General features: G+C 58.1%; 56 protein-coding genes (2 of these 56 cut by a window edge). 45 read left to right on the top strand and 11 right to left on the bottom strand.

The window, feature by feature from the left end:
* The 4 genes from THIDRDRAFT_RS13420 to motA form a co-directional block, all read right to left on the bottom strand.
* Positions 1-257, bottom strand: partial view of an OmpA/MotB family protein gene (locus tag THIDRDRAFT_RS13420; protein WP_007041400.1) — the 5' end (the start) only. The gene continues 517 nt to the left of window position 1, outside the view; the window shows 257 of its 774 coding nt (coding positions 1-257); it begins with the start codon at positions 255-257; its stop codon lies off the left edge, out of view.
* Complete coding sequence (locus THIDRDRAFT_RS13425) at positions 254-1,357, bottom strand: hypothetical protein (protein ID WP_007041401.1); 1,104 nt, start codon at positions 1,355-1,357, stop codon at positions 254-256. Before THIDRDRAFT_RS13425 ends, THIDRDRAFT_RS13420 begins: the two co-directional genes overlap by 4 nt.
* Positions 1,358-1,577: 220 nt before the next feature.
* A complete protein-coding gene (motB, locus tag THIDRDRAFT_RS13430) occupies positions 1,578-2,456 on the bottom strand; it encodes a flagellar motor protein MotB (RefSeq protein WP_007041402.1) in 879 nt (292 codons plus the stop codon).
* A gap of 215 nt (positions 2,457-2,671) precedes the next feature.
* The gene (gene motA / locus THIDRDRAFT_RS13435) at positions 2,672-3,523 is read right to left on the bottom strand and encodes a flagellar motor stator protein MotA (RefSeq protein WP_040844876.1); all 852 of its coding nucleotides are present in this window, start codon (positions 3,521-3,523) and stop codon (positions 2,672-2,674) included.
* A 200-nt stretch (positions 3,524-3,723) separates the two neighbouring features.
* On the opposite strand from motA, the gene THIDRDRAFT_RS13440 reads away from it, so the two are divergent.
* Positions 3,724-5,106: an HDOD domain-containing protein gene (locus THIDRDRAFT_RS13440; protein WP_050984724.1), complete on the top strand. Its 1,383-nt coding sequence runs from the start codon at positions 3,724-3,726 to the stop codon at positions 5,104-5,106.
* 21 nt (positions 5,107-5,127) lie between these two features.
* Here THIDRDRAFT_RS13440 and THIDRDRAFT_RS13445 read toward each other — a convergent pair whose 3' ends face one another.
* Entirely contained in the window at positions 5,128-5,412 is a 285-nt protein-coding gene (locus THIDRDRAFT_RS13445; RefSeq protein WP_007041405.1) for a late competence development ComFB family protein, read from the bottom strand.
* Positions 5,413-5,587: 175 nt separating this feature from the next.
* Between THIDRDRAFT_RS13445 and THIDRDRAFT_RS13450 the strand changes: the two genes are divergently transcribed.
* From THIDRDRAFT_RS13450 to THIDRDRAFT_RS13585, 28 genes are all read left to right on the top strand, one after another.
* Complete coding sequence (locus THIDRDRAFT_RS13450; RefSeq protein WP_007041406.1) at positions 5,588-6,136, top strand: PilZ domain-containing protein; 549 nt, start codon at positions 5,588-5,590, stop codon at positions 6,134-6,136.
* A 91-nt stretch (positions 6,137-6,227) separates the two neighbouring features.
* Positions 6,228-7,607, top strand: coding sequence for a sigma-54 interaction domain-containing protein (locus THIDRDRAFT_RS13455; RefSeq protein WP_040844878.1), 1,380 nt, complete (start codon positions 6,228-6,230; stop codon positions 7,605-7,607).
* 336 nt (positions 7,608-7,943) lie between these two features.
* Positions 7,944-8,282 (top strand): flagellar hook-basal body complex protein FliE, encoded by a 339-nt coding sequence (gene fliE / locus THIDRDRAFT_RS13460; protein ID WP_007041408.1) that lies wholly within the window; start codon positions 7,944-7,946, stop codon positions 8,280-8,282.
* Between the two features lie 35 nt (positions 8,283-8,317).
* Positions 8,318-10,018 carry a flagellar basal-body MS-ring/collar protein FliF gene (fliF, locus tag THIDRDRAFT_RS13465; protein WP_007041409.1) on the top strand — a complete coding sequence of 567 codons (1,701 nt, stop codon included), beginning with the start codon at positions 8,318-8,320 and terminating at the stop codon, positions 10,016-10,018.
* Positions 10,002-11,018: a flagellar motor switch protein FliG gene (gene fliG, locus THIDRDRAFT_RS13470; protein WP_425358441.1), complete on the top strand. Its 1,017-nt coding sequence runs from the start codon at positions 10,002-10,004 to the stop codon at positions 11,016-11,018. Before fliF ends, fliG begins: the two co-directional genes overlap by 17 nt.
* On the top strand, positions 11,015-12,046 hold the full coding sequence (locus THIDRDRAFT_RS13475; protein ID WP_007041411.1) for a FliH/SctL family protein: 1,032 nt from the start codon (positions 11,015-11,017) through the stop codon (positions 12,044-12,046). The genes fliG and THIDRDRAFT_RS13475 overlap by 4 nt, the downstream gene beginning before the upstream one ends.
* Entirely contained in the window at positions 12,043-13,437 is a 1,395-nt protein-coding gene (locus THIDRDRAFT_RS13480; RefSeq protein ID WP_007041412.1) for a FliI/YscN family ATPase, read from the top strand. Before THIDRDRAFT_RS13475 ends, THIDRDRAFT_RS13480 begins: the two co-directional genes overlap by 4 nt.
* A gap of 5 nt (positions 13,438-13,442) precedes the next feature.
* A complete protein-coding gene (gene fliJ, locus THIDRDRAFT_RS13485) occupies positions 13,443-13,880 on the top strand; it encodes a flagellar export protein FliJ (RefSeq protein WP_007041413.1) in 438 nt (145 codons plus the stop codon).
* Between the two features lie 1,093 nt (positions 13,881-14,973).
* Positions 14,974-15,789, top strand: coding sequence for a flagellar hook-length control protein FliK (locus tag THIDRDRAFT_RS26190; protein ID WP_159105413.1), 816 nt, complete (start codon positions 14,974-14,976; stop codon positions 15,787-15,789).
* Between the two features lie 89 nt (positions 15,790-15,878).
* Positions 15,879-16,442: a flagellar basal body-associated FliL family protein gene (locus tag THIDRDRAFT_RS13495; protein ID WP_007041415.1), complete on the top strand. Its 564-nt coding sequence runs from the start codon at positions 15,879-15,881 to the stop codon at positions 16,440-16,442.
* A 9-nt stretch (positions 16,443-16,451) separates the two neighbouring features.
* On the top strand, positions 16,452-17,432 hold the full coding sequence (fliM, locus tag THIDRDRAFT_RS13500; protein ID WP_007041416.1) for a flagellar motor switch protein FliM: 981 nt from the start codon (positions 16,452-16,454) through the stop codon (positions 17,430-17,432).
* A 92-nt stretch (positions 17,433-17,524) separates the two neighbouring features.
* Entirely contained in the window at positions 17,525-18,040 is a 516-nt protein-coding gene (gene fliN / locus THIDRDRAFT_RS13505) for a flagellar motor switch protein FliN (RefSeq protein ID WP_007041417.1), read from the top strand.
* Positions 18,037-18,483 carry a flagellar biosynthetic protein FliO gene (gene fliO, locus THIDRDRAFT_RS13510; RefSeq protein ID WP_007041418.1) on the top strand — a complete coding sequence of 149 codons (447 nt, stop codon included), beginning with the start codon at positions 18,037-18,039 and terminating at the stop codon, positions 18,481-18,483. Before fliN ends, fliO begins: the two co-directional genes overlap by 4 nt.
* Positions 18,480-19,229, top strand: coding sequence for a flagellar type III secretion system pore protein FliP (gene fliP, locus THIDRDRAFT_RS13515; protein WP_007041419.1), 750 nt, complete (start codon positions 18,480-18,482; stop codon positions 19,227-19,229). Before fliO ends, fliP begins: the two co-directional genes overlap by 4 nt.
* Before the next feature lie 11 nt (positions 19,230-19,240).
* Positions 19,241-19,510 (top strand): flagellar biosynthesis protein FliQ, encoded by a 270-nt coding sequence (fliQ, locus tag THIDRDRAFT_RS13520; protein WP_007041420.1) that lies wholly within the window; start codon positions 19,241-19,243, stop codon positions 19,508-19,510.
* A 25-nt stretch (positions 19,511-19,535) separates the two neighbouring features.
* On the top strand, positions 19,536-20,309 hold the full coding sequence (gene fliR, locus THIDRDRAFT_RS13525; protein ID WP_007041421.1) for a flagellar biosynthetic protein FliR: 774 nt from the start codon (positions 19,536-19,538) through the stop codon (positions 20,307-20,309).
* Position 20,310: 1 nt separating this feature from the next.
* Positions 20,311-21,456 carry a flagellar biosynthesis protein FlhB gene (flhB, locus tag THIDRDRAFT_RS13530; protein ID WP_007041422.1) on the top strand — a complete coding sequence of 382 codons (1,146 nt, stop codon included), beginning with the start codon at positions 20,311-20,313 and terminating at the stop codon, positions 21,454-21,456.
* A gap of 5 nt (positions 21,457-21,461) precedes the next feature.
* Positions 21,462-23,570, top strand: a complete 2,109-nt coding sequence (flhA, locus tag THIDRDRAFT_RS13535; protein ID WP_007041423.1) for a flagellar biosynthesis protein FlhA — start codon at positions 21,462-21,464, stop codon at positions 23,568-23,570.
* Positions 23,571-23,592: 22 nt separating this feature from the next.
* Positions 23,593-24,807 (top strand): flagellar biosynthesis protein FlhF, encoded by a 1,215-nt coding sequence (locus THIDRDRAFT_RS13540; RefSeq protein WP_007041424.1) that lies wholly within the window; start codon positions 23,593-23,595, stop codon positions 24,805-24,807.
* Positions 24,794-25,621 carry a MinD/ParA family protein gene (locus THIDRDRAFT_RS13545; protein WP_007041425.1) on the top strand — a complete coding sequence of 276 codons (828 nt, stop codon included), beginning with the start codon at positions 24,794-24,796 and terminating at the stop codon, positions 25,619-25,621. The genes THIDRDRAFT_RS13540 and THIDRDRAFT_RS13545 overlap by 14 nt, the downstream gene beginning before the upstream one ends.
* A complete protein-coding gene (locus THIDRDRAFT_RS13550) occupies positions 25,621-26,364 on the top strand; it encodes an RNA polymerase sigma factor FliA (RefSeq protein WP_007041426.1) in 744 nt (247 codons plus the stop codon). The genes THIDRDRAFT_RS13545 and THIDRDRAFT_RS13550 overlap by 1 nt, the downstream gene beginning before the upstream one ends.
* A gap of 46 nt (positions 26,365-26,410) precedes the next feature.
* A complete protein-coding gene (cheY, locus tag THIDRDRAFT_RS13555) occupies positions 26,411-26,788 on the top strand; it encodes a chemotaxis response regulator CheY (protein WP_007041427.1) in 378 nt (125 codons plus the stop codon).
* 150 nt (positions 26,789-26,938) lie between these two features.
* Positions 26,939-27,724 (top strand): protein phosphatase CheZ, encoded by a 786-nt coding sequence (locus tag THIDRDRAFT_RS13560; protein WP_007041428.1) that lies wholly within the window; start codon positions 26,939-26,941, stop codon positions 27,722-27,724.
* 26 nt (positions 27,725-27,750) lie between these two features.
* Positions 27,751-29,820 carry a chemotaxis protein CheA gene (locus THIDRDRAFT_RS13565; RefSeq protein ID WP_007041429.1) on the top strand — a complete coding sequence of 690 codons (2,070 nt, stop codon included), beginning with the start codon at positions 27,751-27,753 and terminating at the stop codon, positions 29,818-29,820.
* Between the two features lie 3 nt (positions 29,821-29,823).
* Entirely contained in the window at positions 29,824-30,912 is a 1,089-nt protein-coding gene (locus THIDRDRAFT_RS13570) for a protein-glutamate methylesterase/protein-glutamine glutaminase (RefSeq protein WP_007041430.1), read from the top strand.
* A gap of 1 nt (position 30,913) precedes the next feature.
* On the top strand, positions 30,914-31,657 hold the full coding sequence (locus THIDRDRAFT_RS13575; protein ID WP_007041431.1) for a flagellar motor protein: 744 nt from the start codon (positions 30,914-30,916) through the stop codon (positions 31,655-31,657).
* An 11-nt stretch (positions 31,658-31,668) separates the two neighbouring features.
* A complete protein-coding gene (gene motD, locus THIDRDRAFT_RS13580; RefSeq protein ID WP_007041432.1) occupies positions 31,669-32,592 on the top strand; it encodes a flagellar motor protein MotD in 924 nt (307 codons plus the stop codon).
* A 91-nt stretch (positions 32,593-32,683) separates the two neighbouring features.
* Positions 32,684-33,166, top strand: coding sequence for a chemotaxis protein CheW (locus tag THIDRDRAFT_RS13585; protein WP_007041433.1), 483 nt, complete (start codon positions 32,684-32,686; stop codon positions 33,164-33,166).
* 397 nt (positions 33,167-33,563) lie between these two features.
* Here THIDRDRAFT_RS13585 and THIDRDRAFT_RS26775 read toward each other — a convergent pair whose 3' ends face one another.
* A complete protein-coding gene (locus THIDRDRAFT_RS26775; RefSeq protein ID WP_245535849.1) occupies positions 33,564-33,947 on the bottom strand; it encodes a hypothetical protein in 384 nt (127 codons plus the stop codon).
* Between THIDRDRAFT_RS26775 and THIDRDRAFT_RS26780 the strand changes: the two genes are divergently transcribed.
* The gene (locus THIDRDRAFT_RS26780; protein ID WP_245535850.1) at positions 33,915-34,199 is read left to right on the top strand and encodes a DUF2802 domain-containing protein; all 285 of its coding nucleotides are present in this window, start codon (positions 33,915-33,917) and stop codon (positions 34,197-34,199) included. The genes THIDRDRAFT_RS26775 and THIDRDRAFT_RS26780 overlap by 33 nt on opposite strands.
* 69 nt (positions 34,200-34,268) lie before the next feature.
* On the opposite strand, the gene THIDRDRAFT_RS13595 is transcribed toward THIDRDRAFT_RS26780, so the two are convergent.
* From THIDRDRAFT_RS13595 to flgA, 5 genes are all read right to left on the bottom strand, one after another.
* Complete coding sequence (locus THIDRDRAFT_RS13595; RefSeq protein WP_007041435.1) at positions 34,269-34,583, bottom strand: EscU/YscU/HrcU family type III secretion system export apparatus switch protein; 315 nt, start codon at positions 34,581-34,583, stop codon at positions 34,269-34,271.
* Positions 34,580-36,613, bottom strand: coding sequence for a flagellar hook-length control protein FliK (fliK, locus tag THIDRDRAFT_RS13600; RefSeq protein WP_040844846.1), 2,034 nt, complete (start codon positions 36,611-36,613; stop codon positions 34,580-34,582). The genes THIDRDRAFT_RS13595 and fliK overlap by 4 nt, the downstream gene beginning before the upstream one ends.
* A gap of 242 nt (positions 36,614-36,855) precedes the next feature.
* The gene (locus THIDRDRAFT_RS13605) at positions 36,856-37,332 is read right to left on the bottom strand and encodes a flagella synthesis protein FlgN (RefSeq protein WP_007041437.1); all 477 of its coding nucleotides are present in this window, start codon (positions 37,330-37,332) and stop codon (positions 36,856-36,858) included.
* Positions 37,333-37,475: 143 nt separating this feature from the next.
* On the bottom strand, positions 37,476-37,778 hold the full coding sequence (gene flgM, locus THIDRDRAFT_RS13610) for a flagellar biosynthesis anti-sigma factor FlgM (RefSeq protein ID WP_007041438.1): 303 nt from the start codon (positions 37,776-37,778) through the stop codon (positions 37,476-37,478).
* 105 nt (positions 37,779-37,883) lie between these two features.
* On the bottom strand, positions 37,884-38,627 hold the full coding sequence (gene flgA / locus THIDRDRAFT_RS13615; protein ID WP_007041439.1) for a flagellar basal body P-ring formation chaperone FlgA: 744 nt from the start codon (positions 38,625-38,627) through the stop codon (positions 37,884-37,886).
* 199 nt (positions 38,628-38,826) lie between these two features.
* Between flgA and THIDRDRAFT_RS13620 the strand changes: the two genes are divergently transcribed.
* The 15 genes from THIDRDRAFT_RS13620 to THIDRDRAFT_RS23870 form a co-directional block, all read left to right on the top strand.
* Positions 38,827-39,753: a chemotaxis protein gene (locus THIDRDRAFT_RS13620; RefSeq protein WP_007041440.1), complete on the top strand. Its 927-nt coding sequence runs from the start codon at positions 38,827-38,829 to the stop codon at positions 39,751-39,753.
* A gap of 159 nt (positions 39,754-39,912) precedes the next feature.
* Positions 39,913-40,725: a CheR family methyltransferase gene (locus THIDRDRAFT_RS13625; RefSeq protein ID WP_040844886.1), complete on the top strand. Its 813-nt coding sequence runs from the start codon at positions 39,913-39,915 to the stop codon at positions 40,723-40,725.
* Between the two features lie 123 nt (positions 40,726-40,848).
* Positions 40,849-41,253 carry a flagellar basal body rod protein FlgB gene (gene flgB, locus THIDRDRAFT_RS13630; protein WP_007041442.1) on the top strand — a complete coding sequence of 135 codons (405 nt, stop codon included), beginning with the start codon at positions 40,849-40,851 and terminating at the stop codon, positions 41,251-41,253.
* Between the two features lie 3 nt (positions 41,254-41,256).
* Entirely contained in the window at positions 41,257-41,676 is a 420-nt protein-coding gene (gene flgC / locus THIDRDRAFT_RS13635) for a flagellar basal body rod protein FlgC (RefSeq protein WP_007041443.1), read from the top strand.
* 11 nt (positions 41,677-41,687) lie between these two features.
* Positions 41,688-42,401, top strand: a complete 714-nt coding sequence (locus tag THIDRDRAFT_RS13640; RefSeq protein ID WP_007041444.1) for a flagellar hook assembly protein FlgD — start codon at positions 41,688-41,690, stop codon at positions 42,399-42,401.
* Between the two features lie 208 nt (positions 42,402-42,609).
* Positions 42,610-43,983: a flagellar hook protein FlgE gene (gene flgE, locus THIDRDRAFT_RS13645; RefSeq protein WP_007041445.1), complete on the top strand. Its 1,374-nt coding sequence runs from the start codon at positions 42,610-42,612 to the stop codon at positions 43,981-43,983.
* Positions 43,984-44,085: 102 nt separating this feature from the next.
* Positions 44,086-44,829 carry a flagellar basal-body rod protein FlgF gene (gene flgF, locus THIDRDRAFT_RS13650; protein WP_007041446.1) on the top strand — a complete coding sequence of 248 codons (744 nt, stop codon included), beginning with the start codon at positions 44,086-44,088 and terminating at the stop codon, positions 44,827-44,829.
* A 29-nt stretch (positions 44,830-44,858) separates the two neighbouring features.
* Positions 44,859-45,650, top strand: a complete 792-nt coding sequence (gene flgG / locus THIDRDRAFT_RS13655) for a flagellar basal-body rod protein FlgG (protein ID WP_007041447.1) — start codon at positions 44,859-44,861, stop codon at positions 45,648-45,650.
* Positions 45,651-45,670: 20 nt separating this feature from the next.
* Positions 45,671-46,360 carry a flagellar basal body L-ring protein FlgH gene (flgH, locus tag THIDRDRAFT_RS13660; RefSeq protein WP_007041448.1) on the top strand — a complete coding sequence of 230 codons (690 nt, stop codon included), beginning with the start codon at positions 45,671-45,673 and terminating at the stop codon, positions 46,358-46,360.
* A gap of 33 nt (positions 46,361-46,393) precedes the next feature.
* Positions 46,394-47,584 carry a flagellar basal body P-ring protein FlgI gene (locus THIDRDRAFT_RS13665; protein WP_007041449.1) on the top strand — a complete coding sequence of 397 codons (1,191 nt, stop codon included), beginning with the start codon at positions 46,394-46,396 and terminating at the stop codon, positions 47,582-47,584.
* 6 nt (positions 47,585-47,590) lie between these two features.
* A complete protein-coding gene (flgJ, locus tag THIDRDRAFT_RS13670; RefSeq protein WP_007041450.1) occupies positions 47,591-48,634 on the top strand; it encodes a flagellar assembly peptidoglycan hydrolase FlgJ in 1,044 nt (347 codons plus the stop codon).
* Positions 48,635-48,715: 81 nt separating this feature from the next.
* Positions 48,716-50,908, top strand: coding sequence for a flagellar hook-associated protein FlgK (gene flgK, locus THIDRDRAFT_RS13675; protein WP_007041451.1), 2,193 nt, complete (start codon positions 48,716-48,718; stop codon positions 50,906-50,908).
* A 15-nt stretch (positions 50,909-50,923) separates the two neighbouring features.
* Positions 50,924-52,225: a flagellar hook-associated protein FlgL gene (flgL, locus tag THIDRDRAFT_RS13680; RefSeq protein WP_007041452.1), complete on the top strand. Its 1,302-nt coding sequence runs from the start codon at positions 50,924-50,926 to the stop codon at positions 52,223-52,225.
* A gap of 55 nt (positions 52,226-52,280) precedes the next feature.
* A complete protein-coding gene (locus THIDRDRAFT_RS13685) occupies positions 52,281-52,634 on the top strand; it encodes a hypothetical protein (protein ID WP_040844850.1) in 354 nt (117 codons plus the stop codon).
* Positions 52,635-52,838: 204 nt separating this feature from the next.
* Positions 52,839-57,028, top strand: the 5' portion of a protein-coding gene (locus tag THIDRDRAFT_RS23870) for a tetratricopeptide repeat protein (protein WP_007041453.1). 2,524 nt of this gene lie beyond the right edge of the window; the window shows 4,190 of its 6,714 coding nt (coding positions 1-4,190); it begins with the start codon at positions 52,839-52,841; its stop codon lies beyond the right edge, outside the window.

A 57,028-nucleotide genomic window follows, 5' to 3' on the forward strand; every position in this document is an offset into this window, starting at 1 on the left:
TCTGCGTTCCAGCGCTGCAGGTCGTCTCTGAATTCATCGTCCAAGGCTTGGAAGATGGCATGCCTGGATTCGGCGGCGGTCGTGCGGACCTCGGTCTCCACTGAATGGATGCGTTCGACCTTGGCCATATGGAGCACGGCCAGAAAGAGAAAGATCATCATCAGGGTCGCCATCAGATCCGACACCACCAGCCAGTGGCTGTCGTCGTCGATCGTCGAGGGTTGCTGCGCCGCAGGGCGCGGGATAGCGATTTTCATGCCCGAGCCCTCCCGACCAGATCCAGATGCGGTTCAGTGTGATGGCGTGCCTCCCCAGACAACTGGTTGAGTCGTTGCTGGGCGTTCAGCGCGGTGAGTACGGCACCCTCAATGCTTTCGAGCATCGTTTTGAGCCGCGTATCGATGGCGGGGAATGCCTCCTGGGCGCGCTCGCGCAGGTCGGCGATGCTGCCGAGCACGCTTTCCAGTTCCAGTGTTTCGCGTCTCAGCCCCTGCATGGCGGTTTCCTGATCGGCCATGTGGCTGGAGATTTGGCGAGCCTGCTGGGTCAATGCCTGGAGGCTGGATTCTGACTGGGCGACGCCTTCGGTGGCACGATCCAGCTGGCGTCCGAGTGCGTCCATATGGTCCTTGTATTGATCCTGCCAGACCAGGAGTTTCTCGACCGCGCCGTCGAGCCTACGGAAATTCTCACCGAACTGCTCGCCGAGGTTGGTGTTGAAGTCGTGGATCACGGATTCGAGGGCGGCGATGAGCTGTCGTGATCCGAGTTCGCTCAATTGGGTCGCGAAATCTGAGAATGCGGCGAGCTGTTCGCGATGATGGCGCTCCAGGGTTTCGACGAGTCGTTCGTCGAGCAGTCCCATACGCTCGACGAGTTGCTGGCTGGAGATGAGCTGGGCCTCGGCCAGTCGGCTCTGCTGCTGGAGGAGTCCCAGCAGCTGGTCTGGCGCCTCCGCCTCCGTTTCCGAATCCGCAGGCGCGCTCTGTTGACTCGCGGTGCGATCATCGCGACGTAGCGAGAGGATGAGGCGTAGAGAGGCCGAAAGCAGGATGCCGATGATGCTGGTGGTGAAGGCCAGCTTGAGCCCGTTGAGCAGGAGCGGAATGCTGTATTCGATGCGCGAGGAATCGAAATCCAGCAGTCCGATGGCGATCCCCAGGAAGGTGCCGAGTATGCCAATGGTGGTAAGCAGGGTCGGCGTGCTCTGGTAGAAGGCGACGGCACGCCGTCGCGCGATGGCGGCAAGTGCAATGACGAAGAGGCCGGCCATGACCAGCGTGAACAGGCCAGTGACGGTCGTCGAGTCCATGCGCTCGAGTGTGTTGACTATGCCGAAGGCGATCGATTCGAACATGCTGTACCTTCCATCCGTCTGAGTCGGGTGCTGATGGCGCGCGGGACAGCGACTATCCACGCGATCCGGGGCGTTTGAGCGAGTAGATGCAGGATCGAGGCCAAGCGGCGAAAGGGCAGGTTAGGTGGGGGCGGTACGTCGTGCTTCGACTCAGGATGTCAAAATGTCGACTTCTGGTGCGGAGGCTGGTTCAGGCTCGGTCGGGGATCGGGGCAGGCGATCAATGTTCGATCAGCTTTTGGATCGGTGCGCTCGGCTCCGACTGAATGGCTTCGTCGGCCTTCTTGTTCATAACGATGATGCTGATGCGGCGATTGATGGGATTGTTGGGGTCGTTCTTGTCGAATGGGACGGTCGAGGCGAAGCCGACGATCCGGGCGACCCGATCCTCGCGCATGCCGCCCTCGATCAGGGCCCGGCGGGCGGCGTTTGCCCGCTCGGTGGAGAGCTCCCAATTGCTGTAGTTGCCGCTGAGCGGGCGCGCGTCCGTATGACCGGTGATGCTGATGCGATTGGGCACCTCGTTGATGATGGAGCCGAGTTCCTTGAGAATTTCCTTCGTGTAGTCTTTCAGCTGGGCGCTGCCGAGGTCGAACATGGTCCGGTTTTCCTTGTCGACGATCTGAATGCGCAACCCTTCGGGCATGATGTCGATCAACAGTTGGTCCTTGTAAGGGGCCAGCGTCTGGCTATTGTCCAGCGCTTTCTCCAACACCTTGCGCAGCGACTCCAGACGCTCTCGGTCCAGTTCCTCGGCCATCGCATCGATCTGATCCGCTGTCTGGATGGGCGGGGTCTCCGGCCCCATGTCGATCGCGCCCTCGAAATCGATGATGGAGGGTTTCGAGCCCGTTCCCTCTCCGACTGCCTGAGAGGGCGCGGTCGCGATGCCATCGAAGGCCGAGGGGTTGTTGAAGTATTTCGAGATGGCGGCCTTTTGTTCCTTGGTGGTGGAACCCAGAATCCAGAGCAGCATGAAGAAGGCCATCATGGCAGTGGCGAAATCGGCAAAGGCGATCTTCCAGGCGCCGCCGTGATGGCCGGCGTGTTTGACGACCTTTTTGACGATGATGGGCTGCTTGTTGGTATCGATGGCCACGCGGGAGTGCTCCCATGACGGCGCTTGCCGGAAAAGCTCATGCTAAATTGACAGAAATCGCCTAGGGAAATGCTGATTGACCGCGTTTCCCGTCCGGGCCACGGATGGCCCGGCATTTTCAAGCGCCTGAGCGATTGAGAATGGAGCGAGTCGGAAACCGCGTTTTCGACTCGCGAGCTGATCTAATGCCCGGAAGGCATCTGATCCGCATCTCTCTAAGTGCCGCGCAGCTGATGCTCCAGTTCGTTGAAGCTCGGTCTGAGCTCGGGTGGCATGGTCTTGCGGCCGAATTCGACTGCCACCTGCGGGCTGTAGCCCTGAACATTGGCGAGAATGCAGGCCTTGATGCATGCGAGGAAGCTCGTTTCCTGAGCGGCGAATTCCTCCATCATGCTGGCGATCGGGCTGACGAATCCATAGGCAACGAGGATGCCGGTAAGGGTTCCGACCAGGGCGGCGGCGACCAGGTTTCCAAGTTCCGACATGGGGCCGCCGAGCGCGGCCATGGTGTGGACGATGCCCAGCACGGCCGCCACGATACCGAAGGCGGGCAGGCCGTCGCCGACGCGCTGGATGGCTTGCGCCGGCTTCTCGGCATCGTGATGATGGGTCGCGAGTTCGACCTCCATGAGATTGTCGAGTTCGAAGGGATTCATGTTGCCGCTGACGACCAGTCGCATGTAGTCCGAGATGAATTCGCAGGCATGATGATTGCTGAGTAGCCTCGGATACTTCTGGAACAGGGGGCTGCTGGACGGCTCCTCAATATCGGATTCGATGCCCATCAGCCCTTCCTTGCGCGCCTTCGAGAACAGGGCATACATGAAGCCCATGGCGTCCATATAGTCGGCCTGCTTGTACTTCGACCCGATGAACAGCATGGGGATGGATTTGAGCGACTTGATGACGACGCTCATCGGGTTGGCGATGATGAATCCACCGAAGGCCGCGCCCAGGATGATGACGAGTTCGAATGGTTGCCAGAGGGCGGCGATATGGCCGCCGGCCAGGCTGAATCCACCGAGGACTGAGGCGAAGACGATGATGGCGCCAAGTATCAGCTTCACGCGACGGAATCCTCTTGGACGATGTTTGGCGTTGGCACGGTCCGCTTGAGAGGCGGCCTGCCAGCGGAAGATAATAATGAATTCGTGCCGCTCGTGCTTGGCCATCCATCGTGCGGGGCGGATCTATAGGCCGGCGATCAAAATGAGAGGAGGCCCCGAGCGTGCTTTCGAGCTGGTTGAGCAGGGTGACGGCGGAAGCCATGCCCGAAGAACTTCCCGTTTTGGCGCGGACGCGACGTCTTCTCCCTCTGGCGTTGGAGGACGAACTGGCCCCGAGACGCAAGGTTGCCATGGCGCTTATGGTGGATCCGGGTCTGGCCCTGCGGGTGCTGCAGTGCGCGAACGCCATCCCTCATCGCCATTTCGATGCCGAGGTCTCCATGCTGGAGGACGCCACGCACATGCTGGGAAGCCAGCGGCTGCTCGGCATCGCGACCGAGGCGAGCGTGGCGGAACAGGTGCTCGACGCCAATCGTTTGGAGCGCTACCGGCGTAGTGCCGGGCGCGCCGTGCTGGCGGCCCTTCTGGCCCAGGATTGGGCGCAGATCGATCGCGATCGGTTTCCCTCCGAGGTGAGTTTGGCCGCCCTACTGAACAATCTGGGCGAACTCTATCTGCTCGCGCATGGCGACGCTCGAATGGGGCGCTATCTGGAGATGGTCGAGGTGCTGCATATCTTTCCGCACGAGGCCGAGTACATGTCTCTTGGGGAGAGTCTCGAAGAGCTAGGTCATGTGCTGGCGGTGCGCTGGGGGTTGCCTGAGATGGTTCGGGAGGCGATGCGGGCTCGCAACGCCCAACACTTGAGAACGCTCTGCGTGATGTTGGCGACCCAGACGGCGCGTTATGCCTTTGCCGGATGGCGACATCCCGCGCAGTTCACCGACCTCCGCCTGGCCTCCGAGATGCTGGGTATGGACATCGCGTCCCTGATCCAGCGGGTGAATCATGTGGTGGAGGGCTTCAACCGAATCGGAGCGAACTACGGCATTACCACAGTTTTGCGTTTGCCCCTCAATACAGAGGGCGTTTTGATTTCCGGTGCCAGGCTCGCCGAGTCGACCAATGTCTGTCTGGCCCCGAGACGCGACGACTATCAGACCGCCGAGCGTTTGCTGCGGGCGGCGGAATCGGAGGAGCGAGAATCGCTTTTGAAGGTGTTGTTGCGCGGATTGCACCGGGGGCTCGGGTTGAACCGGGTCGTGTTCGCGAGCTATTCGGCCCGTGCCAATACCTTTCGGCCTGAGTCTCTGGTTGGGACGGATTTCGAGCCGGCCTTCAACCGTTTCAGTCTGTCGCTCGCCGAGGCCGGCTGTCTGGAGTTTCTGATGGAGCGCCCCGGGTCATTGTGGTTGAGCGACGAAAATGCTCCGGAGTTGCTGCCGCGCCTGCCGGCGCAGCTGTTGGAGTTGATCGGAGTCGAGCGCTTCTTTGTCATGTCGCTTTGGGTCGAAGGGCGTCCGATCGGCATGGTTTACGCCGATCGCCGCACTGCCGATTGTCGGCTCGATGCGGCGACCTTCGATGCTTTCCAACGCCTGGTGGGGCTGGCTGGGTTGGCCTTGGAACGGCGGCCGGCATGACTCGCCGGGGGCTTGCGAGTGTCAGTCGAGGTTCTGATCGCGGTCTTCGCTGCGGCGCTGGATGGTCATGCGCGCCTTCTCGACTGCCTCGTTGACCTGTCGCTGCATCCGATCCTGTTCCTCGTCGCTGAGGTGGGAGGCCAGGTCGATCGAGTGTCTGATGTAACGGGGTGGTAAATTGTTGAGTGCAACGCAGGCGAGATCCTCGATATAGGCTGCCTCGTCGGGTGCCTTATCCGTTTCGATGGCCTCTCGAATGCACTCCATGACGAGTCGCTCATAATAGTTGCCGATGTTGGATGGCATCTGCGTACCTGTTCGGGTAGATGGTGTCGTGGTATTGAATCGGGCGATGCCCTTGCGATCCGGGCCGTAAGATTCGATCTTAGCAAGTGTGGCCCTCTCGGTGTGAATCCCTTTCCCCTTGACCCTGAAGCGGTTAGGATCCTCCGGGCATAGTCTGGTTGGGCGTGGTGGCTGCATGAGGAAAGAGATCTGGCGCGATGTGCTTGGTGACGACCTCTCGGTGACCCTGGAGCTTGCGGTCGGTCCGAGCGAGCGCCCGATCACCGCAGGCGATGCCGCCGTGCGTCTGTTCGACGCGATTGCCATGCTTGAAGAGGGAGTGCAGGTCCGCTCCAAGGATGATCCTCCGGCGCCGGAGCTGCAACGGCTGGAAGTCAAGATCGATCTTTTGACCGATCTGGTTTCATCGTTGCTCGCCGATCGAATCCCGCAAGGCTCTGCCGTGACCGTGAGTGCCGATGGGTTGGTCCTTTCCGCCTGTGTGCTGTCACCGAGCTGCGATCGTATCGAGGTCTATCCCTGTCACTGGCTCGCTCAGCCGGTGGTCTTGGAACTGGGGCCGATTGTGCTGCGGGATGGCGCGTGTGGCGCGAGCTGGCGTTGTCGGGATCCGGGTCTCCGCGATGCGATCGGTCGATGGGTCTTTCGCATGCATCGACGTGAGGTGGCTCGGCGGCGAATGCGCGACGATCCACGCCAGGATGTGTCGCGACGTGGCGCCTAATGCCGTGTTTGACGGCTCCTATCCATCGAATTCGTTCAGTCATTTTAAGGATTGCGTAGGGTCTTATGGACTCGGGGAATCAGCACAGGTGTTGAGAATTGGTCTGCACGGTCAAGCGTCGGCGCGCATCGCGACCGCTTGTATCCTGGAATTCCTCGGTTGCGAGGTCTGCGAGGTGAAGGCTCCGGATGCGATTCCGTCGGGTCTTTCGGCGCTATGGCTGTGCGATACGCCGTCCGTGTTGGCACGAACGCTGGACGCAGTGCAGGATTCTCTCGCCGCGCCGCTGGTCTGTCAGCCCACGGAGGACCCTGGGCAGGAGGCGGCGAATCTGCGGCGACGTGCCTTCGTCGTCACCTCGCCCCTGACGCCCGGACAGGTCATTCAGGTTTTGCAGCGGTTGCAATGTGGAGTCGGACTCGACGCTGTGGCGGATGTCGGATTGGTCGGCCGTCATGTGACCATGCTCAACGTCAAGCGTCTCATCGCGCAGGTCGCCAACACGGATGCCACGGTACTGATCCTTGGCGAAACCGGATCAGGCAAAGAGGTCGTCGCTCGCGCCATCCATGCGGCCTCGAACCGCTCGGGCAAACCCTTCGTTGCGGTCAATTGCGGGGCCATCCCTCCAGATTTGCTGGAGAGCGAGCTGTTCGGGCATGAGAAGGGGGCCTTTACCGGCGCGTTCACTGCCCGTGCCGGACGTTTCGAGCTGGCTGACGACGGTGTTCTCTTTCTGGATGAGATTGGGGACATGCCTTTGCCGATGCAGGTCAAGCTGCTGCGCGTGTTGCAGGAGCGAACCTTTGAGCGGGTTGGTTCGAATAAGCCGCTGCAGACCAACGCACGCATCATTTCAGCGACCCATCGCAATCTGGAAGAGGCGGTGGACGCTGGAAATTTTCGGCAAGATCTCTTTTTTCGCCTGAACGTCTTTCCGGTTGATCTTCCTTCGCTGCGGGAGCGTCGCAGCGATATTCCGCTGCTGATCGCGACGCTGGAGCAGCGTCTGAAAGAGCAGGGGGCAACTCCGGCCAATCTGACCCCGGCCGTGATCGCGCATCTCGAATCGCACGCTTGGCCGGGAAATATCCGCGAACTGGCCAATTTGCTCGAACAGTTGTCCATTATGTATCCGGATCAGTTGGTCGATCTCGCCCAGCTGCCGTCGAAATTTCGGCCCTCTCAGCTGGATCCCGTGTTGGAGCCTCTTGAGTCGTCGCCCGCTGTCGGTTCGCATGAAGAGACCGTGCACGCTGGCACGGTGACGGGCCTGCCTCCGGAGGGGACCGAGCTGCGCGAATATATGAATGAGCTGGAGCGTCAGATGATCGTCATTGCCCTCACCGAGAATGATTTCGTGGTTGCGCGCGCGGCGCGACGTTTGGGGATGCGGCGGACGACGCTGGTCGAGCGGATGAGAAAGTTCGGTCTTGAGCGCGACGCCCGTGATGCGACGCAAGATCTCTGAACGCGACGGCCCGTGCGGAGTCGAAGCGTCAATATATTGTCTCTCCGAATCGGTCGCTCGTAGCGTTTGTCTCTCACGCCGCTTCGCCGGCTGACTTTGTTCGCGATTTTCTCATCCCTTCGGATGGCGCTCCCCATCGCCTGCGTCCGCGCAAGCCCCGTGTTCTGATCCTCGCGTCCCGATTGGGCGTTTCGCTGTCCTTCCGATTCGATCCGCGCGTCTCCCGTTCGTTTGTACGATGGCTCTGAATTTGCATGGACAGGGCATCGTTCCCATCACGCCAGGTATTGACTGGCATTTGGGGCAGGGCCCTGGCGAATCACGGAGACGGCAGATATGAGCGAAATGCAGATTCAGAATGTGCTGCAGCAGATGCGCGCACTCTCTCAGTCTGGCCGCGTTGAGGGAGCCGAGCCCGTCTCTAAAGTTGAGCCAGCCCGCGAGCTCGACGGGGAGGATTTCGCAAGCACGATGCGTGATGCCATTCGTTCCGTGAACCAGATTCAGAAAGAAGCAACGACCATGCAGACTCAATTCGAACTCGGCGACGCCAATGTCTCCTTGCCTCAGGTGATGGTGGCGATGAACAAATCCTCGATCGCCTTCGAGGCAACCAATCAGGTACGCAACCGGTTGCTGTCGGCCTACCAAGAAGTGATGAGCATGCAGGTCTAAGGGCGTTACGGTTGCGATAGCGGAGACACTCGTCAATGGCGTCCTCTCTCACCGCCGCTTTGTCAACGGGCCTCGATACGTTCAAGGAAATGTCCGTCGGGCGTCAGGTTGCGCTCATCGGAATGGTGACGGGCGGTATCGTGGCGGCCGCCGCCATCCTCTTCTGGGCCTTGAAGCCCACCTATGCCCCGCTGTTCGGACAGCTGGAGGAGGAGGAAGCGGCCGAGATCATGAAGTCCCTGACGCAGATGGGCGTGCCCTACAAGGTCGACAATGCCTCGGGTCGGATCGAGATTCCCAAACAGCGGGTCGCCGAGACCCGTTTGCTGTTGGCTGGGCAAGGGTTGCCGAAGAGCGCCGATATCGGTTTCGAACTCCTGCAACAGGATTCCGGGTTCGGAACCAGCCGCCTGATCGAGGGTGCCCGCTATCAGCGCGCGCTTGAGGGCGAGTTGGGGCGTTCCGTGGCGACGCTGGAGCCGGTCGAGTCGGCACGCGTGCATCTTGCCCAGGCCGAGCGCTCGGTCTTCGTGCGCGAACGTACGCCGCCGAGCGCCTCTGTGGTCGTGCGTCTCGCGGGAAATCGGAGTCTGACCGACGCCCAGGTTGCAGCGATCGTGCATCTGGTGTCATCGAGCGTCCCGGAGCTTTTGCCGGAGCGTGTGACCGTCGTCGATCAGACCGGCCGCCTCATGACCGCCAAGGACGATAACGAGGGAAGCAAGCTGACGCTCGATAATTTGGACTACACGCGGCGTGTCGAAGCGGGTTTCGTCGAACGTGTTCAGAGCCTGCTGACGCCCATCGTGGGGCGTGATCGGGTGCGGGTGCAGGTTGCCGCTGACGTGGATTTTTCACGGGTAGAGCGTACTCAGGAAAGCTACGATCCGGATCGCACGGCGATCCGTTCGGAACAGACCAGCGAGGAGGAGAAGATTGGCGCAGATCCAGCGATCGGGGGTATTCCCGGCGCGCTGACCAATCAGCCGCCGCAGGGCGGTATCACCGGGCGGCAGCAGCAGGCGGCCGATGCCTCCTCCGTCGTTCCGAGCAGTCGCAGCCAGCAGGCGACCCGCAACTACGAGGTCGATCGCACCATCGCTCACGTCCAGGAAACCCCTGGAGGAGTGAAGCGTCTATCGACGGCCGTGGTCATCGACTACCAGGATCAGACCAACGATCAGGGCGAGCCCGTGCGTGTCCCTCGATCCGAGGATGAGATGGACAAGATCCGCGCACTGGTGCGCGGGGCTGTCGGTTTCAACGAGGCTCGGGGCGATTCTCTGAATGTGAGCTCGGTCTCTTTTGTGCCTGATACACTTGATGATGAAGCGTCCAAGTTTTGGACCGAACCCTGGTTTCTCGAACTGGTCAAAATCGTCGGCGGTTTCCTGACAGCCCTGCTCGTTCTCCTCATGGTGGTCAAGCCGGCGTTACAGCAGTTGGTTCCCAAGCCTATTGAGTCGCAGGAGGCGCTCGAAGGTGCCGCTGGCGAGGATGGAACCCGCGCCCTGACTGATGAGTCTGGTGCGGGTGAGGATGGCGACGAGGGCGAGGAGGGTGACGAGGAGCAGCTGGCCTTGACCCAAGGTTCTTCGGGGATTGCTGCGCTGCTCGGACCCCGGGGGAATGAGCAGCAGAATATGGATCTCGAAGCCGTGCGTGAGATGATCAAAGAGGATCCCAAACTGGTCGTTCAAGTAATCAAATCCTGGTTGGATGGCGATGGCAACTGATCCCTCGAAAATGACCGGTCCCGAGCGGACTGCGGTTTTTATGATGAGCCTCGGCGAGGCGTCTGCGGCCGAGATCCTGCGCCACATGGGACCGAAGGAGGTTCAGAAGATCGGTACGGCGATGGCGTCCCTGGATAAGGTGACGCGATCGGATATCGACTATGTGCTGCGCGAGTTCTCGGAGGCCGTACAGGACCAAACCTCGCTCGGTGTTGGCGCCGACGACTATGTGCGCAGCGTGCTGATGTCTGCTTTGGGAGAGGACAAGGCGTCCGGCCTCATCGACCGGATTCTCCTCGGGCGCAATTCAAAGGGTTTGGAGGCGCTCAAGTGGCTCGATCCGCGCGCCATTGCCGAACTGATCCGCAACGAGCATCCCCAGATCGTCGCGATCGTGCTGTCGCATCTGGATCCGGATCAGTCGGCGGAGACCATGTCCTATTTGCCGGAGCGGATGCAGTCCGATCTGATTCTGCGCATCGCGACACTGGATGGTGTACAGCCGGCCGCCTTGCAGGAACTCGACGAGATCCTGGAGCAACAGCTCTCCGGTAAGAATACGGCGAAGTCTTCCATGATCGGTGGCGTCAAGGCTGCGGCCGAAATTCTGAATTTCGTGGATACGGCGCTCGAGTCCGTGATCATGGAGAGCGTCAATCAGGTCGACGAGGATCTGGCCGAGCGTATCCAGGAGCTGATGTTTGTCTTTGGCAATTTGGTCGGTGTCGACGATCGCGGCATCCAGACCCTGCTGCGCGAGGTCTCGACCGAATCCCTGGTGCTCGCCCTCAAGGGTGCCGAGGAGGAGCTCCGAGACAAGATCTTCAAGAATATGTCCAAGCGCGCCGCAGAGATGCTGAGAGACGACCTCGAAACCAAGGGCCCGGTTCGGGTCAGCGATGTCGAGGTGGCTCAGAAGGAAATTCTGGCTGTTGCCAGACGGCTTGCCGATAGCGGCGAAATCGTTCTCGGTGCCAAGGGTGGTGAGGGCATGTTGTGAGTCGCCTACGGGAAGCCGTGGTGGAGGATTTTGGCCCGGAGGTGCGCCGCTGGCTGCCGCCGGATGTCGGCGCCCCGCCACCTCCGCCCCCCGAGCCTCCCGAGCCCGAGATCGAGCCGCCTACCGAGGAGGAGGTTGCTGCCATCAAGGAGGAGGCGCGTCTTTCCGGTGCCGAAACGGGTTTTCGCGAGGGGTATCAGGCGGGCTACAAAGAAGGGCGCGAAAAGGCCGAGACTGAGGCGGCGGCCGAGTGTCAGGAGCGTGAGGCGCGCGAGCAGGAGTTGCGCGAGCAGACCGAGCAGCAGTTGCGCGAGACGGTCGCTGCCTTGGAGGGCATCGCTCACGACCTGGTCGATCCGCTGGCCTCGCTCGGCGACGACCTGGAGCCGGAACTTCTAACCTTGACGGTGACCTTGGCCGAGCGCGTGATCATGGATACGCTCGATCGGCGGCCCGAGCTATTGCAGGGCGTTCTGCGGCGTGCCTTGGATCAGTTGCCATCACGCCAGCATAAGATCCGGGTCCATGTCCATCCGGACGAACAGCAAATCCTCGAAACCTATGTCCAGACGCGGGACGAGGCCATTTCCTGGGTTCCGGATTCCGAGATGCGGCGCGGTGGTTGCATAGTAGACAGTGGTCCGAGCCGTATCGACGCCCGCTTTGAAACGCGTTTGCGCCAGGCAGTCGAGGCCATCTGGGGCGAGCTGGCGCAGCCTCTGACAGCGGCTGCTCCGGCAGAGGCTTCCGACACAGAGGCTACCGAAGAGGATGGGGCTCGACTCGATACGCATGAGTCGATAACGGATGCGCCAGAGCGCCCGATACGTCAGAGCCCGATACGTCAGAGCCCGATACGTCAGAGCCCGATACGTCAGAGCCCGATGCGTCAGAGCCCGATGCGTCAGAGCCCGATGCGTCAGAGCCCGATACGCCAGAGCCCGATGTGCCCGACCCCGATGCGTCGGAACCCGAGCCCCTTTCCGAACCCAAGACGGATCCAGGATCCAGTTGATATCAGCCCATGACACAGACCATTCGCGACCTTCAGGATCGGGGTGCCGGACAATTGGCGCTCGGTTTGCGCGAGCGCCTGGCGCAGTCGCGTCAGCGCGTCGAGAAGGCGCCAGATCCTCAGCCGGAGGGACGTTTGTCGCGCATGGTGGGCATGACGCTGGAGGCCGAGGGTATCCGTTTGCCGGTCGGGGGGCGGGCGGCCATTCATACCGTGAGCGGTCAGCGTCTCGGCGCCGAAGTCGTGGGTTTCAATGGCGAGCGAACCTTCCTGATGCCGGAAGGGCGGCTGGAGGGACTGATTCCTGGCGCTCGTATCGAGCCGCTGGAGCAGAGTCGTCGGATTCCCGTCGGTCCCGAGTTGCTGGGGCGCGTGGTGGACGCGCTCGGCAAGCCCTTGGATGGCGGTGGTCCTATCCGGACGCAGGAGGAGGTTCCGATCGAGGGGCGACCGATCAACCCGCTGACCCGGGTGCCGGTCAAGACTCCCCTGGATGTCGGGATCCGGGCGCTTAACGGGTTGCTGTCGGTCGGTCGTGGTCAGCGTCTCGGGTTATTCGCTGGCAGTGGCGTCGGTAAGAGCGTGCTGTTGGGGATGATGACCAAGCATACCGAGGCCGATGTGATCGTCGTGGGTCTGATCGGCGAGCGTGGCCGCGAGGTCAACGAATTCATCAGTGAAATCCTGGATGTCGAGTCGCGTAAACGGACGGTGGTGGTGGCGGTTCCCGCCGATCAGTCGCCACTCCTGCGTCAGCATGGGGCATGGGTCTCGACCACGATGGCCGAGTATTTTCGCGATCGAGGACTTAATGTGCTGCTGCTGATGGATTCATTGACGCGTTTCGCTCAGGGGGCACGTGAGATCGCCATGGCGATCGGCGAACCTCCGGCCACCAAGGGCTATTCGGCCTCCGTGTTTGCCCGTTTGCCGCAATTGGTCGAGCGTGCAGGCAATGGCGACGAGGGGGGCGGCTCCATCACGGCCTTCTATACGGTGCTCGCCGAGGGGGATGATCAGAACGATCCCATTGTCGATTCGGCGCGGGCCATCTTGGATGGACACGTGGTGCTTTCGCGCGATATCGCTGCGACCGGCCGCTATCCGGCGATCGACGTCGGTGCCTCGGTCTCGCGCGTCATGAGCGCTGTGGTGACCCCAGAGCATCAGAAAGCGGCCTACCGGTTTCGCAATTTGCTCGCGACCTATGAGAGCAACCGCGATCTGATCGCCGTTGGAGCCTACCGCAAGGGGTCCGATCCGCAATTGGACGAGGCGGTGGCCATGCACCCGCGGTTGGAGGCCTATTTGGGGCAGGATCGGACCGATGCGGCCGGGTTCGAGGCGTCTCGCCAGGCGTTGTTCGATCTGATCTCGGCGCCGAGCGGATTCAACCGAGGGTAGCCCGCATGAGCGTGAAACGTTTCCAGCGACTTCTCAAGATTCGCGAGGCCCAGGAGAACGAGGCAGCCGTCGGTTTGGCGGGGCGTCTCGCCGAACTGAATCGCGCCGAGTTGCAGCATAGGCAGTTGTCCGAGTACCAGAATCACTATCTCAACGCCTTGGTCCCCAACGATGTGAACATGCTGAAACAGTTGGGCTTGATGCACCAGCAATTACGCGAGGCGCTACAGCAGCAGGATCTGCGTGTCGCTGCGGCTCAATCTCAGGTCGATCAGGCCAGAGAGATCTGGTTGGAGCGGCATCAGGCGAGCCTTTCGCTGGACAAGCTGATCGAGCATCGTCGTCGGGCCGATGCTGTTCGGGATAATCGCAATCAACAGCGCGAGCAGGACATGTGGGCGACGCGCAAGGCGTTCCAGCAGAATCCTGATAACGACATGTAACTGAGCGAGGAGATTCGAGATGATGCAATCGAGCGGCTTGCAAGCCAGCCTGTCCGGTTTACTCGCGCAGTTGTTCGGCGGCCTTTCGGGCTCTGGCGATTCCCTGGATGAGGCGGGCAATTCGGGTTTTCTTGACGCCCTCGGTGGGCAGTTGAAAGAACTGCTGGTCGATCAAGGCGTGGATCCTGCTGAAATCGCCGCCGTCGACGGTCAGGAGTTGCTCGCACAGTTCGTGGCCTTGATCCAGGGGGCGCAACCGGTTCAGGACGAGCCAGATTTGGCGGATGGACTGGCGTTGGGCGTTTCGGATACATCGGATGATTGGCGCGAAACTCCGACGGATTTGCTAGGGCGCATTCTGGAGTCGACGTCTGCCGGGGCGGCGGTTGCCTCGGATCTGCTGGAATCCGGCTCGGACATGCATGCTTTCTTGTCCGAATTGACGACCCTGTCTGTCTCCCAAACCTCAACAGACAAGCTGGCGCGCCTTCTCGAATCGGCGCCCTCTGGGGTGACATCCGACGCTGACGGCCAGTCTATTTCCGCTGAGGCTGAGGTTGCCTCCGAGGTCGTGGGGGCTGACTCGAATGGTCGTTCTCCCTCGGCCGCCTTGGCCGCGTCTTCGGATCCGCGAGTGCGGACGGATCGGGTCGATCGTGCTCTGAATTCTGTCTCCGCTGAGGCTGATGTTGCCTCCGAGGTTGAGGGGGCTGACTCGAATGGTCGTTCTCCCTTGGCCGCCTCGGCCGCGTCTTCGGATTCGCGAGCGCGGACGGATCGGGGCGATCGTTCTCTGGATTCAGTTTCCGCTGATGCTGATGTTGCCTCTGAGGTCGTGGGGGCTGACTCGAATGGTCGCTCAGCGACTACGTCTCCGGCTTCCCAAGCTGTGATCGATCGGCTGGGGCGTCTCTTGGAGTCTGTGTCGCCGGGGAGTAAGGTTGATTCCGGCGTCGCTAATATCAGCTCGGACGTTCGTTCGCTTCTGTCCGATTTGGCTAGATTATCCGATGCCAGACGTGTGACGTCCTCGGTTTCCCCGTCGGTAGAGACTGGCCTGGGCTTGGGCGAGGCTGACGAAGGTGGCGCTGCGATGACGACTGCCGCGGCGGGTGCGCTTCAGCGACTTGTCGATGCCTTTGCCGATTCCGGTTCGGAGCACTTTGTCGCTCAAGTTGCCGCGAATCCGGCTGACGATGCGGTCTCGGATTCGTTGCCGTCGGCGGTGCGGCCATGGGGTGCCGGTGGTGTGGAGGACCGATTGAATCTGTCCTTGGATCGTGGCTCACCTTCAGGCATTGAGGAGGTCGTCGATAGTGGAATGGATCTCGTCGACTCTCAAGCGGATTTACTTCGCGAGGATGCCGATGCGGCTGTCACCGAGGATGACGCGTCGTTGACGGCCGCGACGGCTACGACCACGACCTCGCGGTCGGTGACGGGTGCTGGTTTGCAGCGGCCCGGTGCTTTGGATCTGTACAGGCTCCTGCAGCCGGGCGGTGAGGCGCCTCTCGGCGATCAGGTGAAATGGGTGTTGCGCGAGGGGCTTTCGAGGGCCGAGATGAAGTTACGGCCACCGAGTCTAGGCGGGGTGGATGTCAAGATCACCCAAGAGGGTGATAAGACGAGTGTCATCTTCGTCTCTCCGCATCCCATCGTGAGGGAGGTTCTCGAAGCGGCGATGCCGCGTTTGCGTGATGCGCTTGCTCAGGATGGAGTATCGCTCGCGCATCTGTCGGTCAGCGATCAGGGGGCTCAGGGCGGCGACACATCGCCCGGTCGAGATGGGGCTTCATCGAATGGGCTGTCTCAGCAGGCCGATGGAGACGATGCAGAAACGATCGGAGAGCCTCTGTTGATCAATACGACGGTTTCGGCCTTGTCGAAACGTCACGACTACTACATCTAATTGGTAGTCGCCTCCGCTTCGCCCGAGCGAGCGGTCTACCGGTCTCGATGAGACTATCCAGATAGACAAGACACCCAGGGGTGTGAAGCATGGCCGAAAAGAAGAAGAAAGAGGAATCCGCAGCAGAGGGTAAGGGGGGCGGGGGTAAGCTCAAGCTCATCATTTTGATTGTGTTGGTGCTGCTGATTCTCGGCGCTGGCGGGGGTGCGGCCTACTATTTCTTCGTTCTCGACAAGGCGGCGGAGACGACGGAGGAGGGCGCGGAGGCGTCGGAGGCCGAGGCTCAGCCGACTGAGCCAGAGTCTTCTGAGGCGATCGCCCCAGCATCCCCGCAGGATCCGGTGATCTATTACGCCCTTGAGCCTATCACTGTGAATATCACGGCGCCGGGGTCGGTGCGTTTCCTTCGCGTCAGTATCACCATTGCGACTCGGAACGAGAGAGTGGTTGCCGCTATCGAAAAGCACCTTCCGATGATTCGGAACGACCTCTTGTCCTATCTGTCGAGTCAGGATTCGGCCGCGCTCAATACGACCGAGGGTAAGGATAAGTTGCGCGAGGAATTGCATTCCATGATCTCTGCGGACTTGACGCGATCCGCCCAACCGTCCGATATCGTCAACGTGCTCTTCACGGATTTTGTGATGCAGTAAGGTAGGATTATGTCACAGCAGACCGATATCCTCAGTCAAGACGAGATCGACGCACTCCTGCATGGCGTCGACAGCGGTGATGTCGATACCGACGGAGAGGCATTTCCGGTCGACGGTCAAGCGCGATCCTATGATTTCGCGACTCAGGATCGTATCGTGCGTGGTCGCATGCCCACGCTCGATATGATCAATGAACGCTTTGCGCGCTATCTGCGTGTCCATCTCTTCAATATGCTGCGCCGTGCTTCGGAGATCTCGGTGATTGGCACCAGGGTCACCAAGTTCTCTGAGTATCTGCATTCGCTCTTTGTGCCGACGAGTCTGAACCTGCTTCGGGTGACCCCGCTGCATGGTACGGCTTTGATGGTGTTCGATCCTAAGCTGGTCTTCAGTTTGGTCGATAATTTCTTTGGCGGCGATGGACGTTTCTATTCGCGAATCGAAGGTCGAGACTTTACGCCGATGGAACTGCGCGTGATTCGAAGCCTACTCGATGCGGCGTTCGAGGATATGCAGAAGGCGTGGGAGCCTGTCATGGAGCTGCGTTTCGAGTTCCTCAATTCCGAGGTCAATCCACAATTTGCCAATATCGTGAGCCCGAGCGAGGTCGTTGTGATCAACGATTTTCATATCGAGCTCGAAGGTGGTGGAGGGAATCTGCATTTCACGCTTCCCTATTCGATGATCGAACCGATTCGCGAGCAGTTGGATACCGGATTGCAATCCGACCGTGCGGGTGTCGATAAGCGTTGGTTGCATGCCTTGCAGGAAGAGGTGCAATTGGCGGAGGTTCACATCAGCTCGGTGCTCGTCGAAAAGGATATGTCGGTTCGACAACTGCTGGACGTGCGTCCGGGAGACATCCTGCCTATCGAGTTTCCTGAGCATGTTATCCTCAATGTGGAGGACATCCCGATGTTTCGTGGCAAATTTGGTGTGTCGAACGGAATCAATGCGATCAAAGTCGATGAGGTATTAATCAAAAATTGATCGTTTGGCAGTTAAATGAATGAGTGATCGAGTCCTAATGTTTGAAAGCACGGGATGTTAGGTGACCGGTAACCATCGAGTGACGTTAATTCATGACTAGCGAGAGCGATATGGGCGCTGATCAAGATCCGAACGAGGCCATCGCCGACGATTGGGCTGCAGCCCTTCAGGAGCAGCAAGATAATTCCGACGATGATGGAACGTCTTCGGATCTGTCCGCGCATGGTGTTGCGGCCGCCGAATCCTCCGCGCGTGGGGGTTTCGCCTCGGCCTCTGCCGAGGCCTTGCAGGCTCAGCCGATGAGTCCGGAGGATTTCTCTGGTTGGCAGCCGGGCGACCCGCAGTCCGAAGTCAATCTCAACATGATTCTCGATGTTCCGGTCACCATTGCCATGGAGATTGGACGAACCAAGATTTCCATTCGGAATCTGTTGCAATTGAACCAAGGTTCGGTCGTGGAATTGGATCGGCTTGCTGGCGAGCCGCTCGATGTTCTCGTGAATGGGACTCTGATCGCGCATGGTGAGGTTGTCGTCGTCAACGAAAAATTCGGTATTCGTCTCACCGATGTCATTAGCCCAAGCGAGCGGGTCAGGAAGTTGAGATGAGTCATTGGATCCGTGCCGGTTCGATTCCGTCCCGCATGGTTCTGGGATTCGAGGTGGTGCTCATGGTCTCGCCGGTGCGTGCGGATGCGCTAGATTCTGGAGGGCATGCGGCAGCGGGATATCTGTCCCAACTGATCGGCGGGCTGGCTCTGGTCATCGTCGCGATTCTGATCTTCGCATGGCTCCTGCGGCGACTTTCGGGCGGTGCGATGCAGGGGCGTCAGGTGATCGATGTGTTGGCGGTTAAGCCGCTCGGAATGCGCGAGCGTTTGGTGCTGGTGCAGGTGGGCGGGGATCAGATATTGCTCGCTATGACTCCAGCCGGTATTCGGCATGTCCATACCTTGACCCAGGCGGTCGATCCGAGTCTCTGCGCTGAGTCCGCGACCCTTGATTTTGCGGCTCTGTTGCGGCGTTTCGGTGGGAAGGAGTTGGGTGGATGAGGTTTCCCTGGAGGACGATTGCGGTCCTGCTCCTCGGTTTCCTTCCGGGAGCCGTTTGGGCCCAGATCGGGGGGCTCAATGCGGTGACCGTGACCACGGCCCCGGATGGAGGGCAGGTCTATTCGGTGACCCTACAGATCCTCATCATCATGACGTTGCTGACGCTCCTGCCGTCGGCGCTGATTATGATGACCTCCTTCACGCGCATCATCATCGTGTTATCGCTCTTGAGGCAGGGGCTTGGGACGGCCCAGGCGCCATCCAGTCAGATTCTGCTCGGGCTGGCCTTTTTTTTGACGCTGTTCGTGATGGCGCCGGTTTTTCAGGACATTTACGACACTGCGATTCTGCCCTACATGGACGAAAAGCTCGGTACGGAAGAGGCGTTGGTCAAGGCGGCCAAGCCGTTGCGAACCTTTATGCTGGAGCAGACGCGTGAAACGGATCTGCAGATGTTCGCTGAGATCAAGGGTCTCGACGGATTCGAGTCGCCTGACGATATCCCGCTGACTCTTTTGGTGCCGTCCTTCGTCATCAGCGAGTTGAAGACCGCCTTCCAGATGGGCTTTCTGATCCTCATTCCCTTTCTCATCATCGATATGGTGGTCGCCAGTGTTCTGATGTCGATGGGTATGATGATGCTGTCTCCCATGATCATCTCGTTGCCGTTCAAGATCATGCTCTTCGTGCTCGTCGACGGCTGGTCGCTTCTGATGGGTACCCTGGCCCAGAGTTTTTACTCCTGAGGAGGTGTCCGATGACTCCCGAAATGGTGATCGACGTTGGAAAGGAGGCGGGTGAGATCGTCGTCCTGATGGCGGCTCCGCCCCTGCTTGCGGGCCTGGTGGTCGGTCTCATCGTGAGCCTGTTTCAGACCGCGACCTCGATCCAGGAAATGACGCTCACTTTCATCCCCAAACTGCTCGCAGTGGGGGCGGCATTGGTGCTGGGTGGTCACTGGATGTTGTCGCTCATCACCGATTACATTATCCGGCTTTATCACAGCATTCCCAATATGATCGGCTGACGGGCGGCGTCCCTCAATCACTCGGATGACCTTTGCGGCCGACGACATCCTGCTGTGGGTCGGTGCGATCATGTGGCCTTTCGTGCGCATCAGCGCCATGCTTCTGGTCGCGCCCGTCTTCGGTGGGCGTAATGTGAATGCGCGGGTGCGTCTCGGACTCGGGTTGCTGCTCGCGCTGGTTGTGGCGCCCGATCTCAAGCCCGTTCCCGAGATCGATCCCTTGAGTCTTGAAGGACTGGTCGTGGCCGTCCACCAGGTGATCATCGGTGTCGCCATGGGATTCGTGGTGCAACTCGTCTTTGCGGCACTGGTTCTGGCGGGCGAGAGCATCGCGATGTCGATGGGGTTGGGGTTCGCCTCGGCCCTGGATCCGGTTAGCGGAATCCAGGTGCCCTTGGTGTCTCAGTTCTACACGGTTCTGGCGACACTCATTTTTCTTGCGCTCAACGGCCATCTGGTCCTGATCGATCTCCTGCTACGCAGTTTTCAGACGCTCCCGATCGCCTCGGCTGGGATCTCGACCGATGATCTCTGGGCCGTGGTTCGGTTTGCCAGTGCCATGTACTCCAGCGCCTTGTTGATCGCTATTCCATCGGTGGCATCATTGTTGCTTATAAATATCTCAATGGGGGTCGTTACGCGTGCCGCTCCCCAGCTCAATATCTTCGCGGTGGGGTTTCCCGTGACCCTGTTCGCGGGTTTCATCATTATCCTGCTGACTCTGCCTCAGCTGAGCGTTCGGGTCGGTGAGTTGTTGATGCTGGCCGTTCGGCTCGTTCGGCAGCTCGTGGGGGCTTGAGATGGCCGAGAACGAAAATGGCCAGGAAAAATCGGAGGCGCCGACCGGAAAGCGTGTGCGCGATGCGCGTGAAAAGGGTCAGATCGCTCGCTCGCGCGAACTCAATACCGTCGTCGTGCTCTTGGCTGGCGCGACGTCGCTCTTGTTGTTTGGTGGCTATTTCGGGACTCGAATCGCAAATTTGATGACGGACGCCCTCGATCTGGAGCGCGGATTGATCTTCGATCCCGCGCTCATGATCACGCATCTGGCGGCGCTGATTGAGCGTGCCCTTCTGATCCTGGCGCCTCTGTTCATGATCTTGGTTGTTGTTGCCTTGCTAGGCCCCTTGCTGATTGGCGGGATCAATTTCTCGAGCCAAGCGATCACCCCCAAGTTCTCCAAGCTGAATCCGATCACTGGTATCAAGAAGGTCTTTTCCGTGACGGGGCTGATGGAGTTGGTCAAGGGTATCGGAAAGTTCGTTCTTGTCGCCTTGGTTGCTGGTCTGGCGATCAAGGTGATCTGGGGTACCCTGTTGGCGCTGGGCGATCAGCCAGTTGAACAGGCCATCATTCAGACGGGCCGTATGGCTGCGTGGGTCTTTCTGATCGCTTCGATCGCCCTCATCGCGGTTGCGGCGATCGATGTGCCTTTTCAGATTTGGAATCACACCAAACAGTTGAAGATGACCCTGCAGGAGGTCAAGGACGAGTTCAAGGAAACAGAGGGTAAGCCGGAGGTCAAAGGGCGCATCCGTCAATTGCAGATGGAGGCGTCTCGGCGCCGCATGATGACCGAGGTGCCCAAGGCCGACGTGGTGATCACCAATCCGACGCATTACGCGGTTGCGCTTCAGTATCAGCCAGCGACCATGCGTGCGCCGCGTCTGCTGGCCAAGGGGACGGACGCGACAGCCAAGGTGATTCGCGAAATCGCCGAGGAGCATCAGATCACGCTGGTTGAAGCGCCGCGTGTCGCGCGCGCCATCTATTTTACCACCGATCTCGATCAGGATATTCCCGGTGGGCTGTTTGTGGCGGTGGCCCGCATTCTGGCCTACGTCTATCAGCTCAAGCGCGATGACCTGGATGTCGACTTGCCTGACGAACTGCCGGTTCCTGATGAGTATCTGGATCCGCAGAGTGCTCGGCGGGCGCGGAGATAATCTGGATGACAACCCTCGTTGAACGTCTCGGCGGGATCGGGCGTCTCGGTCTGGGGGCGCCCGTCCTGCTCATCGCGTTGCTCGCGATGCTGGTGCTGCCGCTACCGCCCTTTTTGCTCGACCTGCTGTTCACCTTCAATATCGCACTATCCCTGATTGTGGTGATGGTGGCCGTCTATACGCCGCGGCCGGTCGAGTTCGCCGCCTTTCCCACGGTGCTTTTGTTGGCGACTCTGTTGAGGTTGGCGCTCAATGTGGCCTCGACACGGGTCATTCTCCTGAATGGCGGCTCGGGAACCGAAGCGGCCGGGAAGGTCATCGAGGCCTTTGGCGAGTTCGTGTTGGGTGGAAATTTCGCCATCGGCGTGGTGGTGTTCACTATTCTGGTCATCATCAATTTCGTGGTTATCACCAAGGGTGCGGGGCGTGTTTCCGAGGTCACTGCCCGCTTCACCCTCGATGCCATGCCCGGCAAACAGATGGCGATCGACGCCGATCTGAACGCTGGTCTTATCTCTCAGGAAGATGCCCGCAAACGGCGCGAAGGTGTCGCTGAAGAGGCTGACTTCTACGGGTCCATGGATGGTGCCAGTAAGTTCGTTCGTGGCGATGCCATGGCGGGCATACTCATCCTTTTCATCAATGTGCTGGGTGGGATCTTCATCGGGACCACTCAGCAGGATATGACCTTCGCGGATGCGGCGAACAATTTCGTCCTCTTGAGTATCGGGGATGGGTTGGTCGCTCAGATTCCCTCATTGCTGCTCTCGTCTGCCACGGCCATCATCGTGACCCGTAGCACGACCTCCCAGGACATGGGGCAGCAGGTCTTCAGTCAGATGTTCGCGAATCCGCGCGCGCTCTATGTAGCGTCGGGGATTCTCGGTGTCCTGGGGTTGATCCCCGGTATGCCGAATCTCGTGTTTCTTGGTCTGGCTTCGATGCTGGGTGGTGTCGGGTATCTAAACGCGCGCAAACCCGCCGCCGATGATTCCGAGGTGGTCGAGCGTCTGCCAGAGGGGGTGGAACTGCCAGCGCCCGAGGACCGCGATCTGTCCTGGGATGATGTTCCTGCAGTCGATCTGGTTTCCCTGGAGGTGGGGTATCGTCTGATTCCCTTGGTCGACCGCAGTCAGGACGGGCAGCTCATGGGGAGGATCAAGGGGATTCGGCGCAAGCTGTCTCAGGAGTTCGGTTTCCTTATCCAGCCGGTGCATATTCGCGACAACTTGGAGTTGGGGCCCAATCAGTACCGAATTTCGTTGTTGGGGGTGACGGCGGCGGAGGCGGAGGTCTTTCCGGATCGCGAGCTGGCCATCAATCCCGGTCAGGTCTACGGGTCGGTGGCGGGGACTCCGACCAAGGACCCCACCTTCAATCTGGACGCGCTCTGGATCGATCCGGCCGATCGGGAATCGGCTCAAGCCGCCGGTTATACGGTCGTCGATACGGCGACGGTCATCGCGACCCATCTGTCTCAAGTGTTCCGTGAGAATGGACATCGTCTGATCGGTCACGAGGAGGTTCAGCACCTGCTCGATCAGTTGGCGCGGCGTTCGCCCAAACTCGTCGAGAACCTCTTCTCGTCCAAGGTGCTCTCCTTGGGTGTGGTGCTCAAGGTTCTTCAGAATCTCCTGGCTGAGCAGGTCTCCATCCGCGATCTGCGCACGATCGCCGAAACATTGGCGGAGCGTGCGGTGAAGAGTCAGGATCCCGCCGCTTTGACCGCTGCCGTGCGCGTCGCCTTGTCGCGCTCGATCGTTCAGGATCTCGTCGGTCCGGAGGAAGAGCTGCCTTTGATTGCATTGGACCCAGCCCTGGAACAGCTTTTGCATAAGTCGCTGCAGGGCAGCCAAGGCGAAACCGTCGGTATCGAGCCTGGGTTGGCCGAGCGGGTGCAACGGTCGGTGATGGATGCCGCTCGGCGCCAGGAGTCGGAGGGAGCGCCCGCGATATTGGTGGTGGCCCCCGAGATCCGGTCTTGGATCGCCGGTTGGTTGCGGGGGGCGGTGCGTAATCTGGCCGTGCTGGCATTCACCGAGATCCCCGACAACCGACGGATTCGGGTCGTGGCCACCGTTGGAAAGAGCGAGCCGGCTCAGGCGCGGGCGTGATTCAACGAACAGGAGCAGATAGATGAATGTACGGCGATACAGGGCACGTGACATGCGCGATGCGATGCGCCAGGTGCGCGAGCATCAGGGGTCGGACGCGGTCATTCTGTCGAGCCGTCGTGGCGATGACGGATTGCTTGAGGTGGTCGCCTCGCTCGATGCTGCGCCCGAGGCCGGTTCGTCGTCATTCGCTCAGGGTCTTGGGGAATCGATCCCTGTCGATCCCCAGTTGGCGGCCATGCGCCGGGAAATCTGCGATCTGCGGACCCTGTTGATGCAACAGCAGGCGTTGTCGGAGAGTGATCAATGGGCTGCGCGTCATCCGCTGGCGTCCCAGTGTATCGGGCGTTTGATGCGGAGCGGCTTCTCGGAGAAGCTCGCTCGCAGCCTGACCGGGGGCGTTCAAGAGGATAGTTCGGAGGAGATGGCGTGGTCCAGATTGCGCTCGCGCCTTTCGGCCTCCATCGCTACGACATCCCCCACCGTGCTCGATCAGGGTGGTATGCTCGCGCTCGTGGGTTCGACTGGGGTTGGCAAGACGACGACCCTGAATCGGCTCGCGCTGCGTCAGATTCGCCGGATGGGCCCCGATTCGGTAACCCTGGTGACGCTCGACAGACAACGCATCGGCGCCTATAAGCAGCTACAGGCATTCGGTCAGATGGCCGGGATCCCGGTGATGTTGTTGGAGAGCGAGCGGGATCTGACCGCCTTGACCAATCGGGCGACAGAGGGGAAGCTGGTCCTGATCGACACTCAAGGCCAGGCGGCGCGGGATGCGGCGGAACGGCGTCTCTTCGCCCAGGTACGCAACGAAGTCGACCTGGAAACTTGGCTGGTTGTCGCCGCGACCCATCAGTCGGCCGTTTTGAGGCAGGTGCTGCAGTCGTTCCAGGTATGCGATCCGGCTGCACTGGTCTTGACCAAGGTCGACGAAGCGGAACAATTGGGCGAAACCCTGTCGGTGCTCTTGGAGCAGCGTACCGGTCTGGTTTTCTATTCCGATGGCCAGCGACTCGACGAAGATTTTCACAAAGCGGACACCATGTATCTTACGCGCCTCGCATTGCAGGAACCCGCCTATTCGGTTCCCCCTCCGCAAGACCGGGATGCCATGCTAATCAACTCGGTTTCGGTCGGCAGAGTGCCAGCTACTTCGCAGACTCAGACCTTGCGAGATGGTATGGTATTGGAGTCGATAGTGCCTTTCAGGAAGGCCCTTCATGCAGCCTACTAGGACTCGGCCGCTCACGAGCATTGCGATCGCCAGCGGCAAGGGTGGAGTTGGAAAGACCAATGTCGCCGTCAATCTCGCCGTTGGTCTGGCGCGGATGGGGCGTCACGTGATGCTGTTCGATGCCGATCTTGGTTTGGCCAATGCCGATCTTCTTTTGGGATTACGGCCGACGAAAACGCTGCACGATCTGGTGGTCGGTCGGGCTGACTCGCTGGAAGAGATCCTCGTGGAAGGGCCTCACGGCTTGATGTTGGTGCCTTCGGCCTCCGGCATCGGCTCCATGGCCAATTTGACACCGGCCGAGCATGCCGGATTGATTCGTGCCTTCAGTAGCTATCAGAGTCCGCTCGATGTGCTGATCGTGGATACGGCCGCCGGTGTGCAGGATTCGGTGACCAGTTTCTGTCGGGCGGTTCAGCATGTCTTCGTTGTTGTCTGCGACGAGCCGGCCTCCTTGACGGATGCCTATGCGCTGATCAAGGTACTGCACCAAGAACAGGGGCTGAGACGATTTCGGGTGATTTGCAATATGCTGCGTTCGCCCGAATCTGGTCGTAGGTTGATGCATAAACTCACGGCAGTCTGTCATCAGTATCTGCCCGATGTGGTTTTAGAGGCTGCGATCAGTATCCCGATGGACGACAATCTGCGTCGTGCGGTTGTCAAGCGGGAGCCGGTCGTGAGCCTGTTTCCCGGTAGTCCATCGGGGCGAGCCTTCATTGAGCTCGCCCGACACATGGACCGTTGGACCGCGGCCGAGACCGACATAGGCGGAATCGGCTTTTTCGTTGAACGGATGTTGCAAAGTGCCTGATGGTCCCCAATCGCTCGCGATCAGGATATCCAGATGTCGCCAACCAGTCGGAGCGGCTGGTTGCGACTAATATCGATCTCGTGCGGCGTATCGCCCATCATCTTGCGGCGCGTTTGCCGGCCTCGGTTCAGGTCGAGGACCTGGTTCAATCGGGCATGGTGGGTTTGATCGAGGCTGCACGGCAGTTTCAGACCGGGCAGGGGGCGACCTTCGCGACCTATGCGGGAATCCGCATTCGCGGCGCCATGATTGACGAACTGCGTCGCGCCGACTGGACGCCACGCTCCGTGCACCGCAATACGCGGCGCATCTCGGAGGCGATCCAGCAGGTGGAGGGGCGAGAGGGTCGCGCGGCGAGCGATCGCGAAATCGCGCAGGCGTTGGGCGCCTCGCTCGACGAGTATCATATGATGCTCCAAGATTCTGCCAGCTCGCAGATCCTGGGGTTGGAGGGGCTATTCGGCGAGGATGCCGAGCCGGATCGGATGTTGCCTGGGGGCGATGCGGCTCCGCTTGAACACCTGGAACGTGAACAGTTTCGCGATGCCGTGGTCCAGGCCTTGGCGGGGTTGCCAGACAAGGAACGTCTGGTGCTTGCGCTCTATTATGATGAAGAATTGAACTTAAGAGAGATCGGTGGCGTCATGGGCATCACCGAATCGCGTGTGAGCCAGATTCGCAGCCAGGCACTGCACCGGCTGCGCGTCCGTTTGCAGGAATGGATCCACGAGGCTGGCTCGTGAATGTCAACCCGACCAATGCCATTGGGAGCTTTGTGTGGACAAAGGCATGAAAATCCTCGTCGTGGACGATTTCTCCACGATGAGACGCATCATCAAGAATCTGCTGCGTGAACTGGGGTTCAATAACACCACGGAGGCGGATGACGGGAGTACCGCGCTTCCGATGTTGAAGGGCGGCAACTTCGATTTCCTCGTAACTGACTGGAACATGCCCAATATGGAGGGTATCGAGCTGCTGCGCGCCGTACGTGCGGATCCCGAGCTCAAGTCGCTTCCAGTGCTTATGGTCACGGCCGAGGCCAAGCGCGATCAGATCGTTGAGGCCGCCCAAGCGGGCGTCAACGGGTATATCGTCAAGCCCTTCACGGCCGAGACCCTCAAGGAGAAGATCGACAAGATCTTCGAGCGTATTGAGGCGGGGTGATCCAACGGGTGTCCGCGCGGATTGTCTCCATGGCGCCCAGCCGGTTCATGGAGCGTGGATGTTCATCATCGGCGCGACGTTGCGGCATCCGAATTTCTGGTCAAGATTGACCAAGGGTCATTATGTACAGAGTTCGCCCGGGAACGATAGATGGACACTGACGACACGAGCACCAAGGCACAGTTGGATCTCGCGCGCCAACTGGTAGCGTATCTGGAGGCGGGTGAGGAGGATCAGGCGTCCGCAGTTATTCGGCAACTGCGGATTCCCCATGAGCGCGAGCTGTTCGACGAGCTCGGCAAATTGACACGGGACCTGCATGAGGCGTTGAACAGCTTTCGGGGTGACTCACGCCTCGTCGAACTCACTCGGGACGAAATCCCGGACGCCAAGGAGCGGCTGAACTACGTCGTCACCATGACTGAGCAGGCGACGCATCGCACGTTGAACGCCATCGACGAGGCGATGCCGGTGGCCGAGACGCTGCATTCCGGGTCGCTCGAATTGGCCGAGCGCTGGGCTCGCTTCCGCAACCGCGACCTGTCCGTCGACGAGTTCAGGGATCTGGCGCGCGATCTCGACGACCATTTCGCTCAGGCCGGTGCAGAGACCGAGCGTTTGCGCTCGCTCATCTCGGAAATCATGATGGCGCAGGATTTCCAGGATCTCACCGGGCAGATCATACGGCGCGTGATTCGGCTCGTGCACGAGGTTGAAGAGAATCTGGTCGGTTTGATTCGCCTATCAAGCGCCAAGATGGAGCCCGCGCAGCAACCGACGAAAGCGGTCAAGGAAAAAACGGCCGAGACAGTGGATCAGGAGGCCGTCGGTACCATGGGGCACGGCCCTGTCGTCCCCAACACCGTAGATGCGGCGGCGGATGTCGTCAGTGGGCAGGACGACGTTGACGCACTGCTTTCTAGTCTGGGCTTCTAGCCCGCGGACCTCTTTGGTGACCATGCATGGCAATCGATCCGAATGACGAGATTCTTCAAGACTTCCTGGTCGAGGCGGGAGAGTTGCTGGAGGCGCTCAACGAGCAGTTGATCGATCTGGAGCAGAATCCCGAGGATCGGGATCTGCTCAATGCGGTGTTCCGCAGTTTCCATACCATCAAGGGCGGGGCTGGATTCCTCAACCTCAATGCCCTGGTGGAGGTCTGTCATCACGCCGAGGACGTCTTCAATCTTTTGCGCAACAACCAGCGCAAGATCGATGCCTTTTTAATGGACACGGTCCTGCGGGTGTTGGACGTGCTCAACGTCATGTTCGGCGATCTCAAGATGGGTAAGGAGCCCGAGCATGCGCCACCGCAGCTGGTCGCCGCGCTTGCTGGGCTGGCCTCTCCCGATGCGGCACCGGCCGCGCCGCAGGCTCCGCCGCCGTCGCGTCCCGAGCCTGAACCTGAACCCGTGCCCGAGATGTCCGATGCGTCTGAATCCCCGGACGATATCACCGAGGACGAGTTCGAGGCGTTGCTCGATGCCTTGCCGCGAGATGGCAGTACCGCTGCTGGTGATTCAGCTGCCGAGCAGGCACCCGCATCGCCACCGCCGGAGGGTGGTGAGGGTGCGTCGTCCGATCTGATCACGGAGGATGAATTCGAGGCGCTCATCGACCAGTTACACGGAGGCGGCGCGCCGGTGGCTCCTGCGCCGAATTCGCCTGCTCCAGTGTCTGCGGCTCCTGTCGCTCGGCAAGTCACGTCGAAGGCGGCGGTATCCGCATCGTCCAATGCGCCACCTGTTGCCGACTCGGCGGCTCCCGTATCAGAGGTGGAGGCGGGCGGGAGGAATGCCCGTGTCTCGGTCGGTGAAACCTCGGTTCGCGTCGATACCCAACGACTAGACGAGATCATGAATCTGGTCGGCGAATTGGTGCTGGTGCGAAACCGCATGAGCATGTTGCGCACCCGAACAGCAGACGACGAGATTGGCAAGGCGATCGGCGCGCTGGCCCTGGTGACGGCCGACCTTCAGTCTGCGGTGATGAAGACGCGAATGCAGCCGATCAAGAAGGTGTTCAGCCGCTTTCCGCGTGTCGTGCGCGATTTGGCACGCAGCCTGGGGAAGGAGATCGAACTCGAAACCTTCGGGGAGGAGACGGACCTCGACAAGAATCTGGTCGAGGCGTTGGCCGATCCGCTCGTTCATCTCATCCGTAACGCGGTCGATCACGGTGTCGAGATGCCCGATGTGCGCGAGGCCAACGGCAAGCCGCGCAAGGGGACGGTGATTCTCGGTGCGGCCCAGGAGGGCGATCACATTTCGCTGCTCATCCAAGACGATGGGCGAGGCATGGATCCGGAGAAGCTTCGCGCCAAGGCGCTGGAAAAAGGGCTGCTGGACCCGGCCATGGTCGAACGGATGACGGATCGGGAGTCCTTCAATCTCATCTTCATGGCCGGATTCTCCACCAAGGAAGAAATTTCGGATGTCTCCGGTCGCGGCGTCGGCATGGATGTGGTCAAGACGCGCATTTCCCAGCTCAATGGCTCGGTCGAAATCGATTCGGTGCTGGGTGTGGGGACCAAGCTGCATGTCAAGTTGCCACTGACGCTGGCGATTCTTCCTGCGCTGATGGTGATCCTCGATGGCAGACGTTTTGCCATTCCATTAGCCTCTGTCTCCGAAATATTGGACCTGGATCTGACTCGGACCCATTTCGTCGACGACCAGGAGGCGATCATGGTTCGCAGCCATGCCTTGCCTCTCTACTACGTGTCGCGCTGGCTGCATCCCTACTCACTGATCGAGCCCCGATCGGATGCCCACGTTGTTGTGGTGCACGTCGGTCAGCGCAAGGTCGGTTTGGTGGTCGATGGGCTCGTGGGCCAGGAGGAGGTCGTGATCAAGCCGTTGGGGCGTGGTCTACAGGGCGTTCCAGGGCTTGCGGGGGCCACTATCACCGGTGATGGCGGCATTGCGTTGATCATTGATGTGCCCGAGCTTCTGACGCTGATGGGACGTCCAGGCTACGGCGGGCGCGCTGCGCGGGCGGAGCCGGCGATGCTGTCGGAGGCGGGGGGCTGATCGATGGCTTTGCGCGTCGTCGTGGTTGATGATTCGGGGTTTTTTCGACGGCGCATCGTCGAGATTCTCAACGCGGATATCGGTATCGAGGTGGTTGGCACCGCCGCGAACGGCATGGAGGCCATTGAAGTTGTCAAGCGGCTCGATCCAGATGTCGTGACGATGGACATCGAGATGCCGGTGATGGACGGTATTTCCGCCGTTCGTCGCATCATGGCCGAATCGCCAAGACCCATTCTCATGTTCTCGACGCTGACGACCGAGGGGGCTAAGGCGACCCTAGACGCTCTGGATGCGGGGGCGACCGATTTTCTGCCCAAACGTTTCAGCGAGATGGCCAAGGATGAGGATTCTGCCAAAATCCTGCTCCGCCGCCGTGTTCGGGCGCTGGGACGCAGTCGCGTAAGGACCGGCTCGCCGGTCCACGTGGAATCCCGTGATCGGGCAGCTCTTTCAGAGTCCGCTCCAGTGGTTACGCGATCGCCGGCTCCACCGCGTGCGCCGGTAGGAACCCTGCCGCTGCATTCGCTGCGCGCCGTCCTCATCGGGACCTCCACGGGGGGGCCGGTGGCCTTGCAGGAGGTCCTGAAAGGGCTGCCTAAGTCGTTTCCCTTGCCGATCGTTCTCGTGCAGCATATGCCGGCAAGTTTCACCCCGGCTTTCGCCGAGCGGTTGAATAGTCTGTGCCAGATCGAGGTCAAGGAGGCTGCGTCCGGTGACGTGCTCAAGCCTGGATGCGCCTTGCTCGCGCCTGGCGGACTTCAGATGGTCTTGGAGGGTGGCGGCCAGACTCGGATCCGAATTGAAGAAAGTCCGCTCGGTACCATCTACAAGCCAAGTGTCGATATCACCTTCAATTCGGCGGTTTCCGCGCTCAAGTCCCAGGTTTTGGCCGTCGTACTGACCGGAATGGGCGCGGATGGACGCGAGGGTTCGCGGGCGCTGAAGGGGCAAGGTGCGCATGTTTGGGCACAGGATGCGGCTTCATCCGTCGTGTTCGGGATGCCGGCCGCCGTTATCGATGCAGGACTGGCTGATCATATCTATTCGCTCAAGGATTTCGGACCGGCTCTGGTAAAGGGTTTCTGCTGACATGGATATCCTGAGCGTGGTGGGGATCCTTTTGGGTCTCGTCGCCATCTTGGGTGGGGCTATCGCCAAGGGAAGCAGTATCGGCGCACTCTGGAATTTGGCGGCGTTCCTCATCGTCGTCATCGGCACCCTCGGGGCCACCCTCGTCCAGGCGCGCGTTCCCGTGTTTCTACATGCCTTACGGATCTTCCCCTGGGTGTTCTTTCCAGCGAATCTAGATGCACGGGCGATGATCGAGCGGATCGTCGGCTGGTCGCTTCTGTCGAGAAAGGAAGGTCTGCTTGGGCTCGAAAACGCCTCCGATGTGGAGGAGGATCCCTTTATTCGTAAAGGTTTACAATTGCTTGTCGATGGTGTGGAACCCCAGTCGCTGCGACAGATACTTGAGTCCGACCTGGATAATCGAGAGGCGTTCGATCTGCAGGGTGCCAAGGTTTTCGAGAGCATGGGGATCTATTCGCCGACACTCGGCATCATCGGTGCGGTCATGGGGCTGATGGCCGTGATGCAGAATCTGGCGGATCCGAGCATGCTCGGCCATGGTATTGCCGCCGCCTTTGTCGCAACCATCTATGGGGTTGGCTTGGCCAATCTCTTTTTTTTGCCTGTGTCCAATAAGCTCAAGGGAATCGTTCAGGCGCGTGTGAATTATCAGGTCATGCTGCTCGAAGGATTGATCTCGATCGCAGAGGGTGAGAACCCGCGCAACATCGAGAACAAACTCAGCGGATTTATTCAGGGCTGAGGCACGGACTCATGGCGCGTCGGCGTAAGATCGAGGATCATGCGAATCACGAGGCTTGGGCAATTCCCTATGGCGATTTGGTCACCTTGCTCATGGCCTTTTTTGTGGTCATGTACGCGGTGTCCGTCGTGGACGTGGGCAAGTATCGGGTTCTGTCGAACTCCTTGGTCGAGGCGTTTGGTGCGCATGCGCCGATCGATCCGATCCAGATCGGAGACCCTAGCCTGGACTTGAATCTGCTGACGGATGACGTTCAGCGCTCGCTCGCGCCGCACGTGCTCGATAATTCCGGAGGTGATTCGCGCCAGGATGACGTAACCGTGATGGAGACGCGTTCGCCGACCGATGTTGCCATCGAGAGCGTGCTCGAAGGGGTCTCTGGTGGGAAGCGCGAGCGGATGCTGCGCGAGATCGCGGAGATGTCCGAAGAAATCGAGGGTGCGTTGGGGAAGCTCATTGCTCAGGGTGACATCCAGGTCAAGCGCAAGCCCTATTGGCTTGAGATTACCATCAATACGAACCTGTTGTTCAGCAGTGGATCCGCGACCCTTGAGTCCGACGCGCGTCCCGTGCTTCAGGATGTCGCCCGGATCCTTTCGAAGCGTGACGCACGCATCCATGTCGAGGGACATACCGACGATCGGCCGATCCGCAATTCGATCTATCCTTCGAACTGGGAACTCTCGTCCGGCCGAGCAGCCACGGTCGTCAATCTATTTGCCCAAAATGGGGTGGATCCCAAACGTATGGTGGCGATTGGGTATGCAGAATTTCAGCCCGTGGCCGATAACGATACGGAAGAAGGTCGATCGCAGAATCGCCGCGTTGCAGTGGTCGTATTGCCTGGACCTTCCCCGGATCGTGATGGGACGTCGGAGCCGGAGCGGCTCAGGCGTGATTACGAGGGGGAAGGGGGGGTCGGCGAGCTTCGCTGAGCGCCACAGTCCTAGACCTAGGCCTGGAGTATCGTCATCGTCCGACGGCACCCGATCATCAAGCGCTTTTGCTTAGACCCGAGAGGAAGCAATGACCACATCAGATTCTCAGAGCAAGAACCAGGGGCCGTCTTCGGCTTTCGTAACCTTTAGCTTGGCCGAGGAGACCTATGCCATCGACGTGCTTCAGGTGCAAGAAGTCCTGAAGCTCACCGATATCGCGCCCGTGCCGGGGGTTCCGGATTTCATCCTGGGCATCATCAATTTGCGTGGGGACGTGGTGACGGTGATTGACGCGCGGCGTCGTATGGCGCTGCCGGATCGAGAGCCAGATGACGCCTCTCGTATCGTCATCATCGACGTGGATAACCAGAATGTCGGTATTCTCGTCGATGCCGTCGCTGAGGTGGTACAGATCTCGCCCGATGCGGTCGATCCAGCGCCAGCCGTTGGCAACGACCAGACGAGCCGTTTTATTTTGGGTGTGACCAGCACGGAGGAGGGGCTCACGATCCTGATCGATCTGAACAAGCTGCTCTCCGATGAAGAATGGTCGATCGTCCGAGACGTCTAAACGCGTCCGGCGATGAGGGCGCTTCGGGCGTGTTTGGGTAGCATCTGCAGGCCTGGGGGATGGGCGTATCCCCTGGCCACTGGAGATTCGCATGAGTGATCCAATCAAGCCATTGCTGCCGGTCTCTCCTCAGAACCCATCGCGTTCCTCGGCCGATGAGCAAGACCGGAGTTTTGCCAAGTCGCCGTACTGGCCGCGCTCGTCGACTCAGCCTGTCGAGCGTCGCTCGGGCAATCGGCGCTTTGGAGAGCGAAGGCGTTCCGAGCGGCGTAAAAATGAACGTCGCTCCGACGATAGACGTACGGGTGAGCGCTTGTCCGATGATCGGCGAGACGTGGATCGGCGTGGTGTGGACCGGCGGGCCTCGGACCGTCGATCAAGTGATCGGCGCGGTTTATCAAAAAACAGCACGCGAAAATTCGCTCAGTCTGGTGTCTCCAAATCGGGCAACGGGCCGGACAAAAAGCGGCGACGCCGTCTGGGCATCATCGATGAGTACGTTTGAGCGGCGGACTTCGAAGGTTGCTAGGGCTGAAAGGCCCGTGGTGGACCCGGCATGATGTCCGGCATAGACATTCCCTCTTCGGTGGTGCTTGTTTTGGGGAGTGTGGCATTTGTGCTCGCGGCCTTCGGTTTGGTGATCATCGTTCGTCTTTCTCGGACCGTGAAGCGGCTGCGGGATCAGGTGCACGAACTCAAGCGAGATCAGCAGCGCCAGAGTACGACCCTCCTGTCCTTGCACGGCGCCATGAAAACCATCTCCGAAGACGTGATCAGCCATGGACAAATTCAATCCTCGGTGAGACGGACGCTTGAACGTTTGGTGGACCAGCAGAGCCAGATGCAGCTGCGCGAGGTGGATGAGGGGTTGTATCCGCAGGCGATCCAACTCATTCAGGACGGTCGAGGGCGTGATGAGGTCCAACGGCTTTGTTCCCTGACCGATTCGGAGGCGGATCTTCTGTTCAGTCTGCATGCCCCAGGGGCGGTCGTTACGAAAGGGTCGCGGACTGCTTCGTCACGAGATCGATGATACGAATTGCGTCGACTTCCGGGCGTCAACAAAGGGCGCTTGGCTGGCTGTTCTCCTCAATGCAGAGACTCACGCGTCTTGAGAGGGGGGGCGAAGATCCGGTTGGCGGGGGTCGATGCCTTCCAGCATGAAGATGAAGGCGAGCACCTCGGCGACCGCGATATAGAGTTCCTTGGGGATTTCGTCACCAATGGGAATCTGGGCCAGCGCCTCCACGAGGGCCGGGTCCGATTGCAGTGGAATGTCATGGGCCTCGGCGATCTGGAGGATTTGCTCGGCGGTGGTGCCGCTGCCCGTCGCCGTGATCTGTGGGGCGCCTTGCCCATCCCAGCGCAGTGCGACCGCCTTCGATGCAGCGAACAGGCTTGGTCTCTTTTCCTTCATGCGTGATCGTCTAGTAGGGACGATGCGGAGTCCCGGAGTGGATCGGTGGTCGCTTCTGGGCGATAGCCGGCGTGCAAGCTGCCAACATCGAGTTCTCTATCCCTCAGTTGAGTGCGGAGCTGCTCCAGGTTGCGCTGCAATATCTCCGCTCCCTGGCGATTCTCGCTGTTGAGAGAGGCGTTCAGGCGGCCGCCTCTCAGATGCAGATGGATATTGAGTGATCCAAGTTTCTGCAAGTCGAGCCGAAGTTTCATATCCCAACCAGGCTCCTGCTCCCTAGACCTTCCTTTTTTTCGTCGGATGTCCGCCTGGATTGGCATAACCCTGTCTTCCGTTCGTAACGGCAGTTCTAGTATCCAGCGTGGCTCTTGCGGATCTCGATCCAGGGATTGCAGCTGTTGCGTGACCAGCTGCTTGATCATTCCATCTACGTCACGGGCGAGCGTGCGCGTCAGGTTTTCATCGAATGGATGTCGAGCTTTGAGCGTCTGTGATTGCTCGTTGACCGGCAAGCGTTCGGCAGGGTCTTCCTGCCCTGCAGGCGGTATGCGTTGGCTCGTACGCTCAGTCGCATCGGTGGCTCCCAACGTAGCGGAGCGGTTTCCTGTCGCGGGGCGAGCTTGATCGCTTCCGTTGTCCAAAGATCCATTCTTGGCGCCTTTTGTTTCGAGTGGTATCTGACGCTCTGGGGCTAGCTTCTGTTCGATTTCTGGATCGACGGAGGTTCCGGTCGGGGTTGAAGGTGTCGGCTGGAGAGGCGTGTCTCCAGGGCGGCCTTGGGTGTTTAATTGCTGAGCGACCGCCTGTTTGATGATTTCGTGCGCTTTTCGTGTTAAAGCCCGGAACAGATTTTCCTCGAATGGGCGTTGAGTGTGTGTCGTTGCGGCTTCCTTGGTGGCCGTTGAGTCCCCGGTCGGGTCTCTTTGGTCTCTGGAACCGGTTTGGTTGCCTCGGTTCTCCGTCAGCACGTCCCCAGCACGTTTCGTATCGAGTTGCTTCGTTTCGAGCGATATCAGACGTTCTGGCGCTGATTGTCGTTCGACTGTCTGAGCCGGCAAGGCTTCCATTTGCTTCGAGGGTATCGACCGAGAGACTGAGGCAGGCGTTTGTCCAGTATCCTGTGTTTGCGGGTTTCGTCCAGATTTTGCTGTCGCAGTCTGATCTTCGCCCGGCGAGGGTTGCGGCTGCTGGTTGCTCGGGATTTTATTCAACCCTGCGTGCTGTTGAGTTTGGCCAGAGTTTGGGCGATCAGGGGAGGGCCGGAAGCCTTGAGAGTGGGCGTCGAGATTCGTGCGTCTCAGGTGATTGGCGAGCAGGAGCAAGCGCGCTTTGAGGTCTTGCTCGATGTTCCTGCGTTCGCCTGGCTCCAATGCGGCTCGCGCCAAGGTCGCTTCCAACCAGATCCCAGCCCCTGCGATTGCCTTGCTGAGACGGTCGGGATCGGTGAGATCCGCAGGGCGGGCGAGTCCTTCGAGAATAGACTCGAACAGTCGGGTTATCGATGGTGGGCTGGCTGCGACCGGTTGAGTGTGCGTCCGCGTTCGCACCTGGGTCTGGTTGGTCAGCCAGGTCTCAAGTGTCTTTGCAAGTGGTTGCGACTGAGGTAAATGGCGTCGGAGTTGTGCGTCCATCCATTGAGGTGTGCCGGCGCTGGGTTGGAGCGCTATGCCTTCCGTTCTGGTGCTTGGGTTGGTTTGTAGCTTCAGGACGAGCGCTGGAGTGACACTCACGACATCGGCGGTCAACCGATTGGCGATCGGCCGAGCGGCGCCTCCGGCTGCGCGATTTTCGGGTGGGTCGGTGACGAGGATCCGTGCCTGAATGGGTTTGGACCAGCCGCCATTGGTGTCCGCTAAACGGACTCGAATGTCTGTCATGCCGGAGGGCAGCTCCTGGGCGAGCTGGATTTCGAGTTTGGCGCCGACAGTGATGGTGTCTGGCAGCTCGGCGCGACTGAGCTGATTAACGCCGCTCGTCGAGTTGGGAGTGCCGATTGCGGTTGGAATGGAGGGCGGGATGGGCTGATTCATGGAGTGGCTTCGATATCGATCACAACATGCACGGCCTTCGCCGACTGTGCGAAATCTCAGCCTCCAGCGCGTCGCGCTTTCCTTTGAACATGGCTGCGGATCATCGGCACGATGCGGTCGTGCCGGCTAGGCTCGCGCACAGCTGGAGATGCGCCATATCGAGGTCGTCGAACTTCATGCCGATTCCCGCGCCTCAATGCCGAATCCTTTGGGCAACCTTGGGACGCGCGGTTCGCGGATGGTCAGGCACGGCTGATGGTGCGACTCTGGTGTGTCGGCGACGTCTTGCGCCCATAGGGATCATAGGTGGTCGATTGACCATCGTCTCCGCTGAGGAGTCGTAGCGACATGGCAACGCGCTTCCGGCCTCGTTCGATCAGGCGACCATTGGACTCGTTGAGGCGGTTGCAGCGATCGATCGTCGCTCTCAATGTCGACCAGCGATTCGATAGGTCATTGCTTGGATCAAGCGCGTGGAAGAACAGTTCGATGCCCGCCGGGGTGAAGGCATGATTGGCACTCTCCACCCAATGCTTCTGCTGGGTCGTCTCCTGCTCAAGACGTTCGATTAACAGCTGTTTTTCGGTCAGAATGGACTGCAGTCGATCGATATGCCGCGAGGCCAAGATCTCGGTCTCCTGAAGCAGCAGCTTCTCCAGTTCCTGCATGAATTGGAGCGACTGCTCGATCGATTGTGAGAACGCGGTGATCTGATCCATTCAGGTATGCTCTTCGAGTGATGCGTACGTTGTCGGCGCCGCTTCTAGCCCATGTGTCCGTCGGGCCGCAGAGTGATTCCGAGAGGTTGCGTGGGCCGACGCATCGCCTCATGCCGCTTCGATTTGTATTTCAGCTATCTTGATCAGGTTAGACTCTCTGAGTCGAGTATGCTTTCGGCAAGCCGTGTGTTATCGATAGGATAGTTGCCGTCGGCGAGCGCGGCCTTAATGCTCTCGACCTTTTCGCTGTCATAGGGCACCGTTTTGGCGCCCTCCATCGCTGCGTTCAATACCCGGGCCGTTTGGGTGATTGTTAGCGAGTCAGTGGAGGGGCTGGGGGCTGCATCGGATTGTTTGGAATCTCTGTCGCCGACACGCGTGTTTGCCCCTGTGCTCGTGGCTTCAGGCAATCGGGTGCTGCTAGGTAGAAGATTCTTGATGTCCATGGGTGGATCCGAGTCTTGATAAGGTGCTTGCCTGAGATATCGGCCGCAATTGGAAAAACTGTAGAGCAAATACCATCTCAGGTCGATAGAAACGCCAGACTCGGATCACATTGTGATATGCACTCCGCCCGTAGGGTCGACGATGCCTTCGACGATGCGTTTTGACGAACGGTTACGAACCCGGATGCGCTCTCCTTCTTGGCCGTCTTCCAGCGCGATACCCTTCATGCGCACGGTCAATCCTGGGCGTGTCGCGTAGAGTGTCACCAATTGTCCACGCTCAACCAGGCGAGGTTGGGTCAGGTGTCCGGGCAGGACGACTTGACCGGGCGTCAGTGCGCGGCGCGTTTGCAGTCCGACGACCGATTTAAAATCCGAGAAATATCCTCTGCTCAGCCTGGACATCTCGGTGCGCTCGATGCGCAGATCGCTGGGCTGGATCGTTTGTTTATTGGAAATCGGACGCGCTACGACGACGGCATCGGCATAGCGCTCGATCCTAACGGGGACGAAGATCGACCAGGAGACGGGCGCGCTGCAGCGGACATTCACCGTCGTGTTTCCGCTGGTTCGGCCACCCGGCGCCATCTGCGCCGTTGGCGGATGGGCGCAGCGCCGAAGCTGCAGACGGCTATCCAGACGTCCGATTTCGATGCGCGTATCGGCATTGCGATCTGCCGCTAGGGTTTCGGTGAGAAAGGCTCGCGCGGACTCAAGGATGCGTTCCAGAGGCTCTGATTCGTTGGCTGCGGTCGTGGCCAAGGGCAAGATCGTCAGGGCAAGGATGAACAGGAGCTGGTGCATCCGGCGTCCGAGCGGTATGGACGACTGATCGTTGATAATCCTCATCGGCTGTTGCCTGGCTAGTGGAGCGTTATGCTCGGCAATGCACGAATTACGCCGACCGATCCGCAAATCCGCATCATGCCTGTCTCTTGAAGTCGCTGGGGTAGGCTATCATGCTGCTAGACTAATTTAGATCCAATCAGATTTTAGATCTAATCCGAGCAGATCCAACCATGGCCGATTGCGACTAGGAGGCGGAGGGATGAGTCAGTTTATTGACGATGTCGATCAGCGAACCCGTTTGGTGGGGCAGAACCGCATGGAGCTCCTGCTGTTCCACCTGGGGGGCAAGCAGACATTTGGCATCAACGTCTTCAAGGTTCGAGAGGTCATCGCCAAGCCCAAGCTGATGCATCTCCCAGGCTCCAGTCCGGTCGTTACCGGCGTTGCCAATATTCGCGGACGGACGGTGTCGGTCATCGATCTCGCTCATGCGATCGGCTTTGCTGCTCAGCCCGTTGACGAGGCGCAGGATGCGAAGGTCATCGTGACCGAGTTCAACCGCTCGGTCCAGGGTTTCTGGGTTTCGGCGGTCGATCGGATCGTCAATGTGAGCTGGGAGACCGTGAAGCCGCCGCCTCATGGAACCGAGCGCGAGAGCTATCTGGTCGCCGTCACCGAGGTCGATCAGCGGTTGGTTGAGATCATCGATGTCGAGCGGGTGTTCGCCCAGGTCAATAAGCTCAAGGTCGATGTATCGGAGGAGATGCAGAAGCAGGCCGAGGAGGTGTCGCACGATCGGCGTATCCTCATCGTCGACGATTCGCTCGTGGCGCGCAAGCAGGTCGAGCGTGCCATCGTGGAACTCGGCTTCCGCACCGAGACACGTTCCGACGGTCGGGCTGCCTTGGAATTCCTTGAGGAGCTGGCAGCTGAGGACGCAGTGGATACCTCGATCGAGATGGTGATCACCGACATCGAGATGCCACGGATGGACGGCTATACCTTGACCCGTAAAATCCGGGAGAATAGCAAGCTCAAACACCTGCGTGTCATTCTGCATTCGTCGTTGAGCGGTCAGTTCAATGTCGATATGGTCAAACGGGCTGGGGCCGATGATTTCCTCGCCAAATTCGACCCTGACGAGCTGAGCGCGACGGTGCTTCGGTATGTCGAGAGAGCTGACTGATAATGCCTTTGGATCCGTTTCGGATGACAAGCCAGCCTGCGGGGCGTTTCACCCCGATGCCCTCGGGATTGATGCGGTGTTCGCGAGCGGGACATCGGCTCTTCTGCGCACACCCGGAGGTCGATGCTATGGGTCCAAGAGCTATCGCAAGGTTACACCGTGATTGATGCGCAGGATTATGCCGAGTTTGCCCGGTTCCTTTCGGAATGTTGCGGTTTGGTGTTGGGCGAGAATCGTCAGTATCTCGTCTCAAGTCGGCTGTCGCGTCTTTTGGACGAATTCGGATTCAAGGATGTCGGAGCGCTGCTGAAATCGTTGCGGCAGACCAAAAATCCGGCGCTCAAATCGCGGGTCATCGACGCCATGACGACCAACGAGACATCGTGGTTTCGGGACGTTTATCCCTTTGAAATCCTGCGCCAAGTGGTGCTTCCTGAGCTGGCGGCCAAGCAAAAGCCGATCAAGATCTGGTCCGCAGCCTGTTCCAGCGGGCAAGAACCCTACAGTATCTCCATGGTGGTTGCTGAGTTGGCGGCTGCCTCCCCGCTCAAGAACGTCTCCGTCAGCATTTTGGCGACCGATCTATCTGAGAGCGTTCTGAGCGAGGCGCGTACCGGTCTGTATGATGGTTTGAGTATCGTTCGCGGCTTGAGTCCAGAGCGCCGTCAGCGTTTCTTCGAAACGGTGAAGAATGGCCACCAGATCAAGCCGGACATCCAGCGACGGGTGCGGTTTCAAAAGCTGAATCTCATGGATTCTTACGCGATGCTCGGTAAATTCGACATCGTGTTCTGCCGAAACGTGCTCATCTATTTCTCCGCCGAGACGAAGCGCCGGATTTTTGACGGCATTGCGCGCCAGATGGATCCAGGCGGTTATCTCTTCGTTGGCGCCTCCGAGGCGGTCGGGTCCTATACCGACGCCTTCGAGATCATCCGCGCCCCACAGGGCACCATGTTGCGTCGTCGTTGAGGGTACGTGCGTTTCCCCTTTCCCAACTGATTCCTGCTGGATCCCTCCCTTGATCTCCTGAATTTCGGTTATGGCATGCGGGTTGCAGATAGCTAATAAAGCTATTTGCGGGACCTACATGCCATGAGCCTCTCAATCGACAAAGCCTTCGGTATTCTTCCAGCGGCCGTCAAGCTGCAGGCACGTCGCTCTGAACTGCTCGCCTCCAATCTGGCTAACGTCGACACGCCCGACTACAAATCGCGCGATTTCGATTTCAAGGCCACGTTGGCGGCGATCGAGGGCAAGGGCAACGCCTTGCCGCTGGAGCGGACACAGTCCTCTCATATCCCTTTGAGCTTTCCCGACGAGAACACGCACCCCGATCTGCTCTATCGTATTCCCGCCCAGCCGGCGCTTGATGGCAACACCGTGGATCCGCAGTTGGAGCGGGCGGCCTTTGCCGAGAATACCATGCTGTATCAGAGCTCACTCGAATTCTTGGATCGGCGTGTTTCCGGTATTCGTTCCGCCTTGAGGAAGGAGTGATCCATGAGCAATCTGTTTAGCGTCTTCAATACCTCCGCCTCGGCCTTGACTGCACAATCCGTGCGCCTGAATACCGTGGCCTCGAATTTGGCAAATGCGAATACTGTCGCGTCGAATCCGGAGGCCGCCTATAAATCGAAGCAGGTGTTGTTTCAAACGATGTTGGATCAAGAGGATCCCGATGGCGTCGCTATGCCTGTTCGCGTCTCCGGAATACTCGATTCGGACGCGAAGCCGTTTCCCTCTTACGAGCCGAATCATCCTCAGGCGAATCAGGATGGCTATGTCTTTCATGCGGCCGTCAATGTTGTCGAGGAAATGGCTAATATGATGTCGGCCTCCAGAAGTTATGAGGCGAATGTCGAGGTGATGACGACCACGCGTGAGTTGCTTCAGCGCACGCTTCAGATTGGCAAGGGCTAGAGGCGGATCTCATGACTGAAGTAAACAGTGATTATCTGCGTAGCTTGGGGTTGACTGGCAGTAACACGAAGGCCTCGAATACCTCAGCTACGGGTAGTTTTTATACTGCGACCGGTAGCGGGAAGAGTGATCTTGGACAGGAAGAATTTCTCAATTTAATGATTACTCAGATGACGAATCAGGATCCGATGGAGCCTATGGAGAATACGGATTTCATCGCCCAAATGGCGCAGTTTTCGAGTTTGACCGGCATCAATGAGTTGACGAAATCATTCGAAACTCTGTCGCAGAGCTTATTGCAGGGTCAGGCATTGCAGGCGGCAGCATTGGTTGGGGGGAACGTCTTGGTTCCCGCCGATTCCGCAGAGTTGGAAGAGGGTGAAGGGGTCGATGGGGCGATCAGTCTCGAATCCAGCGCGCAGGATGTCACCGTGAATATCTATGATGATGGTGGTCAGTTGGTTCGGACGCTCGATCTCGGGACGCTGAGTGCGGGACTGCAGGATTTCTCTTGGGACGGCTATGGGGAAGACGGCGAAGCAGCTCCTGCGGGAACCTATAGCTTTGAGGTGACGGGGCAGGCTGATGGGGAAACAGAGGCGTTTATACCGCTTCTTGAGGGAGAGGTTCAGAGTGTTTTCACCGATAGCGTAAATGGAGGCTTGATCTTGAAATTAAAAGAAATAGGGGATGTCCGTTTTAGCGATGTGTTTCGTATCGGCTAAATTAGTCTGTTGCGGATACTGCCGTCTCGTGGGAGGCGAGATCCCGTTCGATCTGGTGTCTTGATATCGGCTGGCATGATCTAATTAAGTGAGGGTGGAATTTCGTGAAATTCAGAGATGTCAATCGTATCGGCTGAGGCCGGAAAACTGCGTTGCGCTCCGGCGCTCATTGCAAATCAACCACTGAAAAACATGAAGGAGTAACCTCATGCCTTTTAATATCGGATTGAGCGGATTGAATGCGGCAGCGGCCGATCTCAAAACGACCGGTAACAATATCGCGAATGTTGCGACTACTGGATTTAAACAGTCACGCACCGAGTTTGGCGACATCTTTACCCGTTCTTATGGGACCATCAGTCGGACCAATAGCGGTGCCGGTGTGCGGGTCGTCGCAACGACGCAGCAATTCACACAGGGGACACTTGAGTTCTCTGGAAACAGTCTCGACTTGTCCATCACTGGGCGCGGATTTTTCGTTCTGAACAGCGCGGGGAATAACGATAATGTTTATACGCGTGCCGGAGCGATTCAGGTGGATAATGAGGGGTATCTCGTCAATAACGGGGCGCCCCCATTACGTATTCAAGGTTTTCCGCCTGTTGATCCGAGCGATCCGAATAGTGCTTTTCAGACCGGATTGCTTTCCGATATGCAGCTCAATCTGGCTGATTCGCCGCCGCGTTCCTCCTCTGAAGTCAACGCGCAGATCAATCTGCGCTCCGATGCTATGGAGCCACTCGATAATGAGGATCCGCCAGTGCGGATTCCTTTTGATACCACCGATCCGGATAGTTACAACTTTTCGACATCAACTACGATTTACGATTCTCTTGGTACTCCGCTGGCATTGACGACATTCTTTGTCAAAACAGATGTGGCTGGCGCGTGGGAGATGTACACCAACGTGGATGGCGTCACTGTTACCCCAGACGATCCGCCAGAAGATGCTCCTATTGGTCCAACAACGGTCTCATTCGATACAAATGGTAAGATGACTAGTCCGGCTCTTCTAACGCAGCCAGATTTGGATGATCCGTCTAATACACATGTACCGATTGAGTTGGACCTGACTGGTTATATGCCGCTATCGAATAACGCCAGACTGGGTTCTATCGACCCGGAGACGGGGGAGGGCGACGGAATCATTAAGCTGGATTTAAGCGGGACTACCCAGTATGGTCAAAAATATGCCGTTAGTAGTTTGGAGCAAGATGGCTACACCACGGGCCGCATCACGGGTGTCGATGCCGACGAGGAGGGGGTGCTGTTCGTCCGTTATTCAAACGGTCGGGCGCTGCCGCTCGGTCAAGTGGCGCTGGCCGATTTCGACAATACGCAGGGACTCCAGCAGATCGGCGACACCTCCTGGGCCGAGACCACCGCCTCTGGCAATCCGGTGATCTTCTCGCCTGGTACCGGCAGCTTGGGCAACATCCAAGGTGGTGCGCTAGAGACCTCGAACGTCGACCTGGCGACCGAGCTGGTTCATCTGATTACCGCTCAGCGCAACTATCAGGCGAATTCGAAGACCATCAGCGCGGCCGATACCATTACCCAGGCCATTCTGAATATCCAATAACCCTGTTCGTCCAGTCTCGTCACTGGATGCAGGACGTCGCGGGTGGGTTCGGTAGAACTGCCCGCGACGGCCTGACCGGACAGCCTACCAGGAGCCGACACCATGGATCGTTTTCTCTATCTCGCGATGTCAGGCGCCAAGGAGACGGCCTACGGGCAGGCCATCAACAACCACAACCTGGCGAATGCGACGACCCATGGTTTTCGTCAGGCGCTCGGGGATGCCTACACGGTTCCGGATCGTGGTCCCGTGTATGACTCCAGGGATTACGTGCAGGTCAGGGACGAGGTCATCGATTTCAGTCACGGCGCCTTGCAGAGCACCGGTCGTGATCTCGACCTCGCGATCGAGGGCGAGGGTTTCATTGCCGTTCAAGCCCCAGATGGTGGTGAGGCCTATACGCGTGCCGGCAATCTGCATATCGACACGACGGGCATTCTGCGCACGGATCGCGGCTTGCCGGTTCTGGGAGACGGAGGGGGGCCGATCGCCATACCGCCCAACGAGAGTCTGCTGATTGGGACCGACGGCACCATCACCATTCGCCCGTTGGGGTCCAATCCGAATGCCCTGGCCGCCGTCGATCGGATTCGTTTAGTGAACCCCGACCTCGCGACCTTGAAGCGAGCAGAAGATGGCCTGATTCGTGCTGGAAATGGTCAGGAACCGCCGGCGGATGCCAACGTTCGGGTCATCACCGGCATGCTAGAGACGAGCAACGTCAATACCGTGGCGGCTCTGACCCGAATGATCGAGCTGTCTCGTCATTTCGAGACCCAGATCAAGATGATGGAGGCCGCCGACAATGTTGAGAAGACCCACAATCGTTTGCTGGCCAACAGTTGAGCGCCGCCTGACATGCATGGAGATCGATCATGAATCAAGCCCTTTGGATCGCCAAGACAGGCCTCGATGCCCAGCAGACCCGCATGTCGGTGGTCTCGAACAATCTGGCGAACGTCAATACCAACGGCTTTAAGAAAGGGCGCGCCGTTTTCGAGGACCTCATCTATCAGACCATTCGGCAACCGGGCGCGCAGGCGACGCAGGAGGCCCAGTTGCCTTCGGGACTGATGCTCGGTGCAGGTGTGCGCACGGTCGCGACCGAGAAGCTGTTTGGGCAAGGGGGATTCGTTCAGACCGAGAACTCGCTCGACATGGCGATCGAGGGCCGCGGGTTTTTCCAAATCCTCATGCCCAACGGCGAGCTTGGCTACACACGCGATGGAACCTTCCAGCTCAACGCGAACGGGGAGGTCGTGATGTCCAACGGCTATGCCTTGCAGCCCGGTTTGGTGGTTCCAGAGAACACCCAGGCCATCACGGTTGGCAAGGATGGCACGGTGACGGCCCAATTGCCCGATCAGGCCGCTCCGGTTCAATTGGGCAACATTCAACTTGCGGATTTCATCAACCCGGCCGGTCTGCAGCCGGTGGGAGAGAATCTCTATCTGGAAACGGCCGCATCGGGTGCCGCACAGCAGGCCAATCCCGGTCAGAACGGTGTCGGAAGCGTCCTCCAGGGTGCTCTGGAGACCAGTAACGTCAACATGGCGGAAGAACTGGTCAACATGATCGAGACGCAGCGCGCCTATGAGGTGAATTCCAAGGCCATCGCCGCCGCAGATTCCATGCTGCAGTTCGTCAACAACAACCTGGCCCGCTAGTCGCGCGGGGGAAGGCGGTCATGATGCGTTTTACGGATCTCCTCTTGGTTGCGATGGTGTGTTTGCCGCTCGGCGCTTGCGGCACCCTCAATCCGCCGCGGCCAGGAGATTCGCCCGAGTATCGCCCCGTGGCGCCCATCGCGCCCGTTCCGGCCGGCGCCAACAATGGAGCTATTTTCCAGGCATCCCAGGCTCAAGGGCTGTTCGAGGATTACAAGGCGCGCCGGGTCGGCGATCTGGTTACGGTTGAACTGGTCGAGAAGACCGACGCCAAGAAATCGTCGGCGACTAGCACCTCGAAGGATTCCGGGCTCGACATGAGTCTTGGCGATATTTCCGTGGCTGGGCGCACCTTGGCCGGTACCGACCTGCTGGCCGCCTCTGGAAACGGCTCGCGGACCTTCGATGGCGCGGGCGACTCCAGTCAAAGCAATTCGCTGACCGGGGATATCACAGTGACCGTTGCCGAGGTACTGCCCAACGGGAATCTGGTCGTTCAAGGCGAGAAATGGCTGAGCATCAATCAAGGGTCGGAATACGTGCGACTGCGCGGCATCATCCGCCCGGTCGACATCTCCACTACCAACACGATCCAATCGACGCAAATCGCTAACGCCGAGGTCTCCTACGCCGGAACCGGGACTCTACGTGACAGCAATGCGCCCGGTTGGCTGACCCGTTTCTTCAACAGTCCAATCTGGCCGATCTGACGCTTCGGTCTACATACTGAGCCGAGAATGTCGATGAAAAGAATCCAGTCCCTTGCACTCATCGCTTGCGCGACCCTCGTGGGTCTGACTAGCGTGGCGTATGTATACGCGGGAAATGGCGAACCGCTCGACGAATACGGTCTGAGAACGGGGTCGGGAGGCAATGAGGATCTGCTGAGCCAGGAGCGCATCAAGGATCTCGCAACCATCGCGGGTGTGCGCAAGAACCAACTGGTGGGCTATGGACTGGTCGTGGGACTCAATGGAACTGGTGACCAGACGACACAGTCGCCCTTTACGGTACAGAGTCTCAAAAACATGCTGGGTCAGTTGGGCGTCACCGTGCCGCCCGGCACCAATCCCCAGACCAAGAACGTCGCCGCAGTCATGATCACGGCGGATCTTCCGGCCTTTTCCAAGCCTGGACAGCAGCTGGACGTGACGGTCTCGTCGCTTGGCAACGCCAAGAGTCTGCGCGGAGGCACCTTGCTGATGACCCCGCTCAAGGGGGCCGATGGACAGGTCTATGCGATGGCCCAGGGCAATCTGACGGTTGGTGGTTTTGGAGCCGACGGGGCCGATGGCAGCAGTATCACGGTTAATATCCCGAGTGTCGGGCGCATCATGGATGGAGCAACGGTCGAGCGGGAGGTTCCGAGTGGGTTCGCCAAGGGCAATTCGATGGTCCTGAACCTCAAGAAGGCCGATTTTACGACCGCCAGTCGCATGGCCGATATCATCAACCAGTATTTCGCCGACGACATCGCCCAGCCGATCGATGCCACCTCGGTTCAGGTGCGTGCACCGAGCGACCCAGGGCGGCGCGTCTCCTTCGTCTCGCAGGTCGAGAATCTCGAGGTTGCGGTCGCCGAGCCGCCGGCACGGGTCGTCATCAACGCGCGCACCGGAACCATCGTGATCGGCTCCGGGGTCAAGGTGCTCCCGGCGGCCGTCTCGCATGGCAACCTGACGGTTACCATCGCCGAGAATGCCGGGGTTTCGCAGCCTAATGCGTTCGGTCAGGGTCAGACCGCCGTGGTGCCGCAGACCAATGTCGACGTCAAGCAGGACAACAATCGCATGTTCCTTTTCGCGCCGGGCACCTCGCTGGGCGATATCGTCGAGGCGGTCAACGAGGTCGGCGCGGCCCCGGGCGACCTCGTGGCCATTCTTGAAGCCTTGCGCGAGGTCGGCGCGTTACGGGCCGACCTCGTCGTCATCTGATCCGTCATGATTCCGGCCTCCAACAGCTCCAGCGCGGCCCTTGGGGCGGGACTCCAAACCGGCCTCGTCAGCGACCCGTCCAGCTATCAGGCGTTGGAGAAAAGCGCCAAGCAGGGGGGGCAGGCCGGACTGGAGTCTGCGGCGAGGGCATTCGAGGCGTTGATGGTCGGGCAGATGCTGAAGCAGATGCGGTCCGCTTCGTTCGGCGATGGGATATTCGACTCGGAGCAGACCAAGCTCTACCAGGATCTCTATGACCAGCAGATCGCGAGCGTCATCAGTCAGGGGGACGGGATGGGGATCCGCAAGGCCCTGCTGCGCCAGCTCGCACCTCAATTCTCCGAGCATCCCGACGAGCGCGATCAGGGTTCCTCCTTGCGGGTGCCCGAGCGTAATACAGCGCTGAGATCTTTTTTGCGTCATCAAGTTGACGCAGGCTCCTCGGCGGATTCGGGCAGCGTCGAAAAGGTGGCGTCAGGGATACCCGAAGGCGTGCCGGCCTCGGCCATTGGCCAGTCAACGGGGCAGTGGCCGCCGGCTGGTCCGGAAGACTTCGTCGCCTATCTGAAACCCTATGCCGATCGGGCAGCAGAGGCTCTCGGCATGGATACCAGCATCCTGCTCGCCCAAAGCGCGCTGGAGACGGGGTGGGGTAAGCATGTCCCGCGTCATGCGGATGGAAGCAGTAGCTTCAACCTGTTCGGTATCAAGGCGGATCGGAGCTGGGAGGGTGACCGGGTCAGTGTGGGCACCCTGGAGTATCGCAACGGCGTTGCGCAGCGCGAACGAGCCAAATTTCGTGCCTATGAGGATCCGGCTGACTCGTTCGTCGATTACGTCGCCTTTCTCAGACGCAATCCGCGCTATCGTGAGGCATTGGGGAGTACCAATGCCGAGGACTTTATCCGTGGCCTACAGGCGGCAGGCTATGCGACCGATCCGAGCTATGCTTCTAAAGTACTTGGAATTCGTAACCGAGTGATGGCGCTCGGTGCCGCCGTCGAGACTCAAGTTTCGGCGAACATGGCCGATAGTCCGAATGAGGGGTGAGCGGGATGTCAGGCGTTTTTGGTGGATCCTGTCCCGACCGAATCCAGCGTTGCCATACCCTATCCTCCAAACGGTGATGTCATGAGCTTACTGGGAATCGCATTGTCCGGCCTCCGGGCCTCTCAAACGGGTCTGTCGACCACCGGGCATAACATATCCAATGCCTCCACCGAGGGCTACAGCCGGCAACGGGTCGAGTTTCAGGCCAATAAGCCAGAGTATTTTGGAGGGAATTATATTGGGCGAGGGGTTCAGGCCTCCAGCATTCAGCGGTTGCAGCGCGATTGGGTCGACACGGAGCTGCGGTCAAGTCGGACCGACAATGCCTATGCTCAGGTGATGGCTGCATATGCCGAGGAGTTGGATTCCTTGTTCGCCGATGAGAGTACCGGGCTTGAGCCTGTGCTCGAAAGTTATTTGAATTCCGCTCATGATGTCGCGAGCGATCCGACCTCTATGTCTTCACGGACTGTGATGTTGGGAGACGCTGTATCGCTGGTGGAGCGTTTCAACTCCATTGCCAATCAGCTTGAAGAGCAAAGGGCCCTGATCAACGACCAGATCGAAACCTCCGTGGATGAGATCAACGACTATGCGACGGCATTGGCCAAGCTCAACGGAAACATCGTTTCTGCTTCCGCAACGGGCGAAGCGCCGAACGACCTGCTCGATCAACGCAGCAATCTCCTGAATAAGCTCGCAGATAAGATCGATGTCAGTTTGACCACTCAAGAGAATGGAGAGGTCAATGTCTTCATCGGTAGCGGTCAGGCGCTGGTGATGGGCTCAAACGCTAGAGAGTTAGTCGTTGAGCATCTTTCTGGAGATTTGGTCAATCCTGATATTGGTATCAAATCTCCGACAGACGGGACCATTTCCAGGATAACACGCTTCGTTTCGGGCGGAGAGATTGGTGGCCTGCTGGACACCCGTAATGACCTTCTCGACCGATCACAGAACGAGCTTGGCTTGATCGGCCTGAACATTGCGTCGGCCTATAACGAACAGAATCGGCTCGGCTTGGACATGGATGGTGAGCTCGGTCAAGATATCTTTAATATGCCCGAAGTTTCCGTTAACTTCGGACAATTGAATACGGCCACTGGAATACCGGCGGTCACGATCGAAAAGGTCTCTGAATTGACGGCTAGTGATTATCGCTTGGTCTATGGTGGTACTGACTATCAGTTGCGAACGATTCCAGATGGAACTGTCGTGGCGCTGACTCCAGAGGTGGCGGGTGCGGCTGGGGGTGGAAATACGGAGACGGCTGTTCCAGAGATCGAAGTCACGGATACGTCGACCTTCGATACGGGTGGCTATCGCCTGGACTACGATGGTACAAATTATCAGCTGACACGTTTGTCAGATAGCGCGGTGGTTCCGCTAACAGCCGATCCGAGCAATCCGAATGTGCTGGTCGGTGATGGTATGAAGATCGATACCTCTGCTCTCACTGGAGCTGCAGCACTCGATACGTGGGATATCCAACCGACTGGTGCCGTGATGGCCGATGGGCTCAAGATCGATGTTTCATCGATCAGCGGCGCCGATGCCGGTGACAACTGGTTGATCCGTCCGACCCGAAATGCCGCAAGCCAGTTATCCGTCTCTATGAAGGATACCGCCGATCTTGCTGCGGCAGGTGCGGTTAAGGCCAAACCCAGTGAGCTCAATACTGGATCCGCTGTTATCGATAGTGTGCGTGCACTCGATACTACGGATTCTGCGACACTCTTCAAGGAAGCGCTCGTTACATATGACGATACGACAGGCTACTCGGTAAAGACGTTGGAGGATGTCGCGGGTGTGGATACCTGGGTCGATGTGGCTCCAGCACCATTGGTCAGCACAACCGACGGAATTACGACTATCAGCGCTAATGGATGGGAGTTGACGGTTTCAGGTACGCCAGCGGACCAGGATCGGTTTATCGTTAGCCGCAACGACACCTATGAAGGCGATAACCGCAACATGGTTGCGATGGCTGATATTCAGGATCAGCGTCTAATCGAAGAAAAAACGACTATTCAGGGAGGATATACCGATATTATAGCGGATGTGGGCACCCAAACGAAACGGGCTCAAGTTATACGTGATTCGAGTGAAAATTTGCTCGCTTCTGCGCAGGCTCGGCGAGATGCCCTATCGGGCGTCAATTTGGACGAGGAAGCGGCCGACCTGATCCGCTATCAACAGGCCTATCAGGCGTCATCTCAAGTAATTTCCGTTGCTAGAACCCTGTTCGATACAATCCTCAACGTCGTCCGTTGATGTTTGGAGAAAGTCATGCGTCTATCGACCAGTCAAATTTTTCAGTCTGGCCTCTCGGCGCTGCAGCGGGCGCAGTCGAATCTGAACCATACGAACCTTCAGATGGCGACTGGGCAGCGTATTCTGACGCCATCCGACGACCCGAGTGGAGCGACCGTTTCGGTTCAGCTATCGGCGGCAATCAATGCGACGGAGCAATACCAGCGTAATGTAGATCTGGCTCAGCCGCGCCTAGAGCAAGAGGAGGCGCAACTGAATAGCTATGAAAACTATCTGCAGCGTGCGCGAGAGTTGATCGTTCTCGGAAATAACGATAGCTATAATCAAGCTGATCGTATGACCTTTGCGAGCGAGATTCGTCAGCTGCGCGAAGGTATTTTAGGTCTTGCTAACTCAAAGGATTCGAACGGAGAGTACCTGTTTTCTGGGACGGAATCGTTCGTTCAGCCATTCGCCGTTGATGGCGATGGTCAGGTTTCCTATGTCGGGGCTGATGGCGAAGGTTCCGTGCGCAACGTAGCTATCAGCGGGACCCGGTCTATACAGGTCGGTGATACCGGAAAGTCGATTTTTATGAATATTCCGGAAGAGAGTGGAAAGCTGATCGAGGCGCTTCCCGCTGAAGACAATACTGGTTCGCTGGTTGTTACGGAAACTGCAGTCACCGATTACGATGAATATGTAAAGTCTGTGGATTATGGCCCTGGCTTTGATGGCCCGAATTCCGATAGAACTTTTAATATCGAGTTCAAACTGAATACAGTGACGAACGATATGGAATATACGGTCTTCGATGCTGCGAGTTCATCTGTTGTCCTGGATAAGAGCGATCAGCCGATCCAGGATGTGGTGTTCGATCCGGCTTTACCTTTTCCGATCCAATTCGCGGGTCGTAGCGTAACGCTTTCTGGTGTTCCCGAAGATGGAGATACAGTGACCTCTCGTCCAGCGCGTTACGTTAGCATATTCGAAACCCTTGACTCAATCGCAACGGCATTCGAGGCACCTCTGGCCACCGATAGTGCAGGTAGAGAGACTCTTTCCAGGGCGGTGGATATTGCGTTCAATAACATCGACTCCAGTCTCGAAAGGATGAATGAGGTGAGGACTTCTGCGGGTCTGCGGCTAAATGCAATAGATGTTCAGACGGATCTGAATAGTCAGCGAAAACTCGATCTGAACTCGACGCTGTCTGATGTTCGAGATCTTGATTATGCTGAGGCAATTAGTAGATTTAAAATGGAGCAGGTTGTCCTGGAAGCCGCTCAGCAAACCTATACTCAGGTCACTAAGATGAGCCTGTTTGACTATATGTGATATAGTGTTTTGGCCGTGGTTTGTGTTGTGCTGCTCAAAGAGATTGAAATTTATAATGGCCAGTCTTTCGCGTTTAATCGCTGATCTGAATGCCGCTACGCTGCAGATGCGAGATGCGGCGCTTGGTGATGATTGGGTGATGGTCAAAAGAATTCAGAAGCAGCGTGCCTTAATGGTCCAGGGGATTATTGATTGTGGATCTTTAGGTGAAACTGATCGGGTTCTGTTAGATCAGCTGAAATCTATTCGTGAAATTGAACATTGCGTTTCTATGAAGGCAATCCGTAGAAAGGGGGCGCTGGGGCGATCGTTAGAAGATCTGCGGGCCGGATCTAAGAAAGGGGGAGGGAAAAAACGCTCGCTGGATTCTGCTTACGGGGTTGTCGCTGTCAAGAAAATGTCTGGCTGAAACTGATTTCGATGTTGGATGTCCGGGATAGAGGCATCCCATTACACACAAGTCCCGCTGCCGAGGTCTTTGCGTTCAACCGACACCGTAACTTGTTGATCTTGTATGCCTCGACTTGGATTCCGGTGCTCTGTCACCGCTTCGCTAAAATATTATTTATAAAGGAATTTTAGACTTGTGTGTAATGGGATGGGATAGAGGTTAATGACGCTCCAAGAGATTCTAGCAAAGGCAAAATCCTATCAGGATTCTGGGTGTCAAGAGGCGGCTGAGCATCTGTATCGAGCGGTGATTGCGCTCGACGCTTATAACCCGGAGGCAAATCATAATCTTGGCGTTGCACTCGTTGCGAGCGGCAGCGCAGAGGCTGGGCTGACCCATCTGCAAACCGCAGTCGAAAATTCACCTCAGACGCTCATCTATCGAGTCTCTCTTGTGCGGGTTTTGATGAGTCTTGACAGGCAGCGAGATGCGTTGATTGCTATTGATCAGGCATCTTCGCATGGTGTTGCGTCGGAAGAAATATCCGCACTGAAGAATACAATAATTTACGATTCATCCAAGTTGGAAAATGGTGATTTTTCTCGTTTGGTTGAGAGTAAGCCATCAGTCGATGGCATGAAAGATCAGTTGCTAGATCTGTTGCGGAGGGGGAAGTTACTGCAAGCTAGAATTCTTGCCCGTAAGTTGACAGAGAAAAGTTCGGATGACGGCTTTGCTTGGAAAGTCCTCGGGACACTACTGGTGCGTGATGGCAGGTATCCGGCTGCCTTGGAGGTTTTGGAAACGGCAAGGCGTTTAACGCCAGCGGATGCGGAGGTGCTCAACAGCCTAGCCCGAGCCTATCGAGGGCTGGATCAGTTCGATAAGGCGCTGGAGATGTATCGCGATGCCTTGGATCTGGAGCCTGCCAGTGCAGAGATTTGGAATAATCAAGGGCTCGTTCAGCAGCATATGGGGTTCATGGAAGAGGCATTGCAAAGCTATGCTCGAGCAGTCAATCTTCAACCGAATTATGCCAAGGCTCACAGTAATCGTGGTTTGTTATTGAAAGAACTCGATCGGTCTGAGGAAGCGCTTGAAGCTTGCAGCAATGTTTTGAGGATACAGTCCGACGATCTTGATGCTCTGAACCTGAAGGGTCTTGTGTTGCAGGATCTGGGGCACCTCGATGCCGCTGCGGATTGCTTCGAATCCATTCTGGCTGTTCAGCCGAAAAACACCTTTGCCCTGACCAATCGCGGTAATGTTTTCAAGGATCAAGGTTTTATTGCAGAGGCGTTGGGCTATTATCGTCAAGCCTTAGACGTGCAACCGGAAATGCTTCAGGCAAGGCAAAATTTACTCTTCTGCCTGAATTATCAGTCGGATATCTCGCGCGAAAAGATATTTGCTGAGCATTGTCAGTTTGAGCGTTATCAGGGTTCTCGTATTCAGCAATTAGCCTCTATTGCTTCAGTCGCTGAGGATGCTGATCGTCAGTTGCGAATTGGGTTTGTGTCCGGTGATTTCCGTCAGCATTCTGTGGCCTCCTTTCTGCTTCCCGTTCTCGAACATATTGATCGGCGGAATTTTCAGATATTTTGTTATATCACTTCTCTGAAGCGTGACGAAATTACCAAAATATTTCGTAGGCTGGCGGATATTTGGGTTGAAGCATCTGGGTTGAGCGCAGCTGCTTTGGGTGACCGTGTTCGTTCAGATCAAATCGATCTGTTGTTTGATCTTAGTGGTCATTCGGAGGGGAATGCGATTCTTGCCTTTGCCGCCAAGCCCGCACCAGTACAGATTAGCTGGATCGGTTATCCAAACACGACCGGCTTGAACGCCATTGACTACCGGCTGGTCGATGAGATGACGGATCCTATCGGTGAAGCCGATGCGTTCCACTCAGAGTGTCTAATTCGTCTCCCTCAAGGTTTTCTCTGTTATCGCCCTTGGAATACGGGAGCGTCGCTGTCTGTTTCTGGGCTTCCCTGTCTTGATATAGGGCGCATCACCTTCGGGTCGTTTAATAATATCGCTAAGCTGACACCGGATACGCTGGATCTCTGGGGCAACGTGTTGCGGGCCCTGCCGGATTCTCGCCTGGTACTCAAGAGTCATAGTGTTAGGGATACTCGATTTTGGGATTATATGCTCGGTCGGCTTACCGAGCGCGGAGTCGATTCGCACCGTGTCAAGATTTTGCCCCGTGCGCCTTCTTATTTAGAGCACTTGAGCCAGTATCGAGAGATCGATATTGCGCTTGATACCTATCCTTATCAGGGTACCACGACAACCTGTGAGGCGCTGTTTATGGGGGTGCCGGTGGTCACGCTTGCGGGTGATCGTCATGCTGGACGTGTGGGTGTCAGTCTGATGAATCAGGTTGGTTTACCTAGTTTGATTGCAAATTCTGCAGATGACTATGTGCGTATTGCAGTGAGCTTAGCAACCGATAGGGAACGTCTGAGCGAACTGCGCATGACAATGCGAGCACGTTTCGAGTCCAGTTCGTTGTGTGATGAATTGGGTTTTACTCGTATGTTCGAGCAGGTTTTGCGCCAAATGTGGCGAATATGGTGCGCCGGAGATTCGCCGAGGGTATTTGAGGTTGAGGATGCTCATAATGTTCCGAATAACATTCCAAGCGTCCTTTCACCTCTAAAAACAAAGCCCCCAGAGAAATTGAAGAAGAAGCGCAAGAAGAAGCAGGTCAGGCGTAAGGGTGGCGGTTTGAGTGCGTTGCGGCGATTGAAAAATGAGCTGGTGCTGAGAGATGCTCCGAATGATGGCTTGACTACTAATGATTGCGCTAGCGTTCTGCGATTGTTCAAAGATGGACGTTACTCCGAAGCCGAACAGTCCGCGAGACGTCTTACTGAGCGTTATCCTTCGTCAATGTTCGGTTGGAAAGCGCTTGGAACTATTCTCGTGAAAATTGAGCGGAACGAGGCCGCGATTCCCTATTTGCTTGAAGCGATCAGGCTCTGCCCAGAGGAAGATGAGTCGATCCATAATTTGGGTTATGCCTTGCTAAACCTATCCCGTTTCGAGGAGGCCATAGGATGTTTCAAGCGGGCGATAGAGATTAATCCGGATTATGTTGAAGCACACATCAATCTTGGTACCTCATATAAGGATACGAATCGTTTTGACGAGGCGATGAAGTGCTATGACAAGGCGCTGGATCTCAACCCGGAAAACCCTGAAGTTCACTGTAACCGAGGGGTGGCATTGGATGAACTCGGGCGCCTTGGCGAGGCGGTGGATAGCCAAATTCGGGCCTTGGAACTACTTCCGATTTACCCCCAGGCGCATAACAATTTAGGTAATGTTTACAAAAATATAGGCTTGCTGGATGATGCTGTTTCCTGTTATCGCAAGGCGCTAGAAAGCCAACCCGATCTCAAAGCAGCTTACAGCAATCTTCTGCTTTGTCTAAATTATGATTCCAGTATTTCTCCCGCTCGGATTTTCGCTGAGCACCAAGCTTTTGAGCAACAACTAGCGTCTCAAGTCGTGCCGCTGCCACCGCTTTCGACGCGGAACAAGGATCCGGGCCGGGTGTTGCGGTTGGGACTTGTGTCTGGGGATTTACGTTTACACTCAGTAACCTTTTTCTTGTTACCAGTTTTGGAAAATCTGAGTCGTGATCAGTTTCAAGTCTTCTGTTATTCGAAAAGTCACCGGCGGGATGATGTCACTCAGGCGTTGCAGCAGGCATCCTATGCCTGGTTCGAATGTTCTGGTCTTTCCGACCAGGAACTCGCTGAGCGTATACGGGCGGATGAAATCGATCTGCTAATGGATCTGAATGGCCATACCAGCCCAAATGCGCTGTTGGCGTTTGCCGCCAGGCCGGCCCCAGTTCAAATTACCTGGATCGGCTATCCCAATACTACTGGTCTCAAAGCCATGGATTATCGCATCGTCGATGGAATCACCGATCCTGTCAGTGAGGCGGATGCGTTTCACTCCGAAAAGCTCATTCGTCTCCCTCGGGGTTTTCTTTGCTATCGGCCCTGGACGAGCGGAGAGGACTTGCCTGTCGGTTTGCCGCCCTGCCTGGAGCGGAATCGAGTCACTTTTGGATCTTTCAATAATCTCGCCAAGATCACAAATACCACACTCGATCTCTGGGGTGGCGTTATGAAGGCCGTGCCGGACGCACGGCTTCTGCTCAAGACGCATACGGCTTCTGATATCGATGTCTGGAATAGACTGGTCGCTTATTTGGCGGATCAGGGTATTGCAACAGATCGAGTCGAGATGTTGCCGCGCGCGCCTTCTTATATGGAGCATCTCGTGCAGTATCAGCGTCTCGATATCGCGCTCGATGCCTTTCCTTATCACGGTACCACAACGACCTGCGAGGCGCTGTTCATGGGAGTGCCCGTGGTTAGCCTGAT

The sequence above is a fragment of the Thiorhodococcus drewsii AZ1 genome (assembly GCF_000224065.1).
Lineage (GTDB): Bacteria > Pseudomonadota > Gammaproteobacteria > Chromatiales > Chromatiaceae > Imhoffiella > Imhoffiella drewsii.

Coding starts and splice junctions, on each gene's coding strand:
- THIDRDRAFT_RS13425 (WP_007041401.1), bottom strand. CDS start 1,357: ATGTTCGAATCGATCGCCTTCGGCATAGTCAACACACTCGAGCGCATG.
- THIDRDRAFT_RS13440 (WP_050984724.1), top strand. CDS start 3,724: ATGCCCGAAGAACTTCCCGTTTTGGCGCGGACGCGACGTCTTCTCCCT.
- THIDRDRAFT_RS13445 (WP_007041405.1), bottom strand. CDS start 5,412: ATGCCATCCAACATCGGCAACTATTATGAGCGACTCGTCATGGAGTGC.
- THIDRDRAFT_RS13450 (WP_007041406.1), top strand. CDS start 5,588: ATGAGGAAAGAGATCTGGCGCGATGTGCTTGGTGACGACCTCTCGGTG.
- fliE (WP_007041408.1), top strand. CDS start 7,944: ATGAGCGAAATGCAGATTCAGAATGTGCTGCAGCAGATGCGCGCACTC.
- fliF (WP_007041409.1), top strand. CDS start 8,318: ATGGCGTCCTCTCTCACCGCCGCTTTGTCAACGGGCCTCGATACGTTC.
- fliG (WP_425358441.1), top strand. CDS start 10,002: ATGGCGATGGCAACTGATCCCTCGAAAATGACCGGTCCCGAGCGGACT.
- THIDRDRAFT_RS13480 (WP_007041412.1), top strand. CDS start 12,043: ATGACACAGACCATTCGCGACCTTCAGGATCGGGGTGCCGGACAATTG.
- fliJ (WP_007041413.1), top strand. CDS start 13,443: ATGAGCGTGAAACGTTTCCAGCGACTTCTCAAGATTCGCGAGGCCCAG.
- THIDRDRAFT_RS26190 (WP_159105413.1), top strand. CDS start 14,974: ATGACGACTGCCGCGGCGGGTGCGCTTCAGCGACTTGTCGATGCCTTT.
- THIDRDRAFT_RS13495 (WP_007041415.1), top strand. CDS start 15,879: ATGGCCGAAAAGAAGAAGAAAGAGGAATCCGCAGCAGAGGGTAAGGGG.
- fliM (WP_007041416.1), top strand. CDS start 16,452: ATGTCACAGCAGACCGATATCCTCAGTCAAGACGAGATCGACGCACTC.
- fliN (WP_007041417.1), top strand. CDS start 17,525: ATGACTAGCGAGAGCGATATGGGCGCTGATCAAGATCCGAACGAGGCC.
- fliO (WP_007041418.1), top strand. CDS start 18,037: ATGAGTCATTGGATCCGTGCCGGTTCGATTCCGTCCCGCATGGTTCTG.
- fliP (WP_007041419.1), top strand. CDS start 18,480: ATGAGGTTTCCCTGGAGGACGATTGCGGTCCTGCTCCTCGGTTTCCTT.
- fliQ (WP_007041420.1), top strand. CDS start 19,241: ATGACTCCCGAAATGGTGATCGACGTTGGAAAGGAGGCGGGTGAGATC.
- fliR (WP_007041421.1), top strand. CDS start 19,536: ATGACCTTTGCGGCCGACGACATCCTGCTGTGGGTCGGTGCGATCATG.
- flhB (WP_007041422.1), top strand. CDS start 20,311: ATGGCCGAGAACGAAAATGGCCAGGAAAAATCGGAGGCGCCGACCGGA.
- flhA (WP_007041423.1), top strand. CDS start 21,462: ATGACAACCCTCGTTGAACGTCTCGGCGGGATCGGGCGTCTCGGTCTG.
- THIDRDRAFT_RS13540 (WP_007041424.1), top strand. CDS start 23,593: ATGAATGTACGGCGATACAGGGCACGTGACATGCGCGATGCGATGCGC.
- THIDRDRAFT_RS13545 (WP_007041425.1), top strand. CDS start 24,794: ATGCAGCCTACTAGGACTCGGCCGCTCACGAGCATTGCGATCGCCAGC.
- THIDRDRAFT_RS13550 (WP_007041426.1), top strand. CDS start 25,621: ATGGTCCCCAATCGCTCGCGATCAGGATATCCAGATGTCGCCAACCAG.
- cheY (WP_007041427.1), top strand. CDS start 26,411: ATGAAAATCCTCGTCGTGGACGATTTCTCCACGATGAGACGCATCATC.
- THIDRDRAFT_RS13560 (WP_007041428.1), top strand. CDS start 26,939: ATGGACACTGACGACACGAGCACCAAGGCACAGTTGGATCTCGCGCGC.
- THIDRDRAFT_RS13565 (WP_007041429.1), top strand. CDS start 27,751: ATGGCAATCGATCCGAATGACGAGATTCTTCAAGACTTCCTGGTCGAG.
- THIDRDRAFT_RS13570 (WP_007041430.1), top strand. CDS start 29,824: ATGGCTTTGCGCGTCGTCGTGGTTGATGATTCGGGGTTTTTTCGACGG.
- THIDRDRAFT_RS13575 (WP_007041431.1), top strand. CDS start 30,914: ATGGATATCCTGAGCGTGGTGGGGATCCTTTTGGGTCTCGTCGCCATC.
- motD (WP_007041432.1), top strand. CDS start 31,669: ATGGCGCGTCGGCGTAAGATCGAGGATCATGCGAATCACGAGGCTTGG.
- THIDRDRAFT_RS13585 (WP_007041433.1), top strand. CDS start 32,684: ATGACCACATCAGATTCTCAGAGCAAGAACCAGGGGCCGTCTTCGGCT.
- THIDRDRAFT_RS26780 (WP_245535850.1), top strand. CDS start 33,915: ATGAAAACCATCTCCGAAGACGTGATCAGCCATGGACAAATTCAATCC.
- THIDRDRAFT_RS26775 (WP_245535849.1), bottom strand. CDS start 33,947: ATGGCTGATCACGTCTTCGGAGATGGTTTTCATGGCGCCGTGCAAGGA.
- THIDRDRAFT_RS13595 (WP_007041435.1), bottom strand. CDS start 34,583: ATGAAGGAAAAGAGACCAAGCCTGTTCGCTGCATCGAAGGCGGTCGCA.
- fliK (WP_040844846.1), bottom strand. CDS start 36,613: ATGAATCAGCCCATCCCGCCCTCCATTCCAACCGCAATCGGCACTCCC.
- THIDRDRAFT_RS13605 (WP_007041437.1), bottom strand. CDS start 37,332: ATGGATCAGATCACCGCGTTCTCACAATCGATCGAGCAGTCGCTCCAA.
- flgM (WP_007041438.1), bottom strand. CDS start 37,778: ATGGACATCAAGAATCTTCTACCTAGCAGCACCCGATTGCCTGAAGCC.
- flgA (WP_007041439.1), bottom strand. CDS start 38,627: ATGAGGATTATCAACGATCAGTCGTCCATACCGCTCGGACGCCGGATG.
- THIDRDRAFT_RS13620 (WP_007041440.1), top strand. CDS start 38,827: ATGAGTCAGTTTATTGACGATGTCGATCAGCGAACCCGTTTGGTGGGG.
- flgB (WP_007041442.1), top strand. CDS start 40,849: ATGAGCCTCTCAATCGACAAAGCCTTCGGTATTCTTCCAGCGGCCGTC.
- flgC (WP_007041443.1), top strand. CDS start 41,257: ATGAGCAATCTGTTTAGCGTCTTCAATACCTCCGCCTCGGCCTTGACT.
- THIDRDRAFT_RS13640 (WP_007041444.1), top strand. CDS start 41,688: ATGACTGAAGTAAACAGTGATTATCTGCGTAGCTTGGGGTTGACTGGC.
- flgE (WP_007041445.1), top strand. CDS start 42,610: ATGCCTTTTAATATCGGATTGAGCGGATTGAATGCGGCAGCGGCCGAT.
- flgF (WP_007041446.1), top strand. CDS start 44,086: ATGGATCGTTTTCTCTATCTCGCGATGTCAGGCGCCAAGGAGACGGCC.
- flgG (WP_007041447.1), top strand. CDS start 44,859: ATGAATCAAGCCCTTTGGATCGCCAAGACAGGCCTCGATGCCCAGCAG.
- flgH (WP_007041448.1), top strand. CDS start 45,671: ATGATGCGTTTTACGGATCTCCTCTTGGTTGCGATGGTGTGTTTGCCG.
- THIDRDRAFT_RS13665 (WP_007041449.1), top strand. CDS start 46,394: ATGAAAAGAATCCAGTCCCTTGCACTCATCGCTTGCGCGACCCTCGTG.
- flgJ (WP_007041450.1), top strand. CDS start 47,591: ATGATTCCGGCCTCCAACAGCTCCAGCGCGGCCCTTGGGGCGGGACTC.
- flgK (WP_007041451.1), top strand. CDS start 48,716: ATGAGCTTACTGGGAATCGCATTGTCCGGCCTCCGGGCCTCTCAAACG.
- flgL (WP_007041452.1), top strand. CDS start 50,924: ATGCGTCTATCGACCAGTCAAATTTTTCAGTCTGGCCTCTCGGCGCTG.
- THIDRDRAFT_RS13685 (WP_040844850.1), top strand. CDS start 52,281: ATGGCCAGTCTTTCGCGTTTAATCGCTGATCTGAATGCCGCTACGCTG.